A 57,671-nucleotide genomic window follows, 5' to 3' on the forward strand; every position below is an offset into this window, starting at 1 on the left:
ACCGGCGGCGCAGCCGCCCTGACCGGCGGCCGCAAGGACACGAGCACGACCTTCACGACGCTCGGCGTGAGGGCCTCGACCGCCTTCGACCTCGGCAGCGTCACCTTGACGGCGCGCGGCTCGCTCGGCTGGCGGCACGCCTTCGGCGACGACACACCGCTGGCGAGCCTCTCCTTCTCCGGCGGCAGCCCGTTCAGCATCGCCGGCGTGCCGATCGCCGAGGATGCGGCCGTGCTCGACCTCGGCCTCGACTTCGGCATCATGGAGAATGCCACGCTCGGCCTCTCCTATGGCGGACAGTTCGCGACAGACGCCATCGACCAGTCGGTGCGCGGCAATCTCAGCGTAAAATTCTAAGAGGATTTTCTGTGGTCTCAGCTTTGCACAAGTTCGGGCCGATGGCGGNACTCGCGGTGGAGCTGCGCCCGCGTGAGCAGACCGTGGAGGGCACGCTGGTGCTGCCCTTCGGGCTCGACCTCGACAAGGGTGTTGCCTTGCAGGTCGACGACGGCCCGGCGCTCACCCCCTTGCGCTTCCGCACTTGTCTCCCCGGCGGCTGCATCGTCGACCTCGCCTTCGATGCCAAGACCCTGCCGCTCCTGCGCAAGGGCTCCAGCTTGAAGATCAAGACAATCGCCGACGGCGGCAAGGAAACCCAGCTCGCCGTCTCCCTCAAGGGCTTCCCCAGCGCCCTCGACAGAACCACCGCGCTTTCGAAATAGACGCGCGCCTCTTCACGCGCGCCTCTTCACGCGCACGGGGATGCCGCGGCCGGCCTTGGCGCTCCCGATGCAATCAAGTCTTCGGAGCGCTCCGGCTTCAGATTGCCCCCAGGCCCGAGCTTTTGTGCGTAGTTGGCGCATTCTCTCGCGGTGAGGGCGTCGAGGATGCGGCGAAGCGGTGCGAATGGCATCGGTTGTGTGGGGCATGAGACCACGGCCCACCTCCGACGATGCAAATATTAGACTTCAGTCTGATTGCACAAACGGTAGCCAGGTGCGATTGCAAAGTGGGGCTTATAAGCGGCGTTCGTTTCCATAATGCATGGAGACCATGCGCGCTTATATCGAGGCGCGCCGGACGGCGTCGGGGGATGCGTGAACAAGATTTTCGCGATAGCGGGCGCGCTGTGCGCGGCTTTGGCCGTGGCCGCGTGCCAAACGACATCATCGGGCCGTCAAGCGGCCGGCCAGACCTCACCCGGCGTTCCGGCGAATTACAAAGAACTGATCGCCGCGAGCGTCTGGGCTCCATTGAAGGATCCCGACAGCATCGCCGGCGCGGAAATCACAGAGCCTTATCCGGCCTTCATCGGCCTGCTCAATGGCGGGACGCAAAATGTCGTCTGCGTGCGATATGGATTGAAGAAGAGCAGCGGCGGATATTCTGCCAAGAGCACTTATCTGTTCTCATTCAGGAAAGGCGGCATCCAGAACATCGGGACGTTGGTTTACGCCGGATGTGGCAATCAGACGTTTCAGCCGTTTCCCGAGCTGGAGCGAGGGCAAGCGCGAAGGTGAACGCCCTGTTTAGGACTCAAGGTCGTGCACGATTGCGTATACAAGCGCCGCGTCTGACGGAATGGGCGGTCGCGTTGTGCATCGTCTCGGTGATGCTTCCCTTAAAAGTAGTTAGTGCTTCCTTTCTCAAGCTGGACGCTTGTGTTTCGCAAAACTTTGATAAACTTCAAGCCGCTCGCCCCTTCAGCATTCGGCTTGAGCAGACTGGTGTCAAACCGACTGACTCCCCCGACCGCTACCAGCGTTATGTGAGTGCTTTGCAAGCTTTAGTCGATGCGCAGAATGTAAACCCTAAGCATGCCACGTACTTTATGACCAGTCCAATGTATTTTAAAAAAAATGGCTCCCAGTGGACACATTTTGGAGCCGGAGTCCTTTGTGCCCGCAGGATGGGATCCAAGGAAAATCAATGCAGGAATAGAACGTACACCTTTTTTAGACCATTTTCTCCTGAAAAAATGGCCGGAATTGTAATGAGTGACCTTGTGTCATTTATCCCCACAATCCCAAAATGCCCTACCCAGTGGTTGAGCGGCGCACCTCGCCCGGCCGACAGTTGGTAATGGACCGCAATTGCAGCATAACGGAAGGAACGTGCCGTGGGTCACGTGGAGATGCAGGTTTCAGAGCCGGTGTATAACTCGGCAGATGGACAGTGGTGTCAGCGTTAAATACCAGCTGGGGGACCTGTGGCAGTTCGTCAGAAATGGACGGCGACGCTGACGAACGGGCCATGCATCGTCGTGTCGTAACGGAACGTGCCGGTGCGGTTGCCGCTGTCCTCGTAGTCGGTGTAGAGCACGCGATAGCCAACGGCCGTCGAGATCGATTCCGTCCACTTGTAGCCGACGGCCAGGAAGCCCTGCGACGTCAGTTGCGAGCCCACGCCGAAGCCGCCGATATCGGCGAGGGCGTTCACGAACCAGCGTTCATTGATACGGTACTGCAGGGCTAGGCCCACGATGGGATCGAGCCAGTCCTTCGTCTGGTCGTTTTCCAGACTGATGATCGGAAAGGCCCCAGGAATCAGCGTCGTATCGACACTGAGCCGCTGATAGCGCAGGCCGGCGGTGACGCTGAGATCGAGATCGGGGTTGCCCAAGGGCAGGCGATAGCCGGCGATGGCCGAGGCGATGAGGAGATCTTGCTTGAATTTAAGGGTCGGCGCATTGCCGACCTTCAAGGTGGCGTTGTCCGAAAGCTGCGACCAGACGAGATCCGCCAGGATCATCCAGTCGCCGTTCTTGGCAAGAAACGACCCCATCAAGGCGCCATCGAGATTCTCCAGGATGTCGCCGAATGAGGCGTTGACCTTGGCCGGCGGCAGATTGCGGACACCAACCTTGCCATTGAGAGAGGTCAACCAGCCATAAAATGTTGCCTGGAAAGTCCAGCTCGTCGGAACGGGGGCCGGAATGGCCGCCGGCGGTTGCGCCGGCGGGGCGAGATCCGCGGCGAAACCCGACTGCGTCAGAAGGAGCGAACCCAATACACCTGCGAGGACTGTCCTAAAGCGCACGGCACTGATCCTCGCGTCCGATGAACGGGCATCGATAGACTACTGTTTGTGAGGGTGAGATCAATGGCTCTGGCATTGCCTATCCAAGGTTTCGCGGATCTCGGCCGCCAGCCCTGCGACTAGCGTTCGATATTCCGCGCAGCGTTCCTCACCGAGTGGTGTAGGGCAATTCTTCCAGCCCTCCAGCGCCAATTCGGCATCTGCGAGATCGCTGCAGAGCAAACGGAAATTCTCGCTTTGCAGGGCGAGTTCTTCGATGGCCCGGCGCCGGTGGGGAAAACGCCGGATAGCGGCGAGCACACCTCGATGCATCGCAATGGCCTCTGCTACATCGGCCATTTGAGCCCATCGCCGCAAGCTTGGGAGTATGTTACTGTATCAAACGCGATCGAATGGCGAATGGCGAGTACGTCAGCCCAAGGTGAGTGCTGTTTCGCTAAGGAGAGCGGGCTATGTCAGGTGCTGGGGTCTCCCTTGGCGGCGAACCTGCCGTAGCCTCGCATCCCTCGCCGGACGACGTGCGCGCGCAACTCACGCGAATTCTCTCGAACGGGGAATTCAAGGCGCCTGAGCGCGCACGCAACTTCCTCCGTTATGTCGTCGAAGAGACGCTCGCTGGGCATTCGGCGCGGATCAAAGCGTTCTCCATCGCCGTCGAAGTCTTCGGCCGTGACGCGACATTCGACGCGCAGAACGATCCCGTCGTGCGGATTGAAGCGGGGCGATTACGGCGCGCGCTCGAACGCTACTATCTGGTGGCCGGCCAAGACGATCCGATCGACCTCGATATTCCAAAAGGCGGCTACGTACCGACTTTTACATGGAGGCGACTAGAAAAAGCCGCTGCAAGCGCCCCGGAAGGAAACGACAGCATGGCCCCCGTGCCGCACAAGACTTCGCGGCTCGATGCGCACCGGGGGCCTCGGCGCCGGACCGTTATCGCCGCGCTGCTCTGTGCAGGTCTGATCGGCATCGGCATTGTAACAACGGTCGCTGTACTCTTCGGCCGGTCGTCACCCAGCCGAACCGTCTCGCCGGATGGCCCATCGCTGATCGTCCGGCCTTTCGCCGACCTCGGTGGAAGCGGAGATAGTTCTCTCTATGCCGCCGGTCTGACCGAAGAGATCCTGTCGCAGATTGCGCGCTTCAAGGAGTTGAAGGTCGTCGGCAGCGAAACCTCCCGGACTCTGCCCGTCGGGGCGGATGTAGCGCAACTTCAGCGTCAGTTTGGCGTTGGCTATGTCCTTGAGGGAGCCGTGCGCGTCTTTGACGGACGTCTGAGGGTCACGAGCCGTGTCGTCGACGCGGAGAGTTCGGCCGTCATCTGGTCGCAGGCTTATGAGGAGGATCTGCGTTCGAGGGATCTCGTCAGGATCGAGGTGGATATAGCTGGAAAGGTCGCGACCGCAGTCGCGCAGCCTTACGGGATCATCTTCCATGCGGATGAGCAACGCGCCGCGCGCGTGCCGCCAGACGATCTCGCGGCTTACCAATGCACGCTGCGCTTCTACAATTACCGCGCAGTCCTCAGCGCCGAGGCGCACGGCAGCGTTCGCAGCTGTCTCGAACGGGCCGTGGAGCGCCACCCGGCCTACGCCACCGCTTGGGCCATGCTGTCCTACATCTATCTCGATGAGGATCGCTTCGGCTTCAACGTCAAGCGTGGGGAGCCTTCTATCGCCCGCGCGCTCGAGGCTGCCCGTCGTGCCGTGCGCCTCGACCCGGAGAGCACGCGCGCCTTGCAGGCCCTCATGGCTGCGCTGTTCTTCAACGGCCAGGCGGAAGAAGCCTTGCGTGTCGGTGCTCGCGCCTACGTTCTTAATCCCAATGATACCGAATTGCTCGGGGAATACGGTAGCCGCGTCGCTCAGGCCGGGGATTGGCAACGCGGAGCAGCCCTCATCGAGGAGGCGCTCGCCCGCAATCCCGGCAACTCCGGCTTTTACACAGGGATGCTCGGGTTTGCCGCCTATATGCAGGGGGACGATGCCAAGGCCGTCGCGTTGATCCGCCGTGCCGATCTGACCAAGTTTCCGCATTATCATGTCATCGCGGCCCTCATCTACACGCGGGCCGGGCTCACGCAGGAGGCGGCCGAGAGCCGTGCCCGCTTCCTCGCCATGCGGCCGAAGTTCTTCGACGACCTCGAAGGCGAACTGGTCAAACGCAACTTCAACCCGAGGGATCGGCGTATTCTGACCGAAGCGGCGCGCGCGGCAGGCTTTGCAGTACCTATAGCTCCCGCGCCAGCGCTCGGGCCTTAGCTCGTTCTTCAAACCAATCCGCTGACCGCGCTCCTCATCTCGACGAGATGCAATCCGGACGACGTATACGGGAGGCTACAGGCCTCTCCCTCGCGTTTCTGCTAGAGCGGAACCGGTAGGCCAAGCCGTGTGCGAGAGAAGGCATAATGCAATCGTTGACATCCGCGCCTTGGATCTCGGACTGGCTGTGGGGGCTGCCCCTGATCGTTATCGTGGCGATCATCCATGTTCTCGGGCTGGGGGCCATCGAACTCGGCCTCGACCGATGGCTGAAAAGGTCAGAAGGCCTCCAAGGACGCCTCAGCGCTTTCGTCGTCGGGGTGGGGGCGACCGTACTGTCCGCCACCGTCTTGCATGCGGCTGAAGCCGCCGTTTGGGCCGAAGCTTATCTGTGGCTCGGCGCGCTTCCGGATGAGCGGTCGGCAATGCTTTACTCTATCGGCGCAATGACCACCTTCGGACACGCGAGCCTGCATCTTGCGCCCGAATGGCAGATGCTGGGAGCGCTCGAGTCTCTCACCGGCATGTTGCTGTTTGGGCTCACAACCGCGTTTCTTTACGCCACCATTCGAAGCCTTGGCTCGAGCGACGCGCATGCGGCTCGCAAGCAGCTCGGCTGAGCGCCGGGCTGGTGATCCCGCGCTTCGATGAAAGACGTCCCAAGGCGACGCCCACGCCTCTGTAGGCTCCCGTAACCTACTCCTATGCGCTCGCAACTCGGGACATAAGAAGCACAGGCCAATAAGCAAGGCTGTTTGGAAGGCCCGCTACGGTCAGCGCACCGTTGCAGGCAAGGGCCTAGCCCGCTCACCCGATGCCGGTATGGGAGGAGGCCAATGCCGGCGCCGCCCGGGTCGCCCACGGCACAGTGAACGGACGACAACATTCGCCGCTGTCGGTCCTATCGTCAAATGAACCTGAAATCGGCACGGACTTAGGTCCTTGATACACTTGAGGGAGAGCGCAATGAAGATCTCACGCCGTGCCGTCTCGATCGGCGGCCTAGGTTTGCTGGCGTCAAGCTCACTTTCTCCTGCCCGCGCGCTCGACGGCCCAATCGCGGATGCCGTATCGGGCTCTGAGGAGTTCTGGCTGGCCGTAGAAGCTTATATCTTCGGCTATCCGCTGGTCACGATGGAGATGACACGGCGTGTCTTGACGAATGTGCCGAAGGTGGAGGCCAACAAGGGCCCCATGGGGCAGATCATCAAGCTGCGGCAATATCCGAATGCCTCATTCCGTGATGTCACGGCGCCCAATGCGGACACGCTCTATACGACGTCGTTCGTGGATGTGGAGAAGGAGCCATGGGTTCTCTCCATTCCCGATATGGGAGACCGCTATTTCCTGTTTCCCATGCTCGACGGCTGGACGAATGTGTTCCAGGTGCCAGGCAGCCGGACAACGGGCGGCAAGGCGCAGACCTATGCCATCACGGGGCCGGGCTGGCAGGGCACTCTCCCCGAGGGCGTCATCCAATATAAATCGCCGACAAGCATCGTCTGGATCCTCGGCCGTATCTACTGCACCGGAACTCCAGAGGATTACGCCGCCGTTCACGCGATCCAGGATGCCTGCAAGCTCGTCCCGCTGAGCAGCTACGGCAAGGAATGGACGCCGCCGCCCGGCAAGGTCGATCCGAGCATCGACATGAAGACGGCGGTTCGCGAGCAGGTCAACCGCATGGATGCGATCACATATTTCACGCTTCTGTGCGAACTCATGAAGGCTAATCCGCCATCTGTGGCCGATAAGCCTGTTGTCGAGAGAATGGCGCGCATCGGTATCGTGCCGGGTCAAGATTTCGACAAGAGCAAATTCCAGGCCGATTTTCTCGACCGGATCCCGGCCCTCGCCTTCCATCGTATCATGCTCCACTTCAAGTTCAGCGACGGCGACGTCCAGGATATCAATGGCTGGGGCTATACGACCAAGACGGGGCTCTACGGGACCGACTACCTGCAACGGGCGCTCGTCACGGCGATTGGGCTCGGCGCGAACCGCCCGCAGGACGCCGTTTATCCGACATCGCTGAAGCAAGGCGATGGCGTCTTCTCGCGAACCTATGATGGGTCGGAGAAATACGTGCTTACCTTCGGCAAAGATCAAACCCCTCCTGTCCGGGGCTTCTGGTCGCTCACGATGTATGACGACAAGTACTTCTTCGTGGCCAATCCACTCAATCGCTACTCGATTAGCGCGCGCCAGGATTTGAAGCAGAACGCGGACGGCTCAACCGACATCTATATTCAAAACGATTCGCCCGGTCGGGACAAGGAAGCGAACTGGCTGCCGGCACCCAAGGGCAAGTTCATCCTCATGATGCGGCTTTACTGGCCCGACGAGAACAATCCTTCGATTCTTGATGGATCCTGGATCATTCCGCCGGTGAAAAGGCTGGGTTAGTTACAGGTCGAATGGTCCGGAAGCGCGGCTTGAGATCATCGGACTCATGATCGGTGGGTAAGACATTTCCAGTCAGCCCCGTTCTCCTGCGTCAGGATCACGTGTTCACCGCATGCCGGTGAACAGCGGATCGAGCGAGAAGCGGGCGAGGCCATACATGCGGTTGGCCAGCCGCCGCTGGTTCTCGACCATCGCCTGATGGATGACGCGGGCGAGCTTCGCGTAAGAGGGCGGTCACCGTCGCGGCGCCGGTGGCCGGCCCGCCTCGGCGAGCAGGTCGCCTACCGCATTGTCGATACTGCTCCCACGGCTGCCAATCCTCAGCGTAGACAGCTGATTCCTCCACAGTCTCGGCCTCGTTCTCGCTGAGGGCGACACCGCTTGTGCGCCGTTCCGCCCGGATGAACCACTGGGTGGCAAGGCGCCAGATCTGTTTCCTCGCTCAGCTCGATCGCTGGGGCCTTTTCGGCCGTCGCCGCCCGGGCTATCCGCCCGCGCGGCGCCTCGTCGAACTCCGCCTCGACCTTGATCCGCTCGATGCGGACCCGGCGCTTGGCCTCAACGGCGTCTGATGTGCACAGCGAGCGTCGAACTCGCCTTTGCCAAGGATCGGCCGCAGGTCGTCCGGCACGCGGACGCGCGGCCAATACGCTTTCGCAAAGCTGGAGATGTTAGGGTCGCCGCGCCATCAGGTTCGATGCCGATCTGCACCACCTTGTGGACGACCAGCACGACCAACCAACTGACGACGTTTTTCCGAAATCCACCAGCCTGGGTTAGGCTGGTGGAGCTGAGGGGACGAGAACCGGTAAATTGAAATGGCAGCAATATCAATAAGATAGATCAGACTGCGACCGGCGTTCGTACCCGACTTGTGTACCAATTTCGACCGGGCAACATAACACTATGGGGACAGAAGCTGTGGAAGCCGGAGACGTCCAATGCGCAGCGGCGTCGAAACCCTCGGGAGGGTGTCGGACGGATAGCCCGAACACGGTGGTAAAAGGTCATAAACGCCCGCCCGCTGAAATTATCCGGAGCAGTTAGATCAGGAACGGATCGTGTCGGACGCGCTCGTGCGGCCAAATGCGCTAATCTCCTACTCAGGCATCGTTCGTGCCTCGCTCGATGTCCCGCCAGGCAACCAGCGCTCGGGACGCCTTTCGGACGGCCATGCGCCTACTCAGTCGTTTCGCGCCCACTGGCGAAAGCCTCAGAACTTCACGTTGAGCACGCCCTTGACCTGCTGGTCCTGCGCGTCCGGGGCGAATTGCGCCGAATAGGCGACGCCGAGGCTAACGTCCGCGCCGATGTCGAGATCGGCGCCGGCTTTCAGGACGAGCGCGTCCGCGGCGAACGGCAGGCCCGCCACCGTGAAGGGCAGGCTCCCGCCGGCGAAGAGGAAGGATGCGGTCGGGCTGGTGTCGCCGAAGGCGTGCTGCCTGCCGAGTGTGCCGCGCAGCGTCAAGGCCGTCGTAGCGCCGACTACCCAGCCCTGCGCCACCCGCAGCCCCAAGGTCGTGAAGGTCACGTCCTCGCTGTCGCTGAAGCCGAAGAGCCCGGGCGTCCCGCCCTGTTCGGTGAAGGCGTCGCTCTCCAGGTTCACGTAAGCGAGACCCGCGAAGGGCTCGAGCGCCAGGCTGCCCCAGGCGAACCTGTGCCATTCAGCCGCGACTACGTTCACAACTCCGAAGAGGACACCATGACCGAAGTCTCTCAGTCAGCTCCCGCGATTGATTGCAGGCCATCAGGTGCTCGCGCCTTTCCGATCGTCGGCCTAGCTCATGGACAAGTGGGGCTTGAAACACCCCCACCACTTGCGGTTCAACCTCATCAGAAGTGATAAGCAAACCGCGCACTGACGCTTTGGCTGAGATAGGAGCTGCCGATATCGGCCGTGTATCCTACCTTCAGCTCGAAGTCGTCGAGGCGATAGACCTGCAGGCCGAGATCGATCCGCCCAAGAATATCCGGCGTTTCGATATAGTCGAAAAATGTCCCGTTATTGACGGTTTCATTAGCGAAGCTCGCCTCGATCGCGCGCGTGTCGTCCGGCAGATAGCTAACGCCGACACTGGCATAAGGCCGAAGCGTAGTCTGTTCATCCAGATTGATGCGTCCCCCTACTTCCATCATCGCTGAGAGCGCGACGCTCGTCTTGCTGCTGCCCTGGACATCCAGCGCATAAATCGAAGATCCCGATTCCCTCGCAGCCGGCAGGTTCGTGTGGATCACGTCGAAATCGCCATAGGGTCGGACATACAAGTCACCGAAAGTGAACTCATAGCCCGCGCGGAGCCGTGCGCCGGCGAGGAAGATGCTCGGTTTGCTCTCCAGCGTTTCGGTGACACCCGGCAGATTGATCTGGCGGTAGGTGTCAAATGAACCATAAGCCAGGGCTGCCGAACCGGCGAAGTACCACGGGCCTATGGTGCGCTTGAGCGCGACAGACCCATCAACGGTGTAGCCATCGCCCCTGGAACCCCCGTTCATCGTGGCCGAGGTGTCGCCATAGGCGAGGGAGCCACCGAGATACCAGTTGGAGGCGATCTCGTGCTGGCCGCCGATGCGATAACTCGTGGTGGTGACGTCGTATCCCTGGATGCTGCTGGTCGTGCCCTGGTTCGTCCAGCGCCCGGAGATGGTGGCCCAGGCGCAACTGTCTTCGCCGAGCAGCACCCCTTTGTCGGCGAAGACCGGACAGCTCATCGAAGCGCCAAGCATCGCTCCCGCCGTATTGGCGAAGGCGATCGATTGCGCTTCGATATCCTGACCGGAAAATGCGTTCAGCGCGACTGCATAGTCCTGCGCCGTCGCGATCTGCGACAAGTATGCGAAATGCGTGGCGAAGGCCGTGTCCGCGTTCGCCCACGCCCGGGAGAAATAATTGGCGAGCGAAGCCTGGCTGCGGTTGAGAGGAACGCCGGCAGGCGTGAAGTTCGAGCTGGGCGTCACCGACAGGATGTTGCCGGACTGCGTGGCATCCCACCGGAACAGCAGGGAATCCAGCGCATCGGCGGTGGAGACAAGGGTCCCGGCGGTCACCACCGGCACGGTGCCCGGAAGGAGCGTGATCGCTGTTGGAACGATGACGCCATCGATGGAGGCCGAGCCGTCGACCTGCAGGTAATCCGCGGTCTGGAGGAGAGAGTGGATGGTCACACCGAGCTGGCCGGTGCTCGTTTGGGTGAAGTCGCCGGTGATGCGGGTGGCGCGCACCTCGCTCGGCAGCCCGACATTCACGGCGCCATGGTTGACGACGTCGCCTTGCGTCACCGAACCGGTGTTATGGACGCCGCCACCGGTGTTGGTGAACGTGCCGCCGCCCAGGTAGATGGCGCCCGTGACGGTACCGGCATTGGTGGCATTCGTGGTCCCACCTCCTGTCTGCACGATTGCGGTACCGTCGGTGCCGGACATCGTATTGAGCGAGCCGCCAGCGTTGACGGTCACGACATTGCCGTTCCCGTGATTGCTGCCGTTGGGGCTGTCGACCTGGATGGCACTGCTGCCGGACTGAGTGGAGTTGCCGGACTGATCGGACGTGGCGGCTTGGCCACTGCCACCCACCACCTTGCCCCCGACGATGACGCTGACCTGCCCGTTCGAGCCGTTGCTGTAACCCGTGCTTTGCGCAAAGATGCCGATCCCGTTCGCGCCAGTAGCCGAAACGGTGCCATTCGCCGCTATGGTAACGGCGTCGCCGGAGCCGCTGGAATTCGAGACATCGAAGTTGGGGGAGCCTGCATAGAGCGTATTGCCGTTCATGACGAGGCCGCCGCCGCTGCCGATGCTTTGGGCGAGAATAGCGACCGCTCCCGCGCCGCTGACGCTGACGCTGCCGTCGACTTCGACGTCGACAGTCCCGCCATCCCCGTCGTTAGCGCCGGCTGACAGGCTCGACGGCACTGACGTGTCGACCGTCGGGCTGTCCCCGGATTGGTTGACCAGGCGGAGGACACCACCGCCGCCGCCGATCGATTGCGCCACGATGCCGTGGGCCCCAATACCCGTCGTGGCGATCGTGCCTTGGCCGCCCAGGGTGACGTTGACGGCGCCGCCGTCGCTCGAGTTGTTGAACTGCCCACTGCCGCCGATCGTCAAGGTCGGGGAAGCGGAAGAACTCGGCTGGCTTGTCACGATGCCGCCGCCGCCGCCGATGCTCTGCGCCAGGATGCCGAAGGAGTCGTTGCCGGTCGTGGAGATGGCTATGGGGGTATCGGGCGCGGACGGCGCGAACGTGACTGCGCCGCCGGCGCCGCTGGCAAACGCCCCGCCCCCCGCCGAGAGCGACAGTGTTCCCGATTGCTCGAAAGCGCTGACAAACAGGCTGCTTCCGGCGCCTGCGATGCCGCCGCCGCCGCCGATCGATTGCAGGATCACGCCGTCGGCTGCCTGGCCGGTCGTAGCGATGCTGGTGGAATCGGGGTTGTAGTAGCTGAGGTTGACCGTACCGCCGAAGCCGCCTGGGCCGGTGAAACCATTGTCCGTGCCCCCGACCGAGAGCGTGCCCGTCGCACTGTCGGAGCCGTCGGCGCCGATGCCGCCGCCGCCGCCGATGCTTTGGGCGATCACGCCGGCAGCGCCGAAGCCGGCCGTGCTGATGCTGGTATTGTTGTCGTAGGAGCCCCCCTGATTGCCCTGATCCAGCTCGACCGTTACCGAGCCACCGGAACCGGCGGTCGCTCCTTGCCCTCCGATCGCCACATCGGCGTTTACGGTGACATAGGACAGCCCGCCCGTGCCGCTCGCGGCGGCACTCCCGCCCTTGCCGCCGCCGCCGCCGATGCTCTGGGCGACGATACCACCGGCCCAATCCCCGATCGTCCTGATAGGAGCATAGAGTGCCGCCCATACGGTGCCGCCATCGCCCGCGGTCCCACCCCGGCCTCCGATGGAGAGGGTGAAGTTGGCGGCGAACGAGCCATTCGACTCACCCCTGAGAAAGTCCCCCCAGTTGCTCGCCGCCTGGCGCGCATCCAGCCCTTGAACCACCGGGTTGTCCGCCGAGGCGTCGGCTCCGGCCGATCCGCCGAGCCCGCCGCCGCCGCCGACCGACTGCGCGAAGATACCGGTCGCGTCGGCACCATATGTCGTGATGGGCGCCTGCGCGGATACCGTAACGTCACCGCCCGTGCTGCCGCTGCCGCCCGTGGCACCGAGATTGACGGTCGCTCCGGGCGAATAGTTTGTGTTGTTCGCTGTGAAAGACACGCCGACGCCGTAAGAGCCGCCCTGGGATGTTCCGCCGCCGCCGCCGACCGATTGCGCCATCAGGCCGACCGCCCCGGAGCCATAGGTCGTGATGCCGTTTCCGGTAAACAGATCGACCCGCACATCGCCGCCTGCTCCGCCTGTTCCGCCTTGCGAGCCGAGGGTAAGGGTGACCGAGGCGTTCTTGCTGGTACTGAAGCCCTGAGAATTGCTGCTGCCGAACCCCGCGTTGCCGCCGCCGCCGCCAATCGATTGCGCGACGACGCCGTTGGCGAAGTCGCCATAGGTCGTGATCGACGTCGGGTTGCTTCCGTCGGGGTCCGACGTGATATCGCAACCGCTGCTCGAGCAATTGGAGACCGAGCCGCCGAGCACAACGTCGATCTTGCCACCGGCCCCCCCTTGGCTGCCATTGCCGCCCATTGTGAGCGTCGTCACCAGGGATAATGAATTTGAGCCCTCGGGTGCCATGAAATATCCCACCGCCGTCGCGAGCGCCGAGGAGTCGCCGCCGGCGCCGCCGCCGCCGCCGATGCTCTGCGCCAGGACCGCCGTTGAACCCTGGCCGCTGGTGATGATCTGGCCGCCATTCGACAACGCGAATTGCACAGCCCCCCCGTCGCCGCCATCGCCACCCGACCCACCCAGGGCTACTGACGTGGCCACGGCGACCTGAAGGTTGGTTCCCGGCACCGGAATCGCTGTCGCGAGAGACTGGGCGGAGGCCGACCCGCCGAGTCCGCCGCCGCCACCGATGCTCTGGACCACGACGCCGTAATTATCGACCGGCAAGGTGTTGCACGGGAGCGTCGTACAGCCGTCAACGCTGTCGCCGAGCGGCTGCCCGTTGATCAGCAGCGGATTCTGACCCGTCGTGATGGTGCCTCCGCTCATTTGCACTTGAGCCGCCCCGCCATCGCCTCCCCCTCCACCCGAGCCGCCGAGCGCCACCGAGGCGGAGAAAGCAGCCCCGACCGAGGCGGCGAAAGCGTTGCCGCCGGTGCCGCCGCCGCCGCCGATCGACTGCACGACGAGGCCGGGCGACTTGGTCCCGACGGTGGTGAACTTGGGATGCTGGAGGTAGACGACCGCCGATCCGCCATCGCCGCCGCCACCGCTAGTGCCTCCGATGGCTACAGACGCAAAGGGTGCATCGCTGCTGGCATTGCCGGCATTGCCGCCGCCACCGCCGATCGACTGCAGGACAAAGGCGGGCGCCATGTCTCCATTTGTCGTGATGGTCGTGTATTGGTTGCTCGTGCTCGTCACGGCCCCGCCGTCTCCGCCGGCTCCACCTGTGCCTCCAACGCTGGCAAAGACACTGGAAGCGCCACCCCCATCACCACCGCCGCCGCCGATCGATTGTCCGAGGACGCCGATTGCTGAAATGCCGCTCGTCGTGATCGAACCGTAATTGGTGCCGATAGTGACGGCGCCGCCAGCGGAATCGAAGGGGTTGGTGTCGGCGTCGCCGCCGAGCGCGGCAATGGCGCCGCTCGCCTGCCCGCCCGCGCCGCCCGAGCCGCCGATCGACTGCGCCAGGATGCCTTGCGCGTTGGATCCGGTGGTGGTGATCGATCCATCGTGCTGCACGGTCACCGTGCCGGCCGTACCGCTCGACGCGCCGGTGCCGCCGCCGCCGTAGAAGACGCCCTGCGCGTTCCCCCCCGAGCCGCCCGCGCCCGGAATGGATTGAGCCAAGATACCGCGGGCAGTATCGCCAGCCGTGGCGACCCAGCCAGCATTGCTAACCGTCACATCGCCAGCATCGCCGCCAACGCCGCCGTTCCCGGCGGTGCCAATGATAACGCCCACGCCGCCGGCACCGCCGCCGGCGCCGCTGAGGCTCTGTGCGATGATTCCCGAGGAATCGGTACCCTGTGTGCTGATCGAAGAGGCGGTGTCCAGCGTGATCGTCACATCGCCCCCGTTGCCGCCCGCCCCGCCGCTGCCGCCATCAGCGTCCACTCCGCCGATGACGAAGCCGCCGGCACCGCCGCCGGCGCCCACGGACTGGGCGACGATGCCGGGAGAGGAGTTGCCCTGCGTGCTGATCGAGGCGGCAGTCAGGCTGATGTTGATCAAGCCGCCGCTGCCTCCCTTGCCGCCGTCGCCGCCATCGCCGACACCGAAGTCCGAACCGTTCGAACCGCCGATACCGCCCGCGCCGCCGAGGCTGGTCGCGCTGATCCCGGGCGAGGTGCCGCCCGCCGTCTGCAGGGTGACGGGGTTTTGCGTCGTCCCACTGAGAATGATGTTGAGATCGCCAGTGACATTGCCGCCGACACCGCCATTGCCGGCATCATCGGAGTCGATATATCCGGAGTTGGTTCCGCCCGGCCCGCCGGCCCCGCCCACAAGGTACGCGGCGATGGCCGGTGAAACGGTGCCGTCCGTCGTTATCGAGACCGGCTGCGTCGCCGCGGTGACATAGATCGCGTTGGTATGTCCGTCGGGATAGTCGTAGCCGGTGACGCTTCCGCCAGAACCGCCATTGTTGTACCCATGTGAGTTGTCCGCAACGCAGCTGACCTGACATCCGCCCGTCCCGCCGGTCCCTCCCAGTGCGAAGATTACGAGCCCGGCCAGGGAGTCGCCAACCGTCCCGACATTCGCGTCCGTGACCTCGATTTGCGCCCCACCGGCGCCCCCGCCATTGCCGCCGCTGGCGTATGTGTCCCCGCCCCCATATGCGCCGTTGCCGCCTTGGGCCGTCGCCAGGACGCCGCCGCCGGTGATGGCGCCGTTCCAGTAGGATGGCGGGGGATTGCCGGTCTGAATGACGGTCACGCCCGCGCCCAGGGTGAGGACGGACAGCGCCGCGTTCGCGAAGCCACCGTCACCACCGTTGCCCTCCGAATACTGGGAGGCTCCGCCATTCCCGGCAATAGCTCCCACTATGACGCCATAAGTGGGGTATTTGCTGTTGCTGACGTTGACGTATTCGACCGATGTATTGAAACTCCAAGGGAGTGCGACGCCGTTGACTCCGGCGCCATTTTCCCCAACGCCGTTTTCGTCATAGCCGCCGTTCTGCCCGTAAGAGATCTTCTGGAGCTGGCTGCAGCCAGTGCTGCCATGTGTCGTAACCCCCTCGCAAAATGTTTGGCTTTGCGCCTCTGTATGGGGAGCGGCGAGCCAGACGGCTCCTCCGAGAACGCAGACACAGAAGCCCTGCCGGATCATGCTTTGCTTTCCTAGCATCCCCAATCCTCAACACTGCGGTCCGGATTCGAGTGGCTAGGTGTATCGGATGAGTAGCTCCGGCGGGTCACGGATGCGTCACAGATTGCGCTGCATGCAAAAATCACCACGTTATCCACCTGCCCGATGGAGGGGTTCACAAGGGGGAAGCGATCAACATCGATGCCCGCCAGCAGAGTGCTGATCCGCAGCTCTGCCGGGCGGCGCGGCACGGCGCCATGCCCTTCAGTTTTCTGCCACCGCCAAGGCGGCGGGAATGCGCGGCGCAGGTGCCGCGCCCACCATCACGATAATCCCGCCCGCAAACAGAAGCGTGCGCGTCGGCACGATGGTCAGAAGACTAGTGAGGAGGCCGGCGTCGAGCACGCTGAGCGCGACGCTGCGCTGGAAAGGCCTATGGCCCACCCGCGCTCGGTCTCCTCCTTGCGGCCCGGCGGGATCGTTTCGAGTGCGCTTGGCTGCGAATGCTTCTGCTTTCCCTACGTCGGCGGCAGTCGCAGAGCTAGCGAACTAACGCTGTATATTCAACGGCAAGACACTATAAGTGAGTGCCGTTATACGCTCGGTCACGAATTCAACTCATGAAGCGTGCGATCTTCACCGCACATACCGGAAGAATAGGCGGATGTATTATGTGGGCCTGAATAGGAGCTGCCGCCGGCGCATATCTGAAGGCCCGCATCGGGCGTGGTCCGCCGAGTCCGATGGAATGTTGAGCCGACTATTGGGGGGCGACGATCATGAGCGCATTCAACAAGCGCAATAGTCGCGACAAGGCCGCGAAATCGGCAAACGGAGCCGTGGCGGGCACCCTGGACCTTGTCTCCGACGCTGCGGCAAGCGGCGGCAATGGAAGCGGTATAGGGGAGGATGCCGATCTGCGGGGGTGGGCGGCGCGCATCGCCGGTCTGGACTTCACCTCCACTGGGGTGCTTGCGCTTCGCGCAGGAGCGGTGCCTGCGGAGGCCGCGCTCGTCTTGGACTGGCTCAACACGCTGCTCTACACAGGCCGGAATCGGGAACTACGGGACAGCCTTCTCGTGTTGCCGCCGGAGATACGCGACCGGCCCTTGTTCGCGATCTGGTCGGCATTCGCGCGCTTGCCCCAGGAGCCCGCAGCCGTACGCGACCTGCTGGCTGAAATGCGCCGCACCCTCTCGCCGGACGAGGCGCCTGTCGAATTTGTGCTGGCACTTTCCGGTGAGGTTCAGGCGACGCTGTCTGAGTGGTCGGATTATCGAGAGTTGCCACCGCTCATCGAGGAGATCGATCGCGTGCAGCCTGGCCTCGTCGGCCTGCCAGCGGCCCTGGAGCAGCGGCTCATTCTCGTGCGTTGCATGGCGATGCTCGTCGGTTGGCCTACGCATCCACAAATCGAGGCCGCGCGCACGCATATAGAGACACTTCTGCCGCGGCTGACGCCGGGTTCGCAGCTTCTGTTCGGCAGCGTCTTGATGAACTACCTGATCTGGTGGCGCGGTAACCTGACGGGCGCGCGGCCTTATCTGGAGGCCCTGGAAGTGCTGGCGCGCCGGGGCGACATGCCGCCTTTGGCCGTCATGGCCTGGTATTATGGCGCCCTGTCCTTCGCCTATCGCGAAGGCGCGCTGGACCGACTGCAGCAGCTGACCGACGCCGCCGTTGCCTTCGCGGAGCAGCACAGCGTGTCCCACCGGCTCTCTAACGCATTTTGGGTCGTGGCGCAGGCCTATGCCGACGCGGGGGACTTCGGGCGGGCCGAGGCCGCCATCACGCGCTACGTCGCGAGCGCTCCTGAGCGGTGGAGACGTGCCGATCTGCTCGGCGCCCACTATCTGCGCGCCCTGGTGGCCCTATGTGAATCCAACCCCGACAAGGCCATCGCTGAAGCGATACACGGACGCGAGTACGCCGTGCGATACGGAGGACCGCATCAAGCTGCACATCAGGCCATGGTGCTCGCAAGGGCCATGGCGATGAAGGGCGACAGGCAGGCGCTGGTCCATATCGAACATGTGCGCCAGATCGCTGAACGCACGGACAACGCCAATTTCCGGATCCAGGCGACCTTCGCCGAGACCGTGCTGGCGCATGTCCAGGGACGCCGGTCGGACTTCGCGGCCGCGTGGCGTTCCGTGGTCGAGATCGCACTCCAGTTGGGCTGGCGGCAGATAACCGGCATGCAGCGCGAATTCACCGCCGAACTCGCCAATAACGCCTTGGGACTGGGGGCGGGAACCAAGACCCGGCGATTGATCGCGCTCTGGCAGCTGGTGCCGCCGCGCAATGGCGTTGTCCATGAGACATGGCCCTATCCGGTTCGGATTCGTTCGCTGGGTGGGTTTGAAATCCATGTCGACGGCCGGCGGTTGGAGGCGCAGGGGGGAAAGGCGCCGCGAAAGCCGCTGGAGCTGCTGTGGCATTTGTTGGCGCAGGCGCAGGACTTTCCGCAAGACGCGCTGGCGGACTGGCTATGGCCGACGCTCGACGGCGACAGAGCGATGCACGCTCTGCGAACGACCATCTATCGGCTGCGCCTTCTCATCGGATCAAGGAGCATCCGGCACGAGAACGACCATATCGGCCTCAACGCCGATCATGTGCAGACCGACTTTCGTGACCTGAAGCTCTCACTGGACGCCGTTGCGGATGCAGCGGCGCCAAACGCGCGCCGGCTCGATGCCCTCGACGCCACGTTGCGGCTCTACCAAGGCCAATTTCTTCCCGGCATTCGGCTCGAGGCGATAGCAGACGTACGTCGACGCACGCATGCCCGCCTAAAATCAGAGTGCGTCGGCCTCCTCTTGGCTCAGGACTCGCAGGATCCTGCGACCGTTCTGCGCGCGAGCAGGCTCAGCGTCATCGCTCCGGAAATCATGTGGCCAGCCTCGTTTTCGGTTCGCTCCCTTGAAGCCTAGCCGGCAACCCGCTCGCGATGGATCAGCAACCCGGCGCGCCCCGCGCCACGCGCCGGCATCGCCTCGACATCGCGCGCATAGGTTCGGTAAAGCAAGGTGATGATGACCCCATTGGCAATCATGGCGCCCACCAGCACGCCGAGAAACACCGGCTTGAGCCCATGAATGTCGCCTAGCCATCCCGCGCCGAGACTGTACATCGCCCACGTCAAGGATTCGACGATCGCCACGAGGATGGCGAAGGCGAGAGTGCGCAGCGCCGGCGGAACGACGGCCATGACGATCGGCCTGTTGACGCCGGGGTTCCCACCCATCGCCAGCCCCATCAAGAACCAGAAGACCATGAAGATGGAGATTTGGTCCCAATTGAACTGGGTGCCGACGTAAGCGAAGCCGGCGAACAGAAACTGTACCCCCTGAAGGAACAGGATGCGGCCTATGCCCGGCCATCGCCTATGCATACGGTCGACGACGATCGCACCACCGATGGCACCGAGGAAGTAGCCGATGCCGAACGGCCCCAGAACGAGCGCTGCCGTCTGGTTCGAGAAATGATAGACCTCGGTGAGATATACTACGCCAAAGCCCACCAGCAGGAGGTGTCCGGACAACAACCTCGAAAGCAGCATGATGAGAAAGCTCGGGATGCTGAAAAGGGTCGCGAGCGCCCCGGTTATAGATGCGTCTGCACTTGAGTTTCGGTCAGCCGCGGTTGCTTCAGATGCGCCGAGGCCGGGGTCCCGGAAAGTCGTGAAGACGAGCACGCCTATCGCGATATTGAGTGCCCCTACCGTCCAGAGCCCCATGCGCCAGCCGTTCTCGATGCCCGAAAGCTGCCCGAGCGCTGGACCGAGCACCGAGGCAATGAGGCTCAAGGCGCCATAGAGATACCCGACAGCCCGCCCACGCGTCGCGTCGTCGAACAGATCCGCGAGGATGGCGGTGATGATCGGTACAGCGCCGGCATAGCCGGCCGCCAGGATGCAATAGAAAGCGAGCAGCGTGGCAAAGCTGTCGGCGAAGCCGGCGCCGATACCCCAAATGCCCCACAGGCCGGCGGCGGTGAACAGGACTGCTTTGCGGTTCCAGCGCCGCGCGAGCCATGCCCAAAGTGGGCTGAACAGCGCTCCACTCACCTTGGCGCCAGCCGAGAGCACGCCGAGGTCAGTCAGAGAAAGGCCAAGGCTCGCCCGTATGGCGGGGAACAGGATGACCAGGATGCCGCCTTCGGCATTGTTCATCCCCAGCATGGCGGTGAGAACGGTGAGGTGGCGCCACCGGTGGGGAACCTGCACCCTCACCGTCCTGGCGGAGGATACGCTGTCTTGAGGGGGCCCGCTCGGCTGTTCCACGATTTCGGGCCGGCTCACGGTGTGCAGCCTCTCGATGAGGCGCTGATGGAAGTTCGGAGGGACTGTCGCCGGCCCGTCCGCAGTCAGCGACGACAATCAAGCGAACCTTCAAGAAAAGCAATGGGCACCTTGCCAAGCCACGGATGCGCATTCCAGGGCAACCGCGGATATCGCCTGTGCTGCATCTGCGCGGCACATACCAGGTGAGATAAGCACCATTTACCCAGTACGGGCCGCGCTTCGCCGACGGCAGATTTTGATTGGGCTTCCCTCGGGACTTGGCGCCTGGGCTTCGTCACAATCCGGACCGGGAAAGACCGTCAGGCGCTGCAGTTCCACGGGTCCTTGCCGTGGACGATGCCATGAGAAGTCCGCTCCTGGCTGATCCCCTGTGTTACGGAGGGGCGTCATCTCCCTTCAAGGATCATCGGTTCTGCGACGAAACGGAAGCCGTCCCCCGCGCGCGCCACATGGCCGATACCGGGCCATGGCGCGTGATAGCCAATCACGCGCGCACGCTCATCTGCCATACGAGCAAGCAGGGCAAGCCGGGTCGTCGCTCCGATCTCGGCGTCGTAATCGTAGGCATTCGGTGTCGTCGGAAAGTCAAATGACAACGGCACATGAAATATGGTGTCGCTGAGCACATGAAGTTGCTCTCCTTCCGATGAGACGACGAAAGCCATGTGCCCCGGCGTATGGCCCGGCGCCGCCACGGCGCAGACGCCAGGCAGCACCATGTCGCCACCGGTGAAGAAGTGCATCCGGTCCCGCATCGGGACCACCTGCTCCCGGAACCCCGCGACAGCCACATCCAGCGCTGGCTCGTCGCACGCTTCCCAGAAGCGCCATTCAGCTTCGGATATATGAACGGCGGCATTGGGGAAGTTCGGGATGCCGTTCGTGCCCATTGTGCCCCAGCAATGATCGGGGTGGCCATGGCTGAGGATGAGGTCGGTGACGGTCTCCGGGGGAACGCCCGCTCGGACCATGTTCTGCTTCAACCGCCCCGCCAGAGGGCCGAACAAGTCCGATTGCCCCATGCCGTTATCGAATAGCACCACGCGGTCATCCCATTGGAGCAGCAAGCAGTTCTGCTCGGCGCGGATCGGGCCGCGGGGAAGAAAGGCCCTATTGAGACTCGCGTCGATCTCGTCGTCAGAAAGGGCCGTGAAGATCGCGCCGGGCTCGGCCAGAAGAATGGGGCCATCGGACACCACGCACACCCGCATCTTGCCGATGCGGCAGCGATAAAATCCAGGCGGTGCCTCCGCTTTGCGTACCAACGTCGCCTCCAGTCTTTCCCTTGCCCTTCTGCACCGCCACCGGATCGCGGGCAAGCGGGGAAGTTTGCGTCCGCAGACTTGCCCGCCATCATATTAACCTTATCCAATACCAGGGTCTTCGGTGAGTTGAATCCGTGACGTATCGGCTCGAACGCCTCGCCTATATTCCGCGCGCCGTGGTTCCGTATCTAAAGGCCGCCGGTTGCGCCGCTCGGCCGTGAGGTTTGGCGCATCCCGAAAGCTCTAGTGTTGGTGGACACGGCACGACGGCCGGCAAAAGAAATACAGAAATACAGTGACAGCGAAAGGGCGTATGCCATGAAAAACTTTGTGTGCGGCGCAATTCTATCGGTTTTTTGTGCGACCGTTTCCGCGCAAGCCCAGACAACAGCGACTCAGGACAACAGCAGCTTCGAGATGCCAGCCGCCGATTGGCTGCTGGTTCAAAGCGCCGCGCAAACGAGCTTCAATGGAAAAACTCTGACCCTGAAGGGGATCAATCCCAAGACGGTCATGTTCGCGGATCGTCCTGACCGCATGACAGGCAGTGTGGACACGCAGTCCTTCGTCGGTAACTGGAACCAGGGCAAGGACAGCATGGAGAAGGATCCGCCGAACGCGACCTTGAGCACTATCGTCGATGGGAAGGAAGTGCTGTCGGTCGTCGAACTCACCTCGCCCAGGCTCGATGGCAATACGCTGAGCTATTCAGTGCGGCTGTTGCAGGGCACGCCGCCGAACGAGGGCACCATGGCAACCCTGTTCATCGATTGGTGGATGGGCCCGCGCGGCGGCATCTGTCGGCACAGCGCCTGGGGTCGCGTCTATTGTGTGCCGAGCTACGGCCGATATCCCAATCCTGCCTATCGCAACTGAGGCGATCAGCACACCACCAAACTTCTTCCAGATGCTCGCCGGCGCGCGTACCTGGAAGATATCGCTTGCCGCTTCCGAATTCCTGACCTTCGGTTCGTGCCAGTGACGCCGCGCCATAACTCCCCGAGCCCTACAGGATAAACGCCATGCAGCTCACGCAATTCGATGGGCGCTGCGAGCCTCTGCCTTGCCCGAGCGCGTTACTCGGAGACGGCGAGTGAGCGGCCCCGCACGCGCACCTGGGGCTGCCTGTACGGCTCCGTCATGATATGTCTCGCAGGCAGGTCGAGGGGGCCGGCTTGCGTTGGATCGGGGGACAAATGAGGCATCAGTCCGAACACAGCGCTGCGCGTCTCGAGATGCTGCGCCGCTTCCGCGACATGTACAGGAACTGTCACTTCGACATGGACCTGTTCGATGCCGACGACGGCTATCTCCAGACCACGCTGGCGGATGCCGAACGCATGTCCCTGCGGTTCTTCGTCGAGTATAACAATGCGTGGTGATTCGCCATCATCAGCGGCGTGGACGTGCCATCGATCGGCTATGATGCGGAGACCGACACCGGCTCCATCGTGCTCGACATTCGCTATGGCGACGAGCACCTGCTAGCCATGCAGCACATCCAATTCAGCGATGACCGCATCGTTCGGCTCCAGACCTATGCGTCGAACAGCTTCTTTGCCAAGGGCAGCCCTCTGGTCCGCCTCGATGCCCATGGCAATGCGATCTGGCTGGAGACGGGATACGATCTGGAGGTTTCAAGCGAAGCAGCGGAGGTGTTCCTGCGCACGCCCAAAGGACGGCATTTCGCGGAGCAGGAACAGACGGGCCCCGCCATTGCCCGCATTACCGCCAACCTGGCCGACCTGCGCAAGCGCTATGGCTGGAACCGCGCCTGAAGACCAGCACGGGGGATGTGCGCCCGTGGCGCAAAGCGGCCGATACCCGTGCCAGTCTTGGACTCCCTTCCCCCCTCACGGACGCTGATGAGGGCCGGACCGTCCCGAAAGCACACTTTGAGCTGCACAGGATGACTCAGGTAGAGGCGAAACAAGCCCAGCCCCTCGACAACCTCCTGCGTCATTCGCTCCGCCACGTCGCGCCCCCACGCTCAGCTCGATCGGTGAGGTTTGTTCCGTAGCGGGTGCGCGGGCAGTCAGCTGGCGCCGCGCCTCGTCGAACTCCGCCTCGACTTTGATCCGCTCGATGCGGACCCGGCGCTTGGCCTCAACGGCGTCTGATGTCCGCAGCGAGCGTCGATCTCGCCTTGCCGAGGATCCGCCGCAGCTCGTCCGGCACGCGGACGCGCGGCCAATACGCTTTCGCAAAGCGGGAGATGTTCGCGTCGCCGCCCCATCCGGTTCGATGCCGATCTGCACCACCTTTGTGGACGACCAGCACGACCAACCAACTGACGGCGTTTTTTCCGAAATCCAACAGCCTGGGTTAGGCTGGTGGAGCTGAGGGGATTCGAACCCCTGACCTCTGCAGTGCGATTGCAGCGCTCTCCCAACTGAGCTACAGCCCCGACTTGGCAAGTCCGCGCCTTGTAGGGCGCGCCGACGGGATCTGTCAATCGTCGTGATCGATGGCACGCGCACCGGCTGCCCTTCGGCTGCGGCGCCCGCAAGCGCGGGCAGTGCTCTGCATGGAACGCGGCTCCGATAGCCGCGCACTATTCTTGTGTGCGAGAGGGCTGGCGGTTACACAGGCCAGAGGATGCAACGGCAGGCGGGCCCATGATCTCCCTCATCAATCTCGTTCTCACGATCATCAATATCTACACCTGGATCATCATCGCCGCAGCGGTCATGAGCTGGTTGATCGCCTTCAATGTGATCAATCCGCGCAATGGCATCGTCCATGCCATCGGTAATTTCCTCTATCAGGTCACCGAACCCGCCCTGAGACCGATCCGCAACATCCTGCCCAATCTCGGCGGCGTGGACATTTCGCCGATCGTTCTGCTGCTTCTCCTGTGGTTCATCTCGAGCTTGATCCAGGAATATGCCTTCCGACTGGTTTTTTGATCCTGATCTTCCCTGGCGGAAGACGGCCACCGGCCTCGCCGTCGCCGTGCGCCTGACGCCGCGGGGTGGTCGCGACGGGCTTGACGGGATTGCCGTTCTCTCGGACGGCCGCACCGTCGTGAAGGCACGCGTCCGCGCCGCGGCGGAGGATGGTGCGGCCAATGCGGCCCTGACCGCGATGCTCGCCCGCGCAACCGGCCTGCCCGCGTCCGCCGCACGCCTGGCGGGCGGCCATAAGATGCGCCTCAAGACGGTCGAACTCTCCGGCGAGCCGACGGTTATCGTCGCAGCGCTCGGCGAAGCTCTCGGCCTCACCGCCCCGCTCAGCCCTCAAGGAGCCGCTTCATGAGCGCCGCGATCATCGACGGAAAAGCCTTTGCCCAGAACCTGCGCGAGCGCATCAAGAAGGCCGTGGCCGATCTGGCGGGACGAGGTGTCGTGCCCGGCCTTGCCGTCGTTCTCGTCGGCGACGATCCGGCGAGCCAGGTTTATGTGCGCTCGAAGGCGAAACAGACCATCGAGGCGGGCATGCGCTCCTTCGAGCATCGCCTGCCGGCGACCACGAGCCAGCACGAGCTCGAATCCCTCGTTGCCCGGCTCAATGCTGACGAGGCGGTCGATGGCATCCTGGTGCAGTTGCCGCTGCCGGCGGGGCTCGACGCCGCGCCCGTCATCGCGAAAATCGATCCGGCGAAGGATGTCGACGGCCTCACCGATATCAGCGCCGGCCGGCTCGCAAGCGGCCGCCGCGGCCTCGTGCCCTGCACGCCGCTCGGCGCCATGCTGCTCGTCAAATCGGTGCTGCCCGATGTGGCGGGAGCAGAGGCCGTCATCGTCGGCCGCTCGAACCTGGTGGGCAAGCCGGTGGCGCAGCTCCTTCTCCAGGAGAACGCCACCGTGACGATAGCCCATTCGCGCACCCGCGACCTTGCCGCCGTCTGCCGGCGCGCCGATATCCTGGTGGCGGCAGTCGGCCGGCCGGAGATGCTCGGCGCCGACCATGTGAAAGAAGGCGCCGTCGTCATCGATGTCGGCATCAACCGCGTGCCCGCGCCCGATCTCGGCCCGGACAAGACGCGCCTCGTCGGCGATGTCGCCTTCGAAGCCGCGGCGGCGAAGGCCCGGGCGATCACGCCGGTGCCGGGCGGTGTCGGCCCGATGACCATCGCCTGCCTCCTGCGCAACACGCTGACGGCCGCCTGTGCGCGGCACGGCCTCGACCTGCCGGCTCTGTGAGCGGCAGCCTTGCACCGAGAGGACGGGATGAATGGGCCAGCCGGTTCGCCTTCCGCAGGATACCGCGCTCGTCATCATCGAGCCCGTCGACCAGCTTGACGCGGCCGCCGCTGTGGCCGTCGCCGGTCTGCTCGCCGGCTGGCGGGACGCCGACATGCCGCGCGTCCGCATAAGCGCGGCAGACGGAACTCGAGAAGGGGGCGAGCCGGTCATCCGCCGGTCGAGCCCCTCTGTCTTCGGCAGCACGGCGCTCGATTCACGCCTGACGGCGGCCGGCATCACGACCCTCGTTTTCTGCGGCAGCAACCACGACGGCGCCCTCGGCGCGGCGTTGAGAGAGGCCGCCGAACGCGGCTATCGCGTCGTCGTAGCCGGCGACGGCTGTGCGCCCGCGGCACCGGATGATTTTGCTGCTCGTGCGAAGCTCGCGGCTGCAGTCGACATTCTCAACGGCCTTGCGCTTTTGGCGGCTCGCAAGAGGCCCTGGCCGACAGTTCCGGCCAAGAGCCTGTGATTGCATCGGAATTTCCAAAATTGGGCTGGTAGCGGCACGCCGCGAATGACATTTTTCGAAAATTGTCACCGCCGCCGGTCCTTACCGCATTGCGATTGCGCCATATATTGAGTACCAACCGCCCAGCTTCGATCAGCTCTAGACTGTCCTTTCGAGAGGTCCCCGGAGACCCGACCATGGCCGAGGCGAAAGCGCCCGCGACCGGACCGGCAACGAGCCGGCCGCTCTCCCCGCATCTGCAAGTCTGGCGTTGGACCTGGACGATGGCGATGTCCGTCTTCCACCGCGCGACGGCCATGGCCCTTTATGGCGGCACGATCCTGCTCGTCTACTGGCTCGTCGCCCTGGCGAGCGGGCCTGAGGCTTTCGCCACCGCGCAATGGCTGTTCGGCTCCTGGTTCGGCTATCTCGTACTGTTCGGCTATACCTGGGTGATCTTCCACCATTGTCTTGGTGGCGTTCGCCATCTCGTCTGGGATACCGGCCGCGGCTTCGGGCCGGCAGAGCGGCTCAATCTCGCTCGCGGAACCCTCATCGGCTCCATTGCCCTGACGCTCCTCACCTGGATCGTCGCCCTGTCGTTGCGCTGAGGAGGCGAGGCGTGAGCGAGTTCGACTTCAAGATCCGCACGCCGATCAGCCGCGTTCGTGGCCTCGGCTCCGCGAAATCCGGCACCGAGCATTTCTGGCGGCAGCGCCTGACGGCGATCGCCAATATTCCGCTTGTGCTCTCCTTCGTCATTATCGTCGCGCTCATGCCGGGCAGCGACTTCGGCTCGGCCCGCGCGTTGATCGGCCAGCCGCTGGTCGCGATCCTGCTCCTCCTTCTGGTGATCTCGGTGACCATCCACATGCGCATCGGCATGCAGGTCATCATCGAGGACTATGTTCATGGCGGCGCGAAGGTGGTCGCGGTGCTGGCCAACACCTTCTTCGCCATCATCGTTGCGGCATCGGCCATTTTCGCGGTGCTCAAAATAGCTTTCGGGATGTGAGCCATGGCTGAGGCGCGGATGAACGGCGGGGACAACGGCGCGGCGAAGCCGGCCATCAACGGCCAAGCCTATCCGGTTACCGACCACACCTTCGACGTGGTGATCGTCGGGGCCGGCGGCGCGGGCCTCCGCGCCACCGTCGGCTGCAGCCAGGCTGGGCTGCGCACCGCCTGCATCACGAAAGTCTTCCCGACGCGCTCCCACACGGTTGCGGCCCAGGGCGGCGTTGCCGCCTCGCTCGCCAATATGGGGCCGGACAACTGGCAGTGGCACATGTACGACACCGTCAAGGGGTCGGACTGGCTGGGCGATCAGGATTCCATCGAATATCTCGTGCGCAATGCCCCGGCGGCCGTCTATGAGCTGGAGCATTGGGGCGTGCCATTCTCGCGCACGGTCGACGGGCGGATCTACCAGCGGCCGTTCGGCGGCATGACGACGGATTTCGGCAAGGGCCCGCCCGCTCAGCGCACCTGCGCCGCCGCCGACCGCACCGGCCATGCCATCCTGCATACGCTCTACGGTCAGGCGGTGAGGAACAACACCGAGTTCTTCATCGAATATTTCGCCATCGACCTCATCATGGATGAGGATGGCCGCTGCCGCGGCGTGGTGGCGCTCAAGATGGACGACGGCACGATCCACCGCTTCCGCGCCCATCTCGTCATCCTGGCGACGGGCGGCTATGGCCGCGCCTATTTCTCGGCGACGTCAGCCCATACCTGCACCGGCGATGGCAATGCCATGGTGCTGCGCGCCGGCCTGCCGCTGCAGGACATGGAATTCGTGCAGTTCCATCCCACGGGCATCTACGGATCGGGCTGCCTGATCACCGAGGGTGCCCGCGGCGAGGGCGGCTATCTCACCAATTCCGAGGGTGAGCGCTTCATGGAGCGCTATGCACCATCGGTGAAGGATCTCGCGCCGCGCGACATGGTCTCGCGCTCCATGACCATGGAGATCCGCGAGGGCCGTGGGGTCGGCAAGGACAAGGACCACATCTTCCTGCACCTCGACCATCTCGACCCGGCGGTGCTGCACGAGCGCCTGCCCGGCATCTCGGAATCGGCCAAGATCTTCGCCGGTGTCGACGTGACGAGGGAGCCGATCCCGGTTCTGCCGACCGTGCACTACAACATGGGCGGCATTCCCACGAACTTCCACGGCGAAGTCCTCACGCTCAGGGACGGCAATCCGGACTATGTGGTGCCCGGCCTCATGGCCATCGGCGAAGCGGCCTGCGTTTCCGTGCACGGAGCCAACCGCCTCGGCTCCAATTCCCTGATCGACCTCGTCGTTTTCGGTCGCGCCGCGGGGCTGCGTGCCGCCGAGATCGTCAAGCCCGGCGAGAAGCATGCCGAATTGCCGAAGGGCTCTGCCGATCTCGCACTCGGCCGGCTCGACCGCTTCCGGTATGCCGACGGCGGCACGCCGACCGCCGAGCTCAGGCTGCAGATGCAGCGCACCATGCAGAACAACTGCGCCGTGTTCCGCACCGGCGAGGTGCTGGAGGAAGGCCGCACGCTCATCCAGGAAGTTTGGAAGGGCTCTGCCGACATCCGCGTCAGCGACCGTTCGCTCATTTGGAATTCCGATCTCATCGAGACGATGGAATTCGACAATCTCATCGCCCAGGCGGTGGTGACGATGGAAGGCGCGGCCAACCGCAAGGAGAGCCGTGGCGCCCATGCCCGCGAGGATTATGCCAACCGCGACGACACCGCCTGGATGAAGCACACGCTGACCTGGGCCGATGTGACGAAACAGACCGTCACTATCGATTACCGGCCGGTGCACACCTACACGATGTCGAACGAGATCCAATATATCGAGCCGAAGGCGCGGGTGTACTGACGCGCATGCCGAGCCCCCGGGGCTCCCAGGACCTGACACAATGGCCGAATTCGCCCTCCCCAAAAACTCCCGGATGACCGAAGGCAAGGTTTGGCCGAAGCCGAACGGCGCCGCCCATACGACGGAATTTCGTGTCTATCGCTGGGATCCGGACACCGGAGCGAACCCGCGCATCGACACCTATCACGTCGATCGGGACGACTGCGGCCCGATGGTCCTCGACGCCATCATCTGGATCAAGAACAAGATCGACCCGACACTGACCTTCCGGCGGTCCTGCCGCGAGGGCATCTGCGGCTCCTGCGCCATGAATATCGGCGGCGCCAATACGCTCGCCTGCACCAAGGGCATCGACGAGGTGGCCCGCAAGGGCGTCGTGAAGATCTATCCCCTGCCGCATATGCCGGTGGTGAAGGACCTCGTGCCGGATCTCACGCGCTTCTATGCCCAGCATGCCTTCATCGAGCCCTGGCTGCAGACCTCGAGCCCGACCCCCGAGAAGGAATGGCGCCAGAGCCACGAGGATCGCCAGAAGCTCGATGGCCTCTACGAGTGCATCCTGTGCGCCTGCTGCTCCACCTCCTGTCCGAGCTACTGGTGGAACGGCGACCGTTATCTCGGCCCGGCGGCGCTGCTGCAGGCCTATCGTTGGCTCATCGACAGCCGCGACGAGGCGACGGGCGACCGGCTCGACCAGCTGGAAGACCCCTTCCGGCTCTATCGCTGCCACACCATCATGAATTGTGCGAATGTGTGCCCCAAAGGCCTCAATCCGGCAAAAGCCATCGCCGAGATCAAGCAGATGATGGTGACCCGGCAGGTCTGACGGGAGGGATTTTCCACGCGGCGTCTCGTCCCCGTCAATCGGCCCACTGGTCAAGGCCGATCAGAATTATCCCTTATATGCCATACGATTGGCGCCCGCCGCGGCGCCTGTTGCGCGGAACACCGTTACCTGAACCGTGCAGCATGATCAGGACCGGCCGATGGTTGCATCGCCCCTCGTCCGAATAAATCATTGCGCTGCTCATCGTCACATGCAGGCCCCATAAGGCTGCTTTAACGGCTTTCACTGATACTGCTGCAAATTCTCCGGTCTTGCCGCGGCCCCGTGCTTGATGCACATCATGACGGATCTCCGACCAAGGTAATGAGCTTTGCTGGACGGCATGTCAGTTTGGAGGAGAACGCGAAGGATGCAGTCGACGGTGCGTGAACTTGGATCGAAATGGGCCGTGACGGCAACGGCTGTCATGCTGCTCGGGCTCAGCGCCTGCGCTTCCGATCGCTTCGGCGGATCACCCGGAGCCGTGGCCAGTCAGCCGCGCGGCGGCGTCTATGCGGGCGGGTCCGACGACATCGAGCCTGCGCCGACGGGGCCGGCGCCCGAGGTGATTTCGAGCCCGCTTCCCCCGGCCCCGGGCGCCCAGGTTGCGGCGGACCCGAACTTGCCCCCGCCAGGCGCGCCGGGCCCGCTCGATCCGTCCTTGGGCCAGCCGACGCCGGGCAATGTGGCGAGCCTGGGCACACCGAGCGCGGCGACACCGCCGGCTCCCTCGCGCACCTCGATCACCGGAAGCTGGACGGCCCGCGAGGCAACCGGCGGTTCCTGCCGCATGACCCTGTCGAGCTCCCCTTCGCTCGATCTCTATCGCGCTTCGACCTCCGGCTGTTCCAACCGCGATCTGCGGAGCGTCAATGCTTGGGACCTGCGTGACGGCGAGGTTTATCTCTATTCGCGTGGCACCGTCGTTGCGCGCATGAAGGGCGGCGGTGGCTCCTATAACGGCGTTGTCGCCAAATCGGGCGCGCCTTTCACTTTGTCGCGCTAAGCCGATCGGCGATGCGGGCATGCCCGCATCCGCCACAGGCGCTCGACGAGGCTCGTCTCATCAGCCTTGAGCAGGACAGGCGCTTTCAGCCGGTCACCGCCGCTGGATCGGTGGCCGGTTCGCGCACCGACGTTTCGGTGAGGCGGGTGGCGGCGGAAAGTTCGCCGCAGATCCCGCCTTCGAGCCAGCGCCCGAGAAAGCCGTCCAGCCAGCGCGCGACCGCGGCGTCGTACATGAAGCGGCCGCGATGGTGCAGCGCCGCTTCCTGGGCGCCGGGCAGCGCCAGGCGCTCCGCACCGCGCGTCGTCCAGCGATAGACCATGGCGTGGGTCACTTCCGGGTGGAATTGCAGGCCGACCGCGGCCTCGCCAGCGCTGATCGCCTGCACCGGAAACTCGTTGCCGGTGGCGAGCACCGTGGTGCCCGGCGGATCATCGAGCCCTTCCCGGTGCCATTGATAGACGAAGGAAGGCCAGGGTGCCCCGAGCCGCGCGGCGAGTTCGTCCCCCGCAAAGGTCGGATGGATGGGGAAATAGCCGATCTCTGCCCGGCCTTGCGGATGGGGCGCGACCCGGCCGCCCAGATGCTTGACGAGCAGCTGCGCGCCGAGGCAGAGGCCGAGGAACGGCTTGTTCTCTTTCAGGGGGAGGCCGATGAAGTCGATCTCGGTCTGGAGCCAGTCCTCGTCGTCATTGGCGCTCATCGGCCCGCCGAAGATCACCACGCCGTCATGGCCATCGAGCGTCTCTGGGAGCGGATCGCCGAAGCGCGGCCGGCGGATGTCGAGCGCATGTCCGCGCGCGGCGATCAGTCGTCCCACGCGTCCCGGCGACGAATGCTCCTGATGCAGGATCATGAGCACCGGCTGCTTTTCCGCCGGAAGGCCTGTTGCCGGACGGAAGGCGGGCAGTTCGGTCGACGGGCCACGTGCCATCTTTCACATCCCTCCTGTCGCCTCGCCGGCCTCCGCGCTCGTGGCCTGCCGGCGCACATCGGCGGCCACCGCGTCGTCGAGCCCGAGCAGGGCGGCGGCGCGCCAGAGGAGATCGTCTTCGAGTTCCCGGATCGCGCCGTCCGCCTTGGCGATGTCCCAGGCAAGGCGCAGCAGATGCTGCCGAGCGGGAATATCGAGACTGCGGCGCAGCGGCGCGATCAGCGCTTCGATATCCGCATTGCCGCGGTCGGCCATCTCACCTTCGGCAGCGAGCGCTTCCGCATCCTCCGCCGTCAATCCGAACTCGTCCTGAAAGAGATCTTCCAATCGCTGCCATTCGGCCGGCACGATGATGCCGTCGATTCGCGCGATATGGACGAGCAAGGTCGCGAGCGCCAAGCGCTCTTCCCGCGCCACATCATCGGCCGCGTCGTCTACCGGCTGCACGCGGTCGACGAGGTGGCGCACGAAAGAGACGAGGGGAGACGGGCTGTAAGGCGATGCTTTTGGCATGGAATCTACAGTCGAGAGTGACCCATTGCGGATCAGGGTACAAGCGCGCTCCGCAAGGCGACGATGCCCATGCCGATCACAATGGTGGTAAAGCAAGGGCGAGGCCAGGCCAGCCGCTGCACCGCGCGTCAATCTGCCGCCGTCACTCCCTGACGGTCAGGATTTGTCCGAGCGTGGCCGCAAGCCCCTCTTTCGTCCAGGGGCGCCCGTGGTAGGCGATGTAACCGTCGGGCCGCACAAGATAGCCGGTATTGTGTTCCGACCAATAGGCGCGGGCGAAATCCCCGCCCTCGTCGCGCAACACCGTCACTTCGACGAGCGGTGGCACAATGGCGCCGGCGCGCATGATCGCCACGAGCCTGACCTGACGGCCATAGCGGCCCTTCAGCCAGGCGGCGAGCGCCTCCAGCTGCTGCTGCGCCGCGAGACCGGCGTCGGTCGAGACCAGAAGCACGTGCTGGGTGCCGCGCAGGACATCGAAGAGCCTGAGCGGAAAGCCGATCCGATCCTGCGCCAGTCCCCAGGCATCGGGCGCACGGTCGCCCTTATGGGGCGCCTCGGCGGGAATGGCTTCGGCCTCCTCCAGGCCGAGTGGCCCGCCACGATAGGCGACGCGGATCTGCGTGTCCGCGAGCCGATCGACCTGCCCCTTCTCGCGGCCGTAATTCTCGCTCTGCGCGCGCGTGCGGGCGACGACCTCGGCGCCGACCGGTCGCCGCTCCGTCTCATAGCTGTCGAGCAGGGCTGGGGGAGCTGCACCACGCAGCACGTGGGCCAGTTTCCAGGCGAGGTTATAGGCATCCTGGATGCCCGTATTCATGCCCTGCCCGCCTGTCGGCGGGTGGATATGCGCCGCATCGCCTGCGAGGAAGACATTGCCCGACCGGTAGCGCGCGGCAAGTCGCATGCTGATGCGGAACCGCGAGGCCCAGCGCAGGTCGGAGAGACGCGGCTGCCCAGGAACGAGCCGATCGGCGACCGCTTGCAGCTCGACGAGCGACACCTTTCCTTCGCTCTGCAGGCCGTGGTCGGTGCCACCCACCTCGATGCCCGGCGGCGCCAGCATGGAGACCCGATAGCGATTGCGCTCCGGCAGCGGGATGGCGATGAACATATCCGGCGGGCCGTCATCCATGGGCTTCAGCGCGCGCATCGCCATGCCGCGCGGCAGATCCCAATCGATCGCCACATCGCCGAGGGCGAAACTCCAGGGATAGGCATCCCCCTCGAAGGGAATGTCGAGCGCATGGCGCACGGCGCTATGGGCACCGTCGCAGCCGATCACATAACGGAAGACGGCCTCCTCGCGACCTTCGGCCGTTTCGAGCGCGACGGCGACGCCCTCCTCGGTCTGGCGGAGCGCGGCAAGAGCGATGCCCCGCTCGACGACGCCCCCTATGCGATCGAGATGCTCGGCCAGGATCCGCTCGGTCTCGTATTGCGGCACGCCGAGCTCGCCATAGGGCAGATCGGAGAGATCCCGCATCTTGTCCGGAATGACTTGGCCGTTGATGACCGAGCGCAAGCCGGTGATCCACACGCCGGCCTCGACCATCTGCCGGGCGACGCCCATGTCCTCCAGCACCTCGAGGCTGCGGGGCGTCACGCCGATAGCACGGCAATAGGGCAAGGGCTTCTCGAGCCGGTCGATAATGCGGCAGCGCACGCCGTGGCGGGCGAGCTCGGCCGCGAGCGTCAGCCCAACGGGCCCTGCCCCGACGACGAGAACATCCATATTGCGCCGATGCATGCTTCCTCCGAAATGCCGGCTCTCACGCGCGAGCGAGAGCGTTGCGGTCAATTTCTCATATCGGGAAACAAGCTGCCATCAAAATGGCCGCCACGGAACGCGAGGCGGCTATGGGCGAGCCCCCACGCGCGGAAAAACCCGCTTTGGGTGTGAAGAGAAATGGCGAGGAAGGAATGGTGCCGCTTACAGGATTCGAACCTGTGACCCCATCATTACGAATGATGTGCTCTACCAGCTGAGCTAAAGCGGCAATAGCGATCCTCTTATCCGCATTGGGGCCGGCTTGGCAAGAACCGGCCGCATCGACAGCGGCAAGAAATCACCCAAACGTGCGATCCCCCCGTCAGGCGAAACGCCCTGCAACCGGTGGATGGTCGTTCGGCGGCGGCTCATCCAGGTCGGCATCATGGGGGCCGGGATCATCCGGCGGCCGCACGACGGGAAAAACCACCGGCGTCGCTCGTTTGCCGGCCGGGCTCTCGGCTTTTCGCGGACTGCCCGGCTCTTTGCCGTTGGTCGCCGGGGAAGGCTGGGGCTTTGCCGGCGGCTCGACCTCGGCAACCGGTTGCGGCACCTCGGGCTCCGCCTTCTCGTCGGTCCCGGAGGCTGTCTCGTCCTTGGGGGAACTGCCGGGCTCCGGCGCCGCCGGTTCCGCCGGCAAGGGCCCGGCCGGGAGGCTCGCCACCGGCGGCAGGGCAGCGGGCTCGTCACCGTCGGCGATCACGGCGTCGCTGTCCGTCGTGACGCGCGTTCCGATCTGCTCCGCCGGCGTCGTCCAGCGGAAGGCATCCAGCCGGCCGGTGACCGGTGATACGGGCTCCCAGCGATCGGACATCACGCCGTCGGCGATCCAGGTGGGATCGCGCGGCGCACGCGAAGCCCGCCCCAGCCAGTGGCGCAGGGCGGCGGTGGTGCCGTGCTCCGCCTCCTCGATATCCGCCATGAGCAGGCAGGCCCTGACCGTCGGCCGTTCTTCGAGGAGCGGTGCCAGCGTCCGCCTTGCCCGCTCGAACTCGTGCGCCGCAAGCGCCGCTTCGGCAACGGCGAGAACCGACTGCGGATGCCGCGGCTTCAGCCGCGCCAAGGCCTCGGCGCGGGCGAGCCGATCGAGGGTCGAATCCCCCTGGCGCAGATCGAGATACACCGCCGCCACATCCGGATGCGGCTCGATCTTCCAGTTCGCCTCAAGGATCTTCGCGGCCTTGCGCAGATTGCCCTTGGAGGCGAGCAGCCGGCCGGCGAGCGCCGCAGCCGGCACGAGATCGGGCGCGAGCTTCACCGCCGAGAGCACGGCGGTGAGCGCCGCCTCCGGCTCCTTGCCGGCACGGTCGAGGGCATCGGCCGTGAGTAGCACCGCACGCTGGCGGCGAGCGGTCGCCTTGTCGATGGAGCGATGCGCGACGCGCTGCTCGAGCTTGGCGAGGGCGCCACGCCAGTCGCGTTCGGCGGACTGGAATTCGAGCATCGCCTCATTCGCCCAGCCGACGCCGGGCGCGAGCTCCACCGCCTTGGTCACATAGGCGCGGGCGGCGACGGCATCGCCCTTGCGGCGCGCTTCGACGAAAAGGCCGCGCAGGCCGAGCACCCGCGTCTCGGCATCGTCGAGCATTTCGGTGAAGGTCGCCTCGGCGGCCTTGCGGTCGCCGGAAATCTGCGCCGCCTGCGCCTTGAGGAGCAGCGTCAGCGGCTCGCGGCCGAGCCAGCGCTCGGCATCATGGGCATGGCGCCGCGCGGCCGTCGGATCCCCGGCGCCCACCGCTACCATGCCGCGCGATACCGCCACATAGCCGCGGTTGCGGCGCCGAATGCGCGAGGTGAAGGCGATCATGCCCGGCAGGCCGATAATCATGCGCACCAGCGACCAGAGGCAAACCAGCACGAAGGCGAGCGCCAAGATGGCCGCCACAAGCACGGCGAGCGAGGTCTCGATGCGGTAGCCTTGCCAGATTACGGCGACCTCGCCGGGGCGGTCGGCGAGCCAGGATGCGCCAAGGGCAACGAGCGCAAGTAGTGCGAGGAAGGCGAGAACCCGGATCATGGCCTCCCTCCGCCGCCCGTGTTCGCCTGCGGCTCGGTGGCAAGCGCCGCAACGGTGTCATCGGCAAGCTGTTGCGCCGCCTCTTCCACCATCACCCGCCGCTCGAGGCGAGCCCCCCATTCGGCGGAGGCCTGCCGTGCCGGCTCTGGCAGGTTACGCCAGGCCGTGAGCGCCTCTGCCGCATCGCCATCCGCCAGCGCATGGGTCACGGCAGCAACGCCGGCCTCGGTGCTGCCGGACTCGCCATCAACGGGACGGATCCGCACGAGGCCGCGGATGCCGGTCAACAGGCGGTTTGTAAGATCAGTATCGGCGGGAGCTGGGTTCTGCGGCGCCGTCAGCCGCTCCGTCAGGCCCGCGAATTCATCTCTGAGCGCGGCGAGGCTCGGCACCCCGTCCGTGGCCGCCGTGCGCAGCGCACGCAGGCGATCCCCCGGCACGCCGAGCTCCGCGAGCCTGTCGAGGACAGGCGCAAAGGCCTCGTTGCGCGTCACGCGGCTCAAAACGTCCTGGGCCAGGAGAGCCTGCGCGGTCAGGGTGCCGACGCGCCGTGACTGCTCGGTGGCCTCGTTGGAGGAAGCCGCAAGGCGCTGCGGGTTGATCGCCCGCACCGCCGCTTCCATTGTGCCGAGGCGCTGCTCCAGGGCCTGAACGGCTTCCGGCGGAACGCCGGCCTGGGCGCCACTTGTTGATGATTCGAGGGCCCCGACGCGGTTGGCGGCCGCATCCGCCTTCTCTGTCGTCGCAGTGAGGTCCTGACCGAGCTTGGCGATTTGGGACGTCAGATCATTCACGCGCCCGCTCAATGCGTCGAAGTCGCCGCGGCCGACGTCGTTCTCCCGCGCGGCGAGACCGCGCTCCAGCACCGCGAGGCGCGCCGCCGTATTGTCGACCGGCATCATCATCGGCTGAAGGACGATCGTGACGAGCGCACCAGCCACCCCGCCCAGCAGGGCCGCCAAGGCCAGCGAGCGCATGGACGTGCCAGATGGGGGCGCGGACGGCGGCGGATTCTCCGGTTGCTCGGGCCGTGCGACGGGCGGCTCCGATTCGCCGGCTGGGGCTGCCGCAGGTTCTTGAACCGCGGCGGGCGACGGCTCATCCGCCGCACCGGGCGTGTCCGTGGAGGGCGCTGGGGGCGGCGCGCCTTCCCCCGCGGCCGGCGAATCGGCCGATGGCTCTTCCGTCACAGGCGAAGAGCCGGTGCCCGTCTCGGCGGGCGTCGTCTCCTCGACGGAAGCCGGCGTGAGATCGAGGGTGGCCGGACTGCGCCGCAACTTGCCGCGCCCGGGCTGCGCGGGTCGGTTCATGGCCGTTTCGTCGGTCATTCAGCAGCTCCCGGTAGATACATTCGCCTCGCCTGCGTTCGTCGTCGCGGTCATACCATCCAAGCGTGGTTGGTGGCGAGCCGCAACCCGGGCCGGATCAGCCTGATCAGTCGCCGAGCGCGGCGAAGAGCGCCTCTTCCTGCGGTTCGGCGGCCGTCACGATGCGCGCCGCACCGGCGCGAACCAAGGGCTCGGCCACATCGGCCGACAGGCAGACCTGCAGCCCTGCGAGAAATGGCCGCGCAAGACCAGCTGCCTCCGCGAGGGCAAGCGCGGTTTCGGCACTGCGGCGGGAATAGTGGAGAACAGCATCGATCCGCCCCTCACCGAGCGCCGATGCGGCACTCTCCGATAGGGCCGGCAGCGTCTCCGCGGCATAGGCGATCCACGGCACGGGCGTCAGCCCGGCCGCCGCCAAGAGTGCGGCGGTGTCCTCCTTGTGATCGCGGCCCTGCACGAGCAGCAGCCGCGCGCCTGCCGGCAACCGCTGCGCAGCGTGCGCCACGAGGGCATGCCGATCGCCATCGGCGCTTTCGACGTTGCGGAAACCGCGCCCCCGCGCCACCTCGGCCGTGCGGCCGCCGACGGCTAGCAGGGGCAGCTCCTTCAACCCATCCGGAATCGGCGCGGCAAAGGCACTCGGGCTCGTCACCAGCACTGCAGAGAAAGGACCGGCCGGGGGCGGCGCGTCGAGCGGGGCGATCGCCGTCACCGGCGCGAGCACCGCCTCGTGACCGCGCGCCCGCAAACGGGCCGCCGTGCGTTCGCCTGCAGTGCGCGGCCGGAGCACCAGGACGCGCATCAGCTGAGCAGCCCCGGTCCGGCGCGGCCCACAACCTCGCGCCCTGCGTCGGCACCAAGCATGGCTGCGTCGGCCACCGCACCCCGCCGCTCCACCGCGACGGCCTGGCTGCCGTCCGGCGAGAGCAGCAGCCCGCGAAAATGCACCCCATCGCCATCGACTGTCGCGTGGCCGGCGATCGGCGTGCGGCAGGAGCCGTCGAGCACGCGCAGAAAGGCCCGCTCCGCGGCAAGCGCGATGCCGGTCTCGCCATGAGCGATCAACGCAAGCGCCTGAATGGTCGTCGCGTCGCCGGCGCGTGTGACGAGCGCGATGGCGCCCTGCCCCACCGCCGGCAGGAAACTGTCGACGTCGAGGATGGCGGTCGCCTCGCCCTCGCGCCCCAGGCGCTTGAGGCCGGCGAGAGCGAGCAGTGTCGCGTCGATATCGCCACGCTCGATGCGGGCAAGGCGCGTGCCGACATTGCCGCGCAGGAGAGTGACGACAAGGTCGGGCCTGAGGCGCCGCACCTGTGCCTGCCGGCGCAGCGAAGCGCTGCCGACGACGGCGCCGGCCGGCAGGGCGGCAAGGCTCTCGGCGCGGCGGCTGATGAACACGTCGCGCACATCTTCGCGCGGCAGAAAGCCGGCGATCACCAGGCCGTCGGGCAGGTCTGTCGGCAGATCCTTGGCGGAATGGACAGCGAGGTCGATTCGGCCCTCCATCAGCGCGATATCGAGCTCCTTGGTGAAGAGCCCCTTGCCGCCCGCCTCGGCGAGCGCCCGATCCTGGATGCGGTCGCCGGTTGTCGTCATGGCAGAGAGCAGCAACGCCTCGGGAGCAAGGCCGCTGGCCGCGGCAAGGCGGGCGCGCGTCTCCTCGGCCTGGGCCAGCGCCAGCGGGCTGCTGCGTGTGCCGATGACCAAGCGATCAGGGATGGAAAACGCCAAAACGTGACTCCAAGGATCAACCAGACTGTGGACGACGGCCGAACGGAAGCCGTCTCAATGATATCTGCCGTGTTGGCGGATCGTCGATCATGAGACTATAGGTGGATCGGGGGCATTTCCGAAACTGCGACGCGGAACCGCCGGTCCCGTGCTTTGGTGCTCATGCGTATACTGGGTCTGGAGACCACCTGCGACGAGACGGCCGCGGCCGTCGTCGAAAACGGCGAGGACGGGCGCGGCCGCATTCTCGCCAACGAAATCCGCAGCCAGATCGCTGATCACGCGGCCTATGGCGGCGTCGTGCCGGAAATCGCCGCGCGCGCCCATGTCGAAGTTCTCGACGGATTGATCGCCCGTGCGCTGGCCGAGTCCGGGCTCGAGCTCGCGGACATGGACGGCATTGCCGCCGCCGCCGGCCCCGGGCTCATCGGCGGCGTCATCGTCGGCTTGACCGCCGGCAAGGCGCTCGCGCTCGTGGCCGGCAAGCCGCTGATCGCCGTCAACCATCTGGAAGCGCATGCGCTGACGGCGCGGCTCACGGACGGCATCGGTTTTCCCTATCTGCTGCTGCTCGCGTCGGGCGGGCATACCCAGCTCGTCTGCGTGCGCGGCGTCGGCGATTACGTGCGCCTCGGCACGACGGTCGACGATGCGATCGGCGAGGCCTTCGACAAGACGGCCAAGATGCTGGGACTGCCCTATCCGGGCGGCCCGGAGGTGGAGAAGGAGGCGCTGCGCGGCGATCCCGAGCGCTTCGATCTGCCGCGCCCCATGCTGCGACGCGAGGTGCCGAACTTCTCGCTCTCCGGTCTCAAGACGGCGGTCAGGCTGGAGGCCGAGCGCATCGCGCCGCTCAGCGCGACTGACGTGGCCGATCTCTGTGCCTCCTTCCAGGCGGCCGTCGTCGATGTCATCGTCGATCGCAGCCGCGTGGCGCTGCGCGCCTTCCAGGCGGAGGCAGGCCGGCCGACCGCACTCGTGGTGGCCGGCGGCGTCGCGGCCAACCAGGCGATCCGCGGCGCGCTGACGCGCTTCGCCACCGAGGCGGGCCTCCGGCTGGTCACGCCGCCGCCGGCGCTCTGCACCGACAATGGCGCCATGATCGCCTGGGCAGGCCTGGAGCGTCTGAGGCTCGGCCTCACCGATGACCTCACGACGCCAGCGCGTGCCCGCTGGCCTCTGGAGCCGGCCGAAGAGGCGCCCGAGGTCGAGCCGACCGGCGTCTGACGCATTCAGACGGCGGCCTGCGAGATGGCACGGCCTCTTTCGGCGCGGAGAGATCGGCGCTAAGCAAGGCTTACGTCGGCTGCGCTGCCGACAAGGAGCCCAAGCCCATGGAAACGTCCGACGTCAGAGCTCGTTACGTCATCGAGCCGCCGCCTGTGCCGTGCCTGCCCGTCATCGGCACGGATGCCGTCTTCCCCATCCGCCGCGTCTATTGCGTCGGGCGCAATTTCGCCGCCCATGCCATCGAGATGGGGCACGACCCGGAAAAGGAGCCGCCGTTCTTCTTCCAGAAGAATCCGGACAACGTCTTTGTCGGTGGGGATTTCCCCTATCCGCCGCAATCGAACGACGTGCATTTCGAGATCGAGATGGTGGTCGCTCTGGGCCAGGGCGGCCGTGATATTCCGCTGGCACGGGCACTCGATCATGTCTTCGGCTATGCGGTCGGCTTGGACATGACGCGCCGCGATCTGCAGGGCAAGGCCAAGGACATGGGCCGCCCCTGGGAGGTCGGCAAGGCCTTTGAGCGCTCCGCCCCCTGTGGTCCCGTCAAACCCGCCTCGGCGGTCGGTCATCCGAGCGACGGCGCCATCTGGCTCGACGTCAACGGCGAGCGCCGCCAGACGGGCGATCTCAACCAGATGATCTGGAAGGTGCCGGAGATCATCACCTATCTGTCGGGCCTGTTCACCCTGGCCCCCGGCGATCTCATCTTTTCCGGCACGCCGTCGGGCGTCGGCCCCGTTGCCAAGGGCGACATCATGAAGGGGCATGTGGACGGCGTCGGCGACATCGAATTCCGCGTCGCCTGACAAAACGCCCCGGTCCCGTTCAGCCGCGCAGCTCTTTCGCATAGGGCAGATCGGCGCCGCGCCGGCCGCAGGTGATGCGCGCTGCGCTCGCCGCATAGGCCAGCATCGCCGCGGCGAATGTCGGCTCGAGGCTCTGCAGCGCCGATCGCGACAGCCGGTCGGCGGCATCGAGAAAGGCGAGCAGGGCGGCGTGGAAGGAATCGCCCGCGCCCACGGTGTCGACCACCGCCACCGGCTCGACCGGCCGCTCGATCTCGCCGAAAGCGCCGAAGGCGAGCACGGGATCCGCGCCGCGCGTTACGATGACGAGCGGCACGCCCGAAGCACGCCATTCCCGTGCCAGGGCACGCGGATCAGCCTCGCGGCCGAAGGCGAGCGCAATATCTTCGGCGCTCACCTTCACGATCCCCGCAAAGCCTGCAATGCGCCCGAAACGGGACCGCCAGGCCGCAGAATCGCGGATGAGGCCTGGCCTCACATTGGGATCGAAGGAGATGACGCAGCGGTCCGCATGTTCCGCCGCAAAACGCTCGATCGCCGTGCCGGTGGGCTCGAGCGCCAGCGCGTAGGAGCCGACCGCGATGCAGGAGACCGAGGCGGGCAGATCCCGCGGCAGGTCACGCTCATCGAGATCGTAGTCGGCGGCTTCGTGATTGCGGAAGCTGTAATCGACAGTACCGTCCGTGGCGGTGGAGACGACACTGAGCGGTGTCGGCCGGTCGGATCGCTTGACGAAATCCGTCGACACGCCCTCCGCCACCAGGCTGTCCCTGAGGTGGCGGCCGAAGGCGTCGCCGGAGAGAGCGCCGAGAAAAGCGACAGGACGGCCGAGGCGTGCGAGGCCGACCGCGAGATTGAAGGGCGAGCCACCGGGCACGCCGCGCATAACGATCTGCGACCGCTCGACCGTCGCAAAGCAATCGACGAGTGCCTCGCCGCAGACGACGAGATGCGGACTGATGTCGGTTCCCATCCTCGATACCCGCACCTGTTCCTGCCGCCGCCAAACGTGGTCCGCCACGCTCGGCCGCGCGGGATCCTAAAGCGTTCTCGCGCGAAGTGGATACCGGTTCACGTCAAGAAAGGCGACTGATCGATGTCGCCAAAATCCACGGGACGGTGACCGCACGGTGATCGAATCAGGATTTCGCAGCGTGTTCGGGTTTGCCCTTGCGCTTCGTCGAAGCCATGTCGTGGAGCTCTTTCTCGCTCATCGACTTGGCCATCGATTTGGACGCGCCTTTCAGCTCGCTGGTCTTCTTTTCGCCGCGCTTGACGGCAAGCGCCGCCCCGGCGGCCTTCTGCTGGGCTTTCGATTTGGCGGGCATCGATACCTCCCTGCTTCCGCGGCAGAGGCCCGGGCATCATTCAGCACGAGCGTGACCGCTGAACCGAAAACGTCGCAGGGACGGATTTGTTCGAAATGACGGCCGACCGTCGTCCAGTGGGGGAGGAGACCGCGCTATCCCGCCAAGCGGTCCCGCGTCACCGACAGCCGGATCGTCAGCCCGTCCGGCTTCCATTCGCGCAGGATCTCGCCACCGAGCTGGCCTTTCACGGTCGCGCGGGCGAGCAGGCTGCCGAAGCCTTCACTGCCTGTCCCCGTCTCGGCGTCGACAGGCGGCCCGCCCTGCTCCTGCCATTTCAGGACGAAGCACGGCCCCTCCTCGAAGCACTCGACCTTGATACGACCGGTCGGCATCGACAGGGCGCCGTATTTGGCGGCATTGGTCGTGAATTCGTGCAGAAGCAGCGCGAAGCTGGTGACGGCCGTGCCGGTGATCTCGATATCGGGCCCGCTGACCGAAATGCGCGCGTCCTCCCGTGCCTCCTCGTCGTAAGGGGAGACAATCGTTCTGAGTAGCGCGTGCAGCATGGTGGACGGCTCGGCGCGGCGGCCGTCATCCAGGATCTTCGGCAGGGTCAGCGCATGGGCGCGCGCCAAGGCGCCGAGCCGCTCCCGCACGGCATTCGCCAGTTCCTGCGGGGTCTTGGCCGAGCGCGCGCTCAGCGTGACCACGCTCGCCGAGAGCGTGAAGAGGTTCTTGACCCGATGGTCCATTTCCCGCAGCAGCAGCTGCTGGCGCTCTTCCGCGCGCTTTCGCTCGGTGATGTCGCGGGCGATCTTGGACGCACCGATGATGGTGCCGAAGGCATTCTTGACCGGAGATACCGAGAGCGACACGTCGACCAGGGTGCCGTCCTTGCGCTGCCGGATCGTGTCGTAGTGCTCGATACGCTCGCCACGACGAATGCGATCGAGAATGGCCGGCTCGTCATCGTGCCGCTCGGCCGGAACGAGGATGGTGACGGGCTTGCCGATGATCTCCTCGGCCGTGTAGCCGAATAGCCGCTCCGCGCCTTGGTTCCAATCGGTGATGACGCCGTCGAGATCCTTGGCCAGGATCGCATCGTCTGACGACTCGATGATTGCCGCGAGCCGATAGGCGGCCCGGCTGTTCACGTCACGGCTCGAGATGTCCACGAGCATGTTGACGGCGCCGACGAGCTCGCCCGAGCTACCAAAGAGCGGCATCGGATAGGGAGCGAAGGGCACCCTGCTGCCGTCCGGCCTTTCGGCGATGGCCTCCATGCCGAAGACCGGCCGCTTTTGCTTCAAGGCCATGGCCATCGGGCATTCGTCGTGGGGCAGCGGCGTGCCGTCTGGCCAGTAGAGCTTCCAGGAGCCGCAGAACTCGCTACGGTCGAGTTCGGGCGCCACGCCCCAGAGTTCGACCGCGGCGGCGTTGTAGAAGGTAATCCTCCCGGCGGCGTCCGTGGCGTAGATCGCGGCCGGAACCGCTTGAAGGATGGACTCGGCCGTGGGGGAGCCGGCCTCCATAGCGAGCAGCCGACGACGCTGGGCCGTGTTGTCGCGGAAGACATTGACGGCGCCGACGACATGCCCCGCGTCGTCCGTAATCGGTTCGATATTGACGAGCGCAACAATACGGCTGCCGTCGGGACGTTCGATCACGACGTCCTGATCGCGCAGACCATGACCCGTCGCGATAACCGCGGCCATCGGGCATTCTGCATGAGGAACATGATCCCCGCCCAGCTTGTAGAGACGATAGGAGCCGCAGAAGCGCTCCGCCGGGTCGCCGATGACGGGTTTCCGCCCCCAAAGCTCCGCCGCGGCACGATTGTAGCGGACGATCAAACCGTTCCGATCACAGACATAGACCCCTACCGGCAGCAGATCGAGGAGCTGGTCCGGCTGGTGCAGGACCTGGTCATCGAGCAAGGCGCGCAGTGCTGGCAAGAGTTCCGAACTGTCCGTGATATCTGTCATCGCCGCTCCGGAGGGTATGATCCCCGCACGGAAGCCGTCAGGGTGTAGACCGCTGCTAGTCAACGGACCGCTTAAGCGCAAAGAGTACCTTAAAAGTTGGTAAAAGGACAGGTCTCATCGCTGCGGCCGAGAAACAGCGCGATTGCCCCCGCGGCGAACGACCTTCGTCCGTGGCCGTTTCGCAAGCAGCTGAACTAGCGCGCGATAACCCGCCGAATGGCGGTCCCGCTCGCGCCGGGCAGTGGACATCGCCTATGCGCGGCTATAGTGCGGCGGAGTTGGCTCGCAGGGTGATATCCGTGTCCGGAACCGTTGAAGTCCTCGGCGTCTCCAAGCATTTTGCCGCCCATCGCGCGGTCGACGATATCTCCTTCGTCGTCGAGAGCGGCGAGTTCTTCTCGCTGCTTGGCCCCTCCGGCTGCGGCAAATCGACGACGCTCAGAATGCTGAGCGGCTTCGAGGCGCCGGATTGCGGCTCGATCCGCATCGCCGGCCAGGATATGACCGACGTGCCGCCCTACCGGCGGCCGACCAATATCGTCTTTCAGCGCTGGGCTTTGTTTCCGCACATGACGGCCGAGGCGAATATCGCCTTCGGACTGGAAGCCGAGCGGCTGCCGAAGCCCGAGATCCGCCGCCGCGTCGGCGCGGCCCTGGAACTCGTCGGCCTCACCGATCTCGGCCGGCGCAAGCCCGCGCAACTGTCCGGCGGCCAGATGCAGCGTGTGGCGCTCGCCCGGGCGCTCGTGAAACGGCCGAAGGTTCTCCTGCTCGACGAGCCGCTCAGCGCGCTCGACCTGAAGCTCCGCCACCAGATGCAGATCGAGTTGAAGCGCATTCAGCAGGAGACCGGCACCACCTTCATCTTCGTGACCCATGACCAGGGCGAGGCCCTCGCCATGTCGGACCAGGTCGCGGTGATGAATGCCGGCCGCATCGAGCAGATCGCCTCGCCGCAGACGCTCTATGACGCGCCGGCCACGCGCTTCGTCGCGAGTTTCATCGGCCACGCCAATCTCCTGCCCGTCAGCGTCGTCGCCTGTGAGGGCGAGACCGCGCGCGTCGCCTTCGCCGGGCAGGAATTCGCCTGCATTGTCGGCGAAGCGCCGCAAGGCCGGGAAGGGCTTCTCGTGCTGCGTTTCGAGCTCGTCCGCATAGCCGGGCCGGGCGCCGCGCTCGCGGCTTCGATCAAAGGCACCGTGCGCCAGGCGATCTTCGCGGGCTCGACCGTGCAGTATGTCGTGCGCCTTAACGCAGGCGACATCGAGATGACCGTCGAGCAGCCCTACGGCGCGACCGGTCCTCTGATCGCCCAGGGCGAGGCCGTTACCCTCGGTTGGAATGCCGGCGACGGCCGGCTCTTTCCCGCCTGAAATCCGGCAGGCCACGATGTCCCCCTCAGGCCCGAGGCGCGCGGCGCGCCTGCCGCGTTTCGCGAACCATCCAAAGGAGCCTTGCGAGATGCCGTTGCGCGCGGGCTGCGAAAAGTGATGACATCATCGCGGTCGGCCGCCCCCAAAGACGCGCCGTCACGATCGTTTTGGCTAGGCTCTGCTCAGGCGGTGAAATCGGATGGCAGCCACTTCGGCGGCAAAGGAACAAGCGACACGTGCGGTCGTGGTCGGCGCGGGTATCGTCGGCGCCTGTTGCGCCTATGCGCTCCGGCGGGCTGGCTTCGACGTTCTTCTGATCGAGAAGGACGAGCCCGGCCGGGCCGCGTCCTACGGCAATGCCGGCAGCATCGGCCTTGCCTCGACACCGCCGCTCGGCATGCCGGGCATGCTCAAGGGCGTGCCGCGCATGCTGCTCGACCCAAGGCATGCGTTGATCATCCGCTGGAAACACCTGCCGCGCGTCCTGCCCTGGTTCCTCAAATTCGCGCAGACCTTGAAGCCCGAACGGGTGGAGGCGATCAGCCACGCCCGCGCCGCCCTGCTCGCCCATGCGGGCGAGGCCTATGACGACCTCTTGGCCGAGATCGGCCGGCCGGAACTGATCTATGGCAACGGCCTCATCGCGGCCTTCGAGACGGACGAGACTTTCGCCAAGGCCCGCTACGGCATGGAGCTGCGCCGCCGCACCGGCATCGCGCTGCGCGAGATGAACGCCGCGGAGCTCAAAGCGATCGAGCCGGCCCTGTCGGACAAGGTGCGGAAGGGCATCTTCTTTCCCGATGTGCGCACGACCACAAATCCGCTGCGGCTGACGGAGGCGATCGTCGCGGCTTTCCGGGCGCGCGGCGGCGAGCTCGCAAAGGAGACGGTGCTCGCCTTCGAAGGTGGCGATGCGGGCATAGGGGCCGTCGTCACGGATCGCGGCCGGCATCCTTGCGACCTCGTCGTGATCGCGGCGGGCGCCTGGTCGCGGCGCCTGGTGCGTGATCTCGGCGACGCGATCCCGCTGGCAGCCGAGCGCGGCTATCACATCATGATCGGCGAACCGCAGGTTTTGCCGAAGACGCCGATCGTCTCGGGCGATCGCAATGTGTCGATCACGCCCATGGAGGGTGACCTGCGCATGTCGACCATGGCCGAGTTCGCCGAAATTGATGCACCACCGGACCACGAACGGGCGCTGCGGATCTTCGAGGGCGCGGCGGACCTCATTCGCGATCTCGAGGTTAAGGTTGCGAGCCGCTGGGTCGGCTCACGCCCCTCGACCCCGGATTCGCTGCCGGTGATCGGCCGCTCGCCGCGCGTGCCGAATGTGCTCTACGCCTTCGGCCACGGCCATCTCGGCGTCACCTTCGGCGCGATAACAGGCAGGCTGATCGCGCAACTCGCCCGGCACGACCAGCCCAATATCGACATCTCCCCCTACCGGCCCGATCGCGACTATGCGGGCGGCCACCTCATGCATCGCCTGACGGGGAAAGCCAGCTGAACGGGGCTTTGCGGCGCGGAGCCGATGGCAGCGCAACATCGCCGGTCTGCTCGGTCGGCTCGGTCGGCTGCAACGTCATGCGGCGCCTTGCCGTGAGCCGGTAGCGTACTACCGGACGATATGCCCTCTGGACCTGCACCCCTTCTGCTAGATATGGCATTCTGCGCAGACCCCGTGGATCCGGCTCCTGCGGGGCGGATGGTTCACGGCCGAGCCGCACGATACGAGAGACGTCCTGGATGAAGTTTGCTTTCGAGCAGAAGATCGAGCCGGCGCTTTACGGACTACTGGCCGTTCTAGTGGTCCTGCCCTTCCTTGCCGACCTCTTCATGCCGCTGGGCACGGCCATCTGGGTCGTCTATCTCCTCCCCACCGTCCTTGCCTATCTCGTCTCGCGGCCGCTCGTGCCGCCCGGCATCGCGGCGATCGCCACCGTCCTCGTGACCATCGGCTTTCTGCTCGCGCCCCCCGGTGTGGATCCGGACGTCGCGCAGAACAACCGGATGCTGGGTGTATTGACCGCCTGGGTCATCGGCATCACCGGCTATTTCTTCATCAAGAACAAGCTAGCGGTTCGCCGGCAGGAATGGCTGCAGGCGGGACAGGTGGGCCTTGCGGAGGTGACCCGGGGCGAGCAGCGGCTCGAGCAGCTCGGCCAGAATATCCTGCGCTTCCTGGCGGATTATCTCGGCGCCCAGGCCGGTGCCCTGTTCATCGAAAACGGTGAGGGCTACCACCGGTCCGGCGTCTATGGAGTGCCGGCCGATGCCCCTGTTCCCGACCGTATCCGGCCGGGCGACGGCCTGCTGGGCCAAGCGGCGAAGGACGGACGCAGCTTTCTCGTTCATCCGGTGCCGGACGACTATCTCTACTTCGGTTCGAGCCTCGGGCAGGGCAAGCCGCGGCACCTGCTGATCGCGCCCGCGAAAGCGGACGGTGTGACCAACGCGGTCTTCGAGCTCGGCTTCATGAAGCGACCCGACGAGGCCCATCTGGAACTGCTCGAACGGCTTGCGGAATCGATCGGCGTGGCCGTGCGCTCCGCCAAATACCGCACCCGTCTTCAGGAATTGCTGGAGGAGACGCAGCAGCAGGCCGAGGAACTCCAGGCGCAAAGCGAAGAGCTGCGGGCGGCCAACGAGGAACTCGAAGAACAAAGCCGCTCGCTGCGCGAGTCGCAGGCCCGGCTCGAAACTCAGCAGGCGGAGCTCGAACAGACGAATACGCAGCTCGAAGAACAGACCCAGTTGCTCGAAGTGCAGCGCGACGACCTGAGCCGCGCCCAGGCGGCCCTCCAGGCCCAGGCGCGTGACCTCGAACAGGCGAGCCGCTACAAGTCCGAATTCCTCGCCAATATGTCCCACGAGCTGCGCACGCCGCTGAACTCGCTGCTGATCATGGCGCGGCTTCTGGCCGACAACCGCCACGGCCGTCTCACGGCGGACGAGGTCAAATATGCCGAGACGATCGAGACCTCCGGCAACGACCTGCTCGTCCTCATCAACGACATCCTCGATATTTCCAAGATCGAGGCCGGACGGCTGGAGCTGCAGCCCCATTCGATGCGGGTCTCGCAGATCGTCGACAAGCTCAAGGACGGCTTCCAGACGATTGCGGCCGGCAAGGGCCTCGTATTTCGCACCGAGGTGCAAGCCGGGGCACCGATTGAAGTCGAGACTGACCCGCAGCGGCTGGAGCAGGTTCTCAAGAACTTCCTGTCGAATGCAATAAAGTTCACCGAGGCAGGCGACGTCGTCCTGAGCGTTGCCAGGCGCGGCGGCGATCGTGTCGCCTTCACCGTGCGCGACACCGGCGTCGGCATCCCGGCCGAGGAGCAGGAGGCGATCTTCGAGGCCTTCCGGCAGGCGGACGGAACCGTCAGCCGAAAATACGGCGGCACCGGGCTCGGCCTGTCGATCTCGCGCGAGCTCGCACGCCTTCTCGGGGGCGAGATCGAGGTCGAGAGCACGGTCGGGCAAGGCAGCGCCTTCACCCTGGTCGTTCCCGAGGTTTACGACGCCAAACAGGTGCAGCCGCGCGCGTCCGTCGCCGCACTGGGCTCGGTCCGGGCTCCGGCCCTACAATGGCCGCCGGCTGGCGGCTCGTCGACCGATGCCGGCGGCAGCCCACCGCCCGTTGCCCGCCCACGGCCGATCGAGGATGACCGCGAGCGCCTCAGCGGCGACAGCCGCGTCATCCTCGTGGTCGAGGACGACCTGGCCTTCGCCCGCATTCTTTGCGACCTCGCGCACGAGCTCGGCTTCCAATGCCTCGTCGGCGAAACGGCGGAGGAAGGCCTGCTGCTCGCCCGGCAATATCTGCCGCATGCGGTTATTCTCGATGTCGGGCTTCCCGATCATACGGGATTGTCCGTTCTCGATCGCCTGAAACACGACCTGCGCACCCGCCACATTCCAGTCCATGTGGTCTCAGTCAGCGATTACACACAGACCGCGCTCTCCTTCGGCGCGGTGGGCTATATGCTGAAGCCCGTCAAGCGCGAGCAGCTGGTGCAGGCACTGGAAGGTCTCGAAACGCGTCTGGCGCAGCGCATGCGCCGCGTGCTGATCATCGAGGATGACGCCGAGCAGCTCGACAGCATTCGGCTGCTGCTCGCCTCGCGCGATGTGGAGACGGTCGGGGCACAGACCGCCGCGGACTGTCTGGCGCTGCTCAAGGCCGACACCTTCGATTGTATGGTGCTCGACCTTCGCTTGCCGGACACCTCGGGCTTCGACCTCCTGGAACAGCTCAGTCGGGACGATAGTTTCGCCTTCCCGCCCGTCATCGTCTACACCGGCCGCGACCTCACGCAGGATGAGGAACTCCGTCTCAGGAAGTTCTCCAAGTCCATCATCATCAAGGGCGCCAAATCTCCCGAACGTCTTCTCGACGAGGTGACGCTTTTTCTTCACCAGGTCGTTTCGGAGCTTCCCGAAAACCAGCAGAGAATGCTGGCGAAGGCACTCAACCGGGATTCCGCGCTCGAAGGCCGGCGCGTGCTGGTCGTCGAAGACGACGTGCGCAACGTCTATGCACTCACCAGCCTGTTCGAGCCACATGGCGCCATCGTGCAGATCGCCCGCAACGGGCGCGAGGCCATCGAGGCACTGGAGCGGGCCGCTGACGGCGCGCCGTCCATCGACCTCGTGCTGATGGACGTGATGATGCCGGAAATGGACGGCCTCACGGCGACCCGCCAGATCCGGAGCCGTCCGCAGTGGCGCAATGTTCCGATCATCGCGCTGACGGCGAAGGCCATGGCGAGCGACCAAGAGCAATGCCTCGCGGCCGGCGCGAACGACTATCTGGCCAAGCCGCTCGACATCGACAAGCTGCTCTCGCTCGTCCGCGTCTGGATGCCACGGTAGGGTGGGGGCTGTGTCGAAACCAGCCGAACAGATCGAGATCGCGTTGCTGCTGGAGGCGATCTATCAACGCTACCAGTACGATTTCCGCGGCTATTCGCTGGGTTCCGTGACGCGCCGCCTGGTTCAGGCGCAACACCATTTCGGCTGTCGCAGCCTGTCGATGCTTCAGGAGAAGGTGCTGCACGAACCCGCCATGCTGCCGAAGCTCCTCGACTTCTTGACCATTCAGGTCAGCGAGATGTTTCGCGACCCGTCGTTTTTCCGCACCTTGCGCGAGAAGGTCGTGCCGCATCTGAAAACCTATCCCTCGCTCAAGGTCTGGGTCGCGGGCTGCGGCGAGGGCGAGGAACTCTATTCGCTCGCCATCCTGTTCCGTGAAGAGGGCATCGAGGACCGCACGATCTTCTATGCGACGGAGCTCAATCCGACCGCCCTGAAGAAAGCCGAAGCCGGGATCTATGCGCTCGACCGCATCGCCCTCTTCACCGAAAATCATCGCAACTCGGGCGGCCGGTCATCGTTGTCGGACTACTACACGGCCGCCTATGGAGCGGCGGTTTTCGACAAGACGCTTCGCTCGCGGGCCGTTTTCGCGCAGCACAATCTGGTGGCGGACCACGTCTTTGCGGAGGTGCAGCTCGTGTCCTGCCGCAATGTACTCATCTATTTCAACCGTGACTTGCAGGACCGCGCGATCGGACTGTTCAAGGACGCGTTGGTGCGGGGCGGTTTTCTCGGCCTCGGAGCCAGGGAGAGCCTGCGATTTTCGCGTCACGCCGACAGCTTTGCGGATTTCGCCCCGACGGAGCGCATCTATCGCAGAACTGCCTCCCTTGCCGCTGACATGGAGCTCGGCCATGGCCTCGCCTGAACGGGTCAAGTTCCTGCTGGTGGATGATGTCGAGGAGAACCTTCTCGCACTCGACGCGCTGCTGCGCCGCGAGGGCCTGGAGCTCATCAAGGCGCGCTCCGGCACGGAGGCGCTCGAACTCCTGCTCGTCCATAATTTCGCGCTGGCCTTGCTCGATGTTCAGATGCCCGGAATGGACGGCTTCGAACTCGCGGAACTGATGCGCGGCACGGAGCGGACACGACGCGTCCCGATCATTTTCATCACCGCCGTGGCGACAGACGAGCGGCGCCGCTTCCGCGGCTACGAGGCGGGAGCGGTGGATTACCTCCTGAAGCCGGTCGATCCGCAGATGCTGCGGACCAAGGCCGAGGTCTTCTTCGAGCTTGCGCGCCAGCAGGAGGAGCTCGCGCGCCAACGTGACGAACTGCGGGCCGGCGCCGACCGGCTGAGCGCCGCGCTCCGCCGCCTCCAGGCGCACGGCGACAATTCGCCCTTGGCCATGGTCGAGTTCGATGCCGAGATGCGCGTGATCGGCTGGTCGAAGGGTGCCGAGCGCATCTTCGGCTGGAGCGCGCCGGAAGTCGTCGGCAGACGCGCCGTCGATCTACGCTGGGTGCATGAGGACGATGCGGCGGATTTCGCCGCCCTCTCGGCCGACATGCTGGCCGGCGAGGCGACCCGTGGCGTGCACGTCAACCGCAGCTACCGCAAGGACGGGTCGCTTATCGAATGCGAGTGGTATAACTCCGCGCTCCTGGACGGGACGGGCAAGCTCGTCTCGGTCAATGCGCAGATCCTCGACATCACCGAACGCAAGCGCGCCGAGGAGACGCAACGCCTGCTCATCGGTGAGCTCAACCACCGCGTCAAGAATACGCTCGCCACCGTCCAGGCGATCGCCACCCAGACGCTGCGCCATTCCACGTCACCCGGCGATTTCGCGGACAACTTTTCAGGCCGGATCCAGGCGCTGGCGCGCGCCCATTCGCTTCTGAGCGAGGCAACCTGGCAAGGCGCTCAACTGGCCGAGCTCATCCAGGATCAGTTGCGGCTCGGGACCCTTGATGAGGCGCGCCTCACCGCCTCCGGGCCACAGGTTCGGCTGGCGCCGCAACTCGCACTGCATATGGCGCTGGTGCTGCACGAACTCGGCACGAATGCGAATAAATACGGCGCCCTGTCGACCGAGCGCGGGCACATCGCCGTCAACTGGACCGTCGACGATGGCTTTCTTACCCTGAGCTGGGCGGAGCGCGGCGGCCCGGCCGTCACGGCCCCGACGAGACGCGGCTTCGGCACCACGCTGATCGAGCAGAGCATAAAGGCCGAAGGCGGCGCGGCGCATGCCTCCTACCGCGCGGATGGCATGACCTGGGACATCAGGCTGCCCCTGCCGTCGACGCCGGCCTCCGAGACCCGGCGGCAAGCTTCACCACTGAGGGCTGCCAAATCCGTTCAGGATGGCTCTTCCGGGGACGAGGTGCCGGGGCGGATCGCCGGCCGGCGCTTTCTGATCGTGGAGGACGAGCCGCTCGTGGCGCTGGAGCTCGCCACGATCCTGGAAGAGGCCAAAGCCGAGGTCGTCGGGCCTGCTGGAACGGCCGAACAGGCCCTCAAAATCATCGAGGGTGAGCGCCTCGACGGAGCGCTGGTCGACGGCAACCTGCACGGGCGGCCTGTCGACGATGTCGCCGCCGCGCTGACGCGTCGCAAGGTGCCCTTCCTTTTCGTCAGCGGCTATGGTCGAGAAAACCTGCCACGCGCCTTCCTCGGAACGACGGTGATCACCAAGCCCTTCAAGCATCACGAGCTTATCGAGGCCGCATCGCGGTTGTTTCCGCCGGCCGGGGATGTCGTGAAGCTGCGGAAATAGGGGCGGAGGTCGCTCGCCACCGCCCGCTCACGAGAGGCATTCGGCAAAGAGCGTCGTGAGGCGCGTCCAGTGGCGTTCGGCGCCCTGCTCGTCATAAACGCCGTGGTCGGAGACCGCCCAGCCGTGGGCCATGCCGACATAGTTCTCGACTATATGGTCGACCTCCGCGGCGCGCAACGCCTCGGCGAGCCGCGCCGACTGCTCCGGCGGAAAACTCCGGTCGACGCCGGCGGAGCCGATATAGACGCGCCCCTTGATCGACGAGACCAGGCGATGCGGACTGTCCGGCGTGTCGCTTGCCAGATTGCCGCCGTGGAAGCTCGCGGCCGCAGCGATGCGGTCGGGATAGGCGGCCGCCGCCGTGAGTGCGCGTCCGCCGCCCATGCAATAGCCGACGACGCCGATCTTGCCCGTGGCGCCCGCCCGCGTGATCGCCTCGATGAAGGAGCCGCTGTCGCGCCGGTTCTTGTCCGACGTCGTCTCTTTCATCATGCGCATGATGGTGTCGCGGGTCTCCGGATCCGAGAAGGCGGTCTTGGCGTCGAGCGGCCCGTAGTCGCCGAAGCGATAGAAAAGATCGGGGATGAGCACGACATAGCCCGCGCCGGCAAGCCGCGCGCCCATGTCGTCGAGCGCCGGTCGCAGCCCGAAAGCATCCATGTAGAGAATGACGCCCGGCTGCGCGCCGGCCGGAGGCTTCACTGGCAGGAAGAGGCTCGCCTTGGCGACGCCGTCCTCGGTGCGGATCTCGATCTCTTGCTTGGCCATGACAGCCTCCATTGTCTCATCGCCTGCGGCGCTGGCGGATGCCCGCGGCGCGTCGTCGCCACTGTGGCCGGAGCGCACACCGCCGGGCAAGGTCATGGATTGCCGCATTGCCCCGAGCCCGTGGCTGGGCAATATGCGCCTATGACGTCTCGCGACCTCGCCGTCCTGGTCATCGATGAGAACCGCATCCGCGCCTCGATCATCGAGGCGGGGCTACGCGAGGCCGGCCACGAGAACGTCACCGTGGTGCATGAGATCGACGGTATCGCGCGGCGCATCGCGGAGATCAATCCGGATGTCATCGTCATCGACCTCGGCAATCCCAACCGCGACATGCTGGAGAACATGTTCCAGCTGTCGCGCGCCGTGAAACGGCCGATCGCCATGTTCGTCGACCATTCCGATCTCGCCTCGATCGAGGCGGCGGTGGAGGCCGGCGTCTCGGCTTATATCGTCGACGGGCTGAAAAAGGAGCGGGTCAAGCCCATCCTGGACACGGCGGTAAGCCGCTTCAACGCCTATTCCCGCCTGATGCGCGAGCTCGATGACGCGCGCAGCGAGCTCGAGAACCGCAAGCTGATCGAACGCGCCAAGGGCATTCTCATGAAATCGCGGGGGCTCTCCGAGGACAAGGCCTATGCGCTCCTGCGCAAGACGGCCATGAACCAGAACCGCAAGATCGTGGAGATCGCCCAGAGCCTGACCACCGCAGCGGGGTTGCTCGAGCCGGGAGACGACGAATGAGCGAGCGCCACACGATCACCGCCGGCTTCATGCCGCTGCTCGACAGCGCGCTCATTGTCGCCGCCAAGGAAAAGGGCTTCGCCGAAGGGGAAGGCATCGATCTCACGCTCGTGCGTGAAACCTCCTGGGCGAATATCCGCGACCGGCTGGCCGTCGGCCATTTCCAGGTGGCGCATATGCTCGCGCCGATGCCGATCGCCTGCAATCTGGGGCTGACGCCGCTCGCCGCGCACACCATCGCGCCGATGGCCCTCGGTCTCGGCGGCAATGCCGTGACCGTATCCAACGCACTGTGGGAAGCGATGGCCGCGCAGGGTGCGGGCCACGATCTCGATGCGGCGCAAAATGGCCGCGCGCTGAAGGCTGCGCTCGCCGGGCGTCGGGGCCGCGTACCGCGTTTCGCCGTGGTGCATCCCCATTCCGGTCATGTCTACGAGCTGCGCTATTGGCTCGCCGCCTGCGGCATCGATCCCGACCGCGACGTCGAGATCGTCATCCTGCCGCCGCCGCTGATGGCCGATGCGCTCGGTGCCGGCACGGTTGACGGCTACTGCGTCGGCGAACCCTGGAATACGGCCGCCGTCGTCCTTGGCCATGGCCATATCGCGACGGTGAAGGCCGCCATCTGGCGGTCGAGCCCGGAGAAGGTGCTGGGCGTCCAGGCTGAATGGGCCGAGCGGCATCCGGAGGCGCTCGCCGCGCTCCTGCGGGCGCTCTACAAGGCAGCCGTTTGGTGTGCGGGCCCCGAGCACCGCGAGACGCTGGCGGCGCTTCTCGCCGGCCCCGCCTATATCGATCGGCCGCTGGACTGGATGATGCCGGCCTTCTCCGGCGCCATGCGGATCGGGGGCGACCGGGTGGCCACGGTCGCGGATTTCTTCGTGCCGCAGGCCAAGGCCGCGACCTTTCCGTGGAAGAGCCACGCGCTCTGGTTCTACACGCAGATGGTGCGCTGGGGGCAGATTCCGCACGACAAGGCGAATGCGGCGATCGCCAGCGAGACTTATCGGCCGGACCTTTACCGGGCGGCGCTGAAGCCGCTGGGCGTCGCGCTGCCGGCGGCCAATGCCAAGGTCGAAGGCGCGCTGGCGCGGGCAACGCCCGTGGGGTCCAGCGGCGCGAGCTTGACGCTCGGCCCCGACGGCTTCTTCGACGGTGGCCGTTTCGATCCCGACGCCATCGACGGCTATATCGCGGGGCAGCAGGTTCTACCCTCCCCTTGAGGACAGGCAATCGCATATAATCCGCGCGACGCTCGTTTCACCTCTCCCTGCCGGGGAGAGGTCGGCCGAGCGAAGTCGGATAAATCCGACTTCGGCTTTCAAATATCGAACTCGGGCAAGCCCGAGTTCGATAGGCGGCCGGGTGAGGGGGGAATTCCTCTCATCTCAAAGAGTCATCCCCCTCACCCTGTCCCTCTCCCCGCCGGGGAGAGGGGACGAAGCTCTCATAGGCGACAGCCCCGTCCTCAAGGGGAGGGTAAATCTTGCTCGATGCTGCACTGCACGATCGCTGTGCAGATGCGAGCATCGATGATCACCATTTAGTCGACGCGGCCATTTCGGCGGGCAGCAGCTCGCAGCCTTCGACTCTTTGGAAACATTCGATAATTCCCCCACAGAAGAGCTTGGCACGCTTCCTGCTTCATCTCGTTCGAGGCCGAAGAGGCCACTGACGTCCAACGACGGGCGTCTCCCAGGCAAAGCTGCTGATCAGGATCTCGTGCGGCCCGTAACGGGCACGCGAAACCCTGGCCTGCAGCTTTTTTCGTTTTCACCGCAGCGACAGAGGACGCGATCCCTCGCGTTTCAAGCCATGGCCATCTTCTCTCGACTTGAGCCGACGGACGCCGGTGCACCGGGACGGGCGCTCTGGATGTCGACGATCGCCTTCACACTGTGCTTCGCGGTCTGGACGATCTTCGCGATCATCGGCATCCGTATCAAACAGGACCTCGGCCTCACCGAGACCGAATTCGGCCTCCTCGTCGGCACGCCCGTGCTGACCGGCTCGCTCGTGCGCCTCCTGCTCGGCATCTGGACGAACCGCTACGGCGGTCGCCTCGTCTATACGCTCACCATGCTCGCCTCGGCGGCGGCGACCTTCGCGCTGGCCTATGCCCGGACCTATCCGGAGATGCTGATCGCCGGCCTCGGCGTCGGTCTCGCGGGTGGCTCCTTCGCGGTGGGCGTGGCCTATGTCTCGCCCTTCTTCCCGGCCGGGAAGCAGGGCACGGCGCTCGGCATCTTCGGCGCCGGCAATGTCGGCGCCGCGGTCACCAAGTTCCTTGCCCCCTTCGTGCTCATCGCCTGGGGCTGGCAGGCGGTGGCCGAGATCTGGGCGGCGGTGCTCGCCCTCATGGCCGTCGTCTTCTGGTTCACGACATCGGATGATCCGGCCTTTCGGAACCGCGCCGCTCGTGTTCAAAAAAGCTTTCTGCAAGAGCTCGAGCCGCTCAAGAGCCTGCAGGTCTGGCGCTTCTCGCTTTATTACTTCTTCGCCTTCGGTGGTTTCGTCGCCTTGTCGCTCTGGTTGCCGCGCTATCTCGTC

The 57,671-nt window shown here is 65.3% G+C and carries 50 protein-coding genes and 2 tRNA genes (1 of these 52 running past the window's edge); 31 read left to right on the forward strand and 21 right to left on the reverse strand.

The window, feature by feature from the left end; genetic code table 11:
* The 4 genes from ACFQU1_RS00010 to ACFQU1_RS00025 form a co-directional block, all read left to right on the forward strand.
* A partial coding sequence (locus ACFQU1_RS00010) for an autotransporter outer membrane beta-barrel domain-containing protein (protein ID WP_378128156.1) occupies positions 1 to 357 on the forward strand: 357 nt, incomplete at its 5' end.
* Between the two features lie 11 nt (positions 358 to 368).
* The gene (locus ACFQU1_RS00015) at positions 369 to 722 is read left to right on the forward strand and encodes an invasion associated locus B family protein (RefSeq protein ID WP_378128157.1); all 354 of its coding nucleotides are present in this window, start codon (positions 369 to 371) and stop codon (positions 720 to 722) included.
* A gap of 375 nt (positions 723 to 1,097) precedes the next feature.
* The gene (locus ACFQU1_RS00020; RefSeq protein WP_378128158.1) at positions 1,098 to 1,520 is read left to right on the forward strand and encodes a hypothetical protein; all 423 of its coding nucleotides are present in this window, start codon (positions 1,098 to 1,100) and stop codon (positions 1,518 to 1,520) included.
* Positions 1,517 to 2,083 (forward strand): hypothetical protein, encoded by a 567-nt coding sequence (locus ACFQU1_RS00025; protein ID WP_378128159.1) that lies wholly within the window; start codon positions 1,517 to 1,519, stop codon positions 2,081 to 2,083. Before ACFQU1_RS00020 ends, ACFQU1_RS00025 begins: the two co-directional genes overlap by 4 nt.
* 137 nt (positions 2,084 to 2,220) lie before the next feature.
* Here ACFQU1_RS00025 and ACFQU1_RS00030 read toward each other — a convergent pair whose 3' ends face one another.
* Together ACFQU1_RS00030 and ACFQU1_RS00035 are read right to left on the reverse strand one after the other, a co-directional pair.
* A complete protein-coding gene (locus ACFQU1_RS00030) occupies positions 2,221 to 3,039 on the reverse strand; it encodes a hypothetical protein (RefSeq protein WP_378128160.1) in 819 nt (272 codons plus the stop codon).
* 60 nt (positions 3,040 to 3,099) lie between these two features.
* Entirely contained in the window at positions 3,100 to 3,378 is a 279-nt protein-coding gene (locus tag ACFQU1_RS00035) for a hypothetical protein (RefSeq protein WP_378128161.1), read from the reverse strand.
* 113 nt (positions 3,379 to 3,491) lie between these two features.
* Here ACFQU1_RS00035 and ACFQU1_RS00040 point away from each other — a divergent pair, with 113 nt between their 5' ends.
* The 4 genes from ACFQU1_RS00040 (at position 3,492) to ACFQU1_RS00055 (ending at position 8,281) form a co-directional block, all read left to right on the forward strand.
* On the forward strand, positions 3,492 to 5,303 hold the full coding sequence (locus ACFQU1_RS00040; RefSeq protein WP_378128162.1) for an adenylate cyclase: 1,812 nt from the start codon (positions 3,492 to 3,494) through the stop codon (positions 5,301 to 5,303).
* Between the two features lie 212 nt (positions 5,304 to 5,515).
* Entirely contained in the window at positions 5,516 to 5,923 is a 408-nt protein-coding gene (locus tag ACFQU1_RS00045) for a hypothetical protein (protein ID WP_378128163.1), read from the forward strand.
* 346 nt (positions 5,924 to 6,269) lie between these two features.
* Positions 6,270 to 7,709 carry a DUF1254 domain-containing protein gene (locus ACFQU1_RS00050; RefSeq protein ID WP_378128164.1) on the forward strand — a complete coding sequence of 480 codons (1,440 nt, stop codon included), beginning with the start codon at positions 6,270 to 6,272 and terminating at the stop codon, positions 7,707 to 7,709.
* 413 nt (positions 7,710 to 8,122) lie between these two features.
* Positions 8,123 to 8,281 (forward strand): hypothetical protein, encoded by a 159-nt coding sequence (locus ACFQU1_RS00055; protein ID WP_378128165.1) that lies wholly within the window; start codon positions 8,123 to 8,125, stop codon positions 8,279 to 8,281.
* Between the two features lie 641 nt (positions 8,282 to 8,922).
* Here the strand turns inward: ACFQU1_RS00055 and ACFQU1_RS00060 are convergent.
* The 3 genes from ACFQU1_RS00060 to ACFQU1_RS00070 form a co-directional block, all read right to left on the reverse strand.
* Positions 8,923 to 9,393, reverse strand: coding sequence for an autotransporter domain-containing protein (locus ACFQU1_RS00060; RefSeq protein WP_378128166.1), 471 nt, complete (start codon positions 9,391 to 9,393; stop codon positions 8,923 to 8,925).
* Positions 9,394 to 9,542: 149 nt separating this feature from the next.
* Positions 9,543 to 16,109, reverse strand: a complete 6,567-nt coding sequence (locus ACFQU1_RS00065) for a hypothetical protein (RefSeq protein WP_378128167.1) — start codon at positions 16,107 to 16,109, stop codon at positions 9,543 to 9,545.
* A gap of 243 nt (positions 16,110 to 16,352) precedes the next feature.
* Positions 16,353 to 16,532 (reverse strand): hypothetical protein, encoded by a 180-nt coding sequence (locus ACFQU1_RS00070; RefSeq protein WP_378128168.1) that lies wholly within the window; start codon positions 16,530 to 16,532, stop codon positions 16,353 to 16,355.
* 335 nt (positions 16,533 to 16,867) lie between these two features.
* On the opposite strand from ACFQU1_RS00070, the gene ACFQU1_RS00075 reads away from it, so the two are divergent.
* A complete protein-coding gene (locus ACFQU1_RS00075) occupies positions 16,868 to 19,024 on the forward strand; it encodes a hypothetical protein (RefSeq protein WP_378128169.1) in 2,157 nt (718 codons plus the stop codon).
* Here ACFQU1_RS00075 and ACFQU1_RS00080 read toward each other — a convergent pair.
* Complete coding sequence (locus ACFQU1_RS00080; RefSeq protein WP_378128170.1) at positions 19,021 to 20,319, reverse strand: MFS transporter; 1,299 nt, start codon at positions 20,317 to 20,319, stop codon at positions 19,021 to 19,023. The genes ACFQU1_RS00075 and ACFQU1_RS00080 overlap by 4 nt on opposite strands.
* A 464-nt stretch (positions 20,320 to 20,783) precedes the next feature.
* On the reverse strand, positions 20,784 to 21,662 hold the full coding sequence (locus ACFQU1_RS00085) for an MBL fold metallo-hydrolase (protein ID WP_378128171.1): 879 nt from the start codon (positions 21,660 to 21,662) through the stop codon (positions 20,784 to 20,786).
* Between the two features lie 318 nt (positions 21,663 to 21,980).
* On the opposite strand from ACFQU1_RS00085, the gene ACFQU1_RS00090 reads away from it, so the two are divergent.
* From ACFQU1_RS00090 to ACFQU1_RS00100, 3 genes are all read left to right on the forward strand, one after another.
* Entirely contained in the window at positions 21,981 to 22,538 is a 558-nt protein-coding gene (locus ACFQU1_RS00090; RefSeq protein WP_378128172.1) for a hypothetical protein, read from the forward strand.
* Between the two features lie 320 nt (positions 22,539 to 22,858).
* Positions 22,859 to 23,044, forward strand: coding sequence for a hypothetical protein (locus ACFQU1_RS00095; protein WP_378128173.1), 186 nt, complete (start codon positions 22,859 to 22,861; stop codon positions 23,042 to 23,044).
* A 24-nt stretch (positions 23,045 to 23,068) separates the two neighbouring features.
* Positions 23,069 to 23,440, forward strand: a complete 372-nt coding sequence (locus ACFQU1_RS00100) for a hypothetical protein (protein WP_378128174.1) — start codon at positions 23,069 to 23,071, stop codon at positions 23,438 to 23,440.
* A 75-nt stretch (positions 23,441 to 23,515) separates the two neighbouring features.
* On the opposite strand, the gene ACFQU1_RS00105 is transcribed toward ACFQU1_RS00100, so the two are convergent.
* Positions 23,516 to 23,923: a DUF6538 domain-containing protein gene (locus ACFQU1_RS00105; protein WP_378128175.1), complete on the reverse strand. Its 408-nt coding sequence runs from the start codon at positions 23,921 to 23,923 to the stop codon at positions 23,516 to 23,518.
* Between the two features lie 70 nt (positions 23,924 to 23,993).
* A tRNA-Ala gene (locus ACFQU1_RS00110) sits at positions 23,994 to 24,069 on the reverse strand.
* Positions 24,070 to 24,280: 211 nt separating this feature from the next.
* Here ACFQU1_RS00110 and ACFQU1_RS00115 point away from each other — a divergent pair.
* The 9 genes from ACFQU1_RS00115 (at position 24,281) to ACFQU1_RS00155 (ending at position 31,001) form a co-directional block, all read left to right on the forward strand.
* Positions 24,281 to 24,571, forward strand: a complete 291-nt coding sequence (locus ACFQU1_RS00115) for a YggT family protein (RefSeq protein ID WP_378128176.1) — start codon at positions 24,281 to 24,283, stop codon at positions 24,569 to 24,571.
* Positions 24,549 to 24,920 (forward strand): DUF167 family protein, encoded by a 372-nt coding sequence (locus ACFQU1_RS00120; protein WP_378128177.1) that lies wholly within the window; start codon positions 24,549 to 24,551, stop codon positions 24,918 to 24,920. Before ACFQU1_RS00115 ends, ACFQU1_RS00120 begins: the two co-directional genes overlap by 23 nt.
* Positions 24,917 to 25,807 (forward strand): bifunctional methylenetetrahydrofolate dehydrogenase/methenyltetrahydrofolate cyclohydrolase FolD, encoded by an 891-nt coding sequence (gene folD / locus ACFQU1_RS00125; RefSeq protein ID WP_378128178.1) that lies wholly within the window; start codon positions 24,917 to 24,919, stop codon positions 25,805 to 25,807. Before ACFQU1_RS00120 ends, folD begins: the two co-directional genes overlap by 4 nt.
* Positions 25,808 to 25,838: 31 nt before the next feature.
* Positions 25,839 to 26,321, forward strand: a complete 483-nt coding sequence (locus ACFQU1_RS00130; RefSeq protein ID WP_378128179.1) for an isochorismatase family protein — start codon at positions 25,839 to 25,841, stop codon at positions 26,319 to 26,321.
* 176 nt (positions 26,322 to 26,497) lie between these two features.
* Complete coding sequence (gene sdhC / locus ACFQU1_RS00135; RefSeq protein WP_378128180.1) at positions 26,498 to 26,911, forward strand: succinate dehydrogenase, cytochrome b556 subunit; 414 nt, start codon at positions 26,498 to 26,500, stop codon at positions 26,909 to 26,911.
* Between the two features lie 11 nt (positions 26,912 to 26,922).
* Entirely contained in the window at positions 26,923 to 27,315 is a 393-nt protein-coding gene (gene sdhD / locus ACFQU1_RS00140; RefSeq protein ID WP_378128181.1) for a succinate dehydrogenase, hydrophobic membrane anchor protein, read from the forward strand.
* Between the two features lie 18 nt (positions 27,316 to 27,333).
* Positions 27,334 to 29,169, forward strand: a complete 1,836-nt coding sequence (gene sdhA, locus ACFQU1_RS00145; RefSeq protein ID WP_378129684.1) for a succinate dehydrogenase flavoprotein subunit — start codon at positions 27,334 to 27,336, stop codon at positions 29,167 to 29,169.
* 40 nt (positions 29,170 to 29,209) lie between these two features.
* Entirely contained in the window at positions 29,210 to 29,995 is a 786-nt protein-coding gene (locus ACFQU1_RS00150) for a succinate dehydrogenase iron-sulfur subunit (RefSeq protein ID WP_378128182.1), read from the forward strand.
* A 370-nt stretch (positions 29,996 to 30,365) separates the two neighbouring features.
* Positions 30,366 to 31,001, forward strand: a complete 636-nt coding sequence (locus ACFQU1_RS00155) for an AprI/Inh family metalloprotease inhibitor (protein ID WP_378128183.1) — start codon at positions 30,366 to 30,368, stop codon at positions 30,999 to 31,001.
* A gap of 85 nt (positions 31,002 to 31,086) precedes the next feature.
* On the opposite strand, the gene ACFQU1_RS00160 is transcribed toward ACFQU1_RS00155, so the two are convergent.
* From ACFQU1_RS00160 to hemC, 8 genes are all read right to left on the reverse strand, one after another.
* Complete coding sequence (locus ACFQU1_RS00160) at positions 31,087 to 31,935, reverse strand: glutamine amidotransferase (RefSeq protein ID WP_378128184.1); 849 nt, start codon at positions 31,933 to 31,935, stop codon at positions 31,087 to 31,089.
* A 3-nt stretch (positions 31,936 to 31,938) separates the two neighbouring features.
* Positions 31,939 to 32,448: a TerB family tellurite resistance protein gene (locus ACFQU1_RS00165; RefSeq protein ID WP_378128185.1), complete on the reverse strand. Its 510-nt coding sequence runs from the start codon at positions 32,446 to 32,448 to the stop codon at positions 31,939 to 31,941.
* A gap of 142 nt (positions 32,449 to 32,590) precedes the next feature.
* Entirely contained in the window at positions 32,591 to 34,198 is a 1,608-nt protein-coding gene (locus tag ACFQU1_RS00170) for an FAD-dependent monooxygenase (RefSeq protein WP_378128186.1), read from the reverse strand.
* A gap of 174 nt (positions 34,199 to 34,372) precedes the next feature.
* Positions 34,373 to 34,448: transfer RNA gene (locus ACFQU1_RS00175), tRNA-Thr, on the reverse strand.
* Positions 34,449 to 34,541: 93 nt separating this feature from the next.
* Positions 34,542 to 36,236, reverse strand: a complete 1,695-nt coding sequence (locus ACFQU1_RS00180) for a heme biosynthesis HemY N-terminal domain-containing protein (RefSeq protein WP_378128187.1) — start codon at positions 36,234 to 36,236, stop codon at positions 34,542 to 34,544.
* Positions 36,233 to 37,564 (reverse strand): hypothetical protein, encoded by a 1,332-nt coding sequence (locus tag ACFQU1_RS00185; RefSeq protein WP_378128188.1) that lies wholly within the window; start codon positions 37,562 to 37,564, stop codon positions 36,233 to 36,235. Before ACFQU1_RS00185 ends, ACFQU1_RS00180 begins: the two co-directional genes overlap by 4 nt.
* Positions 37,565 to 37,670: 106 nt before the next feature.
* Entirely contained in the window at positions 37,671 to 38,366 is a 696-nt protein-coding gene (locus tag ACFQU1_RS00190) for a uroporphyrinogen-III synthase (protein ID WP_378128189.1), read from the reverse strand.
* On the reverse strand, positions 38,366 to 39,295 hold the full coding sequence (gene hemC, locus ACFQU1_RS00195; RefSeq protein WP_378128190.1) for a hydroxymethylbilane synthase: 930 nt from the start codon (positions 39,293 to 39,295) through the stop codon (positions 38,366 to 38,368). Before hemC ends, ACFQU1_RS00190 begins: the two co-directional genes overlap by 1 nt.
* Positions 39,296 to 39,457: 162 nt before the next feature.
* On the opposite strand from hemC, the gene tsaD reads away from it, so the two are divergent.
* Both tsaD and ACFQU1_RS00205 read left to right on the forward strand, forming a co-directional pair.
* The gene (tsaD, locus tag ACFQU1_RS00200; RefSeq protein WP_378128191.1) at positions 39,458 to 40,522 is read left to right on the forward strand and encodes a tRNA (adenosine(37)-N6)-threonylcarbamoyltransferase complex transferase subunit TsaD; all 1,065 of its coding nucleotides are present in this window, start codon (positions 39,458 to 39,460) and stop codon (positions 40,520 to 40,522) included.
* Between the two features lie 107 nt (positions 40,523 to 40,629).
* A complete protein-coding gene (locus ACFQU1_RS00205; protein ID WP_378128192.1) occupies positions 40,630 to 41,334 on the forward strand; it encodes a fumarylacetoacetate hydrolase family protein in 705 nt (234 codons plus the stop codon).
* Between the two features lie 19 nt (positions 41,335 to 41,353).
* On the opposite strand, the gene ACFQU1_RS00210 is transcribed toward ACFQU1_RS00205, so the two are convergent.
* The 3 genes from ACFQU1_RS00210 to ACFQU1_RS00220 all read right to left on the reverse strand — a co-directional run bounded on the left by ACFQU1_RS00210 (position 41,354) and on the right by ACFQU1_RS00220 (position 44,629).
* Complete coding sequence (locus ACFQU1_RS00210) at positions 41,354 to 42,307, reverse strand: carbohydrate kinase (RefSeq protein WP_378128193.1); 954 nt, start codon at positions 42,305 to 42,307, stop codon at positions 41,354 to 41,356.
* Between the two features lie 166 nt (positions 42,308 to 42,473).
* Positions 42,474 to 42,662, reverse strand: a complete 189-nt coding sequence (locus ACFQU1_RS00215; protein ID WP_378128194.1) for a DUF3008 family protein — start codon at positions 42,660 to 42,662, stop codon at positions 42,474 to 42,476.
* Between the two features lie 134 nt (positions 42,663 to 42,796).
* Positions 42,797 to 44,629 (reverse strand): PAS domain S-box protein, encoded by a 1,833-nt coding sequence (locus ACFQU1_RS00220; RefSeq protein ID WP_378128195.1) that lies wholly within the window; start codon positions 44,627 to 44,629, stop codon positions 42,797 to 42,799.
* A gap of 299 nt (positions 44,630 to 44,928) precedes the next feature.
* Between ACFQU1_RS00220 and ACFQU1_RS00225 the strand changes: the two genes are divergently transcribed.
* From ACFQU1_RS00225 to ACFQU1_RS00245, 5 genes are all read left to right on the forward strand, one after another.
* Positions 44,929 to 46,002: an ABC transporter ATP-binding protein gene (locus ACFQU1_RS00225; protein ID WP_378128196.1), complete on the forward strand. Its 1,074-nt coding sequence runs from the start codon at positions 44,929 to 44,931 to the stop codon at positions 46,000 to 46,002.
* Between the two features lie 199 nt (positions 46,003 to 46,201).
* Positions 46,202 to 47,512, forward strand: a complete 1,311-nt coding sequence (locus ACFQU1_RS00230) for an NAD(P)/FAD-dependent oxidoreductase (protein WP_378128197.1) — start codon at positions 46,202 to 46,204, stop codon at positions 47,510 to 47,512.
* Positions 47,513 to 47,751: 239 nt separating this feature from the next.
* Positions 47,752 to 50,883, forward strand: a complete 3,132-nt coding sequence (locus ACFQU1_RS00235; RefSeq protein WP_378128198.1) for a response regulator — start codon at positions 47,752 to 47,754, stop codon at positions 50,881 to 50,883.
* A 1-nt stretch (position 50,884) separates the two neighbouring features.
* A complete protein-coding gene (locus ACFQU1_RS00240) occupies positions 50,885 to 51,754 on the forward strand; it encodes a CheR family methyltransferase (RefSeq protein ID WP_378128199.1) in 870 nt (289 codons plus the stop codon).
* On the forward strand, positions 51,741 to 53,609 hold the full coding sequence (locus ACFQU1_RS00245; protein ID WP_378128200.1) for a response regulator: 1,869 nt from the start codon (positions 51,741 to 51,743) through the stop codon (positions 53,607 to 53,609). The genes ACFQU1_RS00240 and ACFQU1_RS00245 overlap by 14 nt, the downstream gene beginning before the upstream one ends.
* 27 nt (positions 53,610 to 53,636) lie before the next feature.
* Here the strand turns inward: ACFQU1_RS00245 and ACFQU1_RS00250 are convergent, their stop codons facing one another.
* Positions 53,637 to 54,377 carry a dienelactone hydrolase family protein gene (locus ACFQU1_RS00250; RefSeq protein WP_378128201.1) on the reverse strand — a complete coding sequence of 247 codons (741 nt, stop codon included), beginning with the start codon at positions 54,375 to 54,377 and terminating at the stop codon, positions 53,637 to 53,639.
* Positions 54,378 to 54,518: 141 nt separating this feature from the next.
* Between ACFQU1_RS00250 and ACFQU1_RS00255 the strand changes: the two genes are divergently transcribed.
* From ACFQU1_RS00255 to ACFQU1_RS00265, 3 genes are all read left to right on the forward strand, one after another.
* On the forward strand, positions 54,519 to 55,121 hold the full coding sequence (locus tag ACFQU1_RS00255) for an ANTAR domain-containing response regulator (protein ID WP_378128202.1): 603 nt from the start codon (positions 54,519 to 54,521) through the stop codon (positions 55,119 to 55,121).
* Positions 55,118 to 56,344 (forward strand): ABC transporter substrate-binding protein, encoded by a 1,227-nt coding sequence (locus ACFQU1_RS00260; RefSeq protein WP_378128203.1) that lies wholly within the window; start codon positions 55,118 to 55,120, stop codon positions 56,342 to 56,344. The genes ACFQU1_RS00255 and ACFQU1_RS00260 overlap by 4 nt, the downstream gene beginning before the upstream one ends.
* A 592-nt stretch (positions 56,345 to 56,936) precedes the next feature.
* A protein-coding gene (locus ACFQU1_RS00265; RefSeq protein WP_378128204.1) for a nitrate/nitrite transporter crosses the window boundary here: on the forward strand, positions 56,937 to 57,671 show its 5' portion. Its footprint extends 522 nt past the window's final position; only the first 735 of its 1,257 coding nucleotides appear in the window; the start codon lies at positions 56,937 to 56,939; the stop codon falls past the right edge of the window.

Source organism: Chelatococcus sp. GCM10030263 (assembly GCF_042666455.1).
Classification (GTDB): Bacteria; Pseudomonadota; Alphaproteobacteria; order Rhizobiales; family Beijerinckiaceae; genus Chelatococcus.

Excerpts from the sequence above, each read along its gene's own strand:
- ACFQU1_RS00035 (WP_378128161.1), bottom strand. The coding sequence starts at position 3,378 with ATGGCCGATGTAGCAGAGGCCATTGCGATGCATCGAGGTGTGCTCGCC.
- ACFQU1_RS00040 (WP_378128162.1), top strand. The coding sequence starts at position 3,492 with ATGTCAGGTGCTGGGGTCTCCCTTGGCGGCGAACCTGCCGTAGCCTCG.
- ACFQU1_RS00050 (WP_378128164.1), top strand. The coding sequence starts at position 6,270 with ATGAAGATCTCACGCCGTGCCGTCTCGATCGGCGGCCTAGGTTTGCTG.
- ACFQU1_RS00065 (WP_378128167.1), bottom strand. The coding sequence starts at position 16,109 with ATGATCCGGCAGGGCTTCTGTGTCTGCGTTCTCGGAGGAGCCGTCTGG.
- ACFQU1_RS00075 (WP_378128169.1), top strand. The coding sequence starts at position 16,868 with ATGAGCGCATTCAACAAGCGCAATAGTCGCGACAAGGCCGCGAAATCG.
- ACFQU1_RS00090 (WP_378128172.1), top strand. The coding sequence starts at position 21,981 with ATGAAAAACTTTGTGTGCGGCGCAATTCTATCGGTTTTTTGTGCGACC.
- ACFQU1_RS00095 (WP_378128173.1), top strand. The coding sequence starts at position 22,859 with ATGAGGCATCAGTCCGAACACAGCGCTGCGCGTCTCGAGATGCTGCGC.
- ACFQU1_RS00115 (WP_378128176.1), top strand. The coding sequence starts at position 24,281 with ATGATCTCCCTCATCAATCTCGTTCTCACGATCATCAATATCTACACC.
- ACFQU1_RS00120 (WP_378128177.1), top strand. The coding sequence starts at position 24,549 with ATGCCTTCCGACTGGTTTTTTGATCCTGATCTTCCCTGGCGGAAGACG.
- folD (WP_378128178.1), top strand. The coding sequence starts at position 24,917 with ATGAGCGCCGCGATCATCGACGGAAAAGCCTTTGCCCAGAACCTGCGC.
- ACFQU1_RS00130 (WP_378128179.1), top strand. The coding sequence starts at position 25,839 with ATGGGCCAGCCGGTTCGCCTTCCGCAGGATACCGCGCTCGTCATCATC.
- sdhC (WP_378128180.1), top strand. The coding sequence starts at position 26,498 with ATGGCCGAGGCGAAAGCGCCCGCGACCGGACCGGCAACGAGCCGGCCG.
- sdhA (WP_378129684.1), top strand. The coding sequence starts at position 27,334 with ATGAACGGCGGGGACAACGGCGCGGCGAAGCCGGCCATCAACGGCCAA.
- ACFQU1_RS00150 (WP_378128182.1), top strand. The coding sequence starts at position 29,210 with ATGGCCGAATTCGCCCTCCCCAAAAACTCCCGGATGACCGAAGGCAAG.
- ACFQU1_RS00155 (WP_378128183.1), top strand. The coding sequence starts at position 30,366 with ATGCAGTCGACGGTGCGTGAACTTGGATCGAAATGGGCCGTGACGGCA.
- ACFQU1_RS00160 (WP_378128184.1), bottom strand. The coding sequence starts at position 31,935 with ATGGCACGTGGCCCGTCGACCGAACTGCCCGCCTTCCGTCCGGCAACA.
- ACFQU1_RS00165 (WP_378128185.1), bottom strand. The coding sequence starts at position 32,448 with ATGCCAAAAGCATCGCCTTACAGCCCGTCTCCCCTCGTCTCTTTCGTG.
- ACFQU1_RS00170 (WP_378128186.1), bottom strand. The coding sequence starts at position 34,198 with ATGCATCGGCGCAATATGGATGTTCTCGTCGTCGGGGCAGGGCCCGTT.
- ACFQU1_RS00180 (WP_378128187.1), bottom strand. The coding sequence starts at position 36,236 with ATGATCCGGGTTCTCGCCTTCCTCGCACTACTTGCGCTCGTTGCCCTT.
- ACFQU1_RS00185 (WP_378128188.1), bottom strand. The coding sequence starts at position 37,564 with ATGACCGACGAAACGGCCATGAACCGACCCGCGCAGCCCGGGCGCGGC.
- ACFQU1_RS00190 (WP_378128189.1), bottom strand. The coding sequence starts at position 38,366 with ATGCGCGTCCTGGTGCTCCGGCCGCGCACTGCAGGCGAACGCACGGCG.
- tsaD (WP_378128191.1), top strand. The coding sequence starts at position 39,458 with ATGCGTATACTGGGTCTGGAGACCACCTGCGACGAGACGGCCGCGGCC.
- ACFQU1_RS00205 (WP_378128192.1), top strand. The coding sequence starts at position 40,630 with ATGGAAACGTCCGACGTCAGAGCTCGTTACGTCATCGAGCCGCCGCCT.
- ACFQU1_RS00210 (WP_378128193.1), bottom strand. The coding sequence starts at position 42,307 with ATGGGAACCGACATCAGTCCGCATCTCGTCGTCTGCGGCGAGGCACTC.
- ACFQU1_RS00215 (WP_378128194.1), bottom strand. The coding sequence starts at position 42,662 with ATGCCCGCCAAATCGAAAGCCCAGCAGAAGGCCGCCGGGGCGGCGCTT.
- ACFQU1_RS00220 (WP_378128195.1), bottom strand. The coding sequence starts at position 44,629 with ATGACAGATATCACGGACAGTTCGGAACTCTTGCCAGCACTGCGCGCC.
- ACFQU1_RS00230 (WP_378128197.1), top strand. The coding sequence starts at position 46,202 with ATGGCAGCCACTTCGGCGGCAAAGGAACAAGCGACACGTGCGGTCGTG.
- ACFQU1_RS00235 (WP_378128198.1), top strand. The coding sequence starts at position 47,752 with ATGAAGTTTGCTTTCGAGCAGAAGATCGAGCCGGCGCTTTACGGACTA.
- ACFQU1_RS00245 (WP_378128200.1), top strand. The coding sequence starts at position 51,741 with ATGGCCTCGCCTGAACGGGTCAAGTTCCTGCTGGTGGATGATGTCGAG.
- ACFQU1_RS00250 (WP_378128201.1), bottom strand. The coding sequence starts at position 54,377 with ATGGCCAAGCAAGAGATCGAGATCCGCACCGAGGACGGCGTCGCCAAG.
- ACFQU1_RS00255 (WP_378128202.1), top strand. The coding sequence starts at position 54,519 with ATGACGTCTCGCGACCTCGCCGTCCTGGTCATCGATGAGAACCGCATC.
- ACFQU1_RS00260 (WP_378128203.1), top strand. The coding sequence starts at position 55,118 with ATGAGCGAGCGCCACACGATCACCGCCGGCTTCATGCCGCTGCTCGAC.